Here is a 57,671-nt window from a genome sequence, read left to right on the forward strand (position 1 = left end):
GATGTTTTGGTAATGCCAGCGAGCGGGCGCCAGAGCGAACAAATTGGCATGAAAAGAGGACGGCATAGACCTTCTGGTCATGCCGTCCTCTTTGAATGACAAGTTGTCGCTCTGGCGCCCGCGCAGCGTCGACTGGTCCGCCGTTCGTTAGAACGGCGGAACTGAGGGCAGCGTCGAGCTGTTACGCGGTTTGGTAAAACCGCGTAACGACCCAACTACATCAAGTTGCAAACAGCCGCCGCGAAGGCAACGGGATCCTCGGGGAGAATGCCCTCGACCAGCAAAGCCTGGTCATAGAGCAGACCGGAGTACTGCTTGATCTTGTCGGCGTCGCCTGCCTTCTGGGCAGCGACAAGCTTGTCAAAGACCGGGTGCTTGGCGTTGAGCTCGAGCACGCGTTGGCTCTTGGGCATGCCGTCGGGCGCGCCCTCGGGTCCCTTCTGGAGCACCTTCTCCATCTCGAGCGAAAGCGGGCCCTCGGTGGTGATGCAAGCGGGGGCATCGGTCAGGCGCGCGGAGACGGCAACCTTCTCGACCTTGTCGCCGAGTGCCTCCTTCATGGCGTTAAAGAGGTCCTCGTTCTCCTTGGTGGCGTCCTCGGCCTCCTTTTTCTCGTCCTCGGTCGCCAGGTCAAGATCACCGGTTGCGACGTTCTTGAGCTCCAGGTGACGATCCTCAACCTCGGGCTCGGCACCATCGGCCACGGCCTTCTCGGCAGCCTCGCGGGCGGCATCGTCCTCGTAGATCTTGGGCATATCGGCGGCAACGTACTCACGCATAGCCTGGAAGGTGAACTCATCCACGTCCTGCGTCAGCAGCAGCACGTCATAGCCGCGGTCGAGCACGCCCTTTACCACGGGCATCTTGGCCAAGCGCTCACGCGAGTCGCCGGCGGCGTAGTAGATGGCCTTCTGATCCTCGGGCATGCCCTTGGCATACTCGGCCAGGGTAATCATCTTCTGTTCCTTGGCAGACCAGAACAGCAACAGATCGGCGAGCTCATCGGCCTTCATGCCATAGCTCGAGTAGATGCCGTACTTAAGACCGCGGCCAAAGTTCTCAAAGAACTTCTCGTAGGCCTCGCGGTCGTTGTCACGCATATCCTCAAGGTCGGCGGTGATCTTCTTTTCCACACGCTTGGCGATGGCCTTGAGCTGACGGTTCTGCTGCAGCGTCTCACGCGAGATGTTGAGCGACACATCGGCGGAATCCACGACGCCGCGGACAAAGTTGTAGTAGTCGGGCAGCAGGTCGTCGCACTTCTCCATGATCAGGACGTTGGAGCTGTAGAGTGCCAGACCCTTCTCGTAATCCTTGCTGTACAGATCGAACGGCGCGCGGCCCGGCACAAACAGCAGGGCATCGTACTCGAGCGTGCCCTCGGCATGGAAGCTGATGGTGCGCGCCGGATCGTCAAAGTCGTGGAACGTGGACTTGTAGAACTCGTCGTAGTCCTTCTGCTCGACATCGGAGCTGCGCTTCTTCCAGATCGGTGTCATGGAATTGACGGTCTCGAGCTCCTGGTAGTCCTCGTACTCGGGCTTGTAATCGTCGCCGGCGTCCTCGGGCTTGGGTTTCTGGCGGCTCTTGGACACCATCATCTGAATCGGGTAGCGCACATAGTTGCTGTACTGCTGAATCAGGCTCTTGAGACCCCACTCGGTCAGGAAGCGATCGTAGGTCTCGGCCTCGCCGTCGGCGTCGAGCTTCTCGTTCTCACGCAGCGTCAGAATGACATCGGTACCGTGCTCGGCGCGCTCGCCGTCCTCGATGGTATAGCCCTCAAGACCATCAGACTCCCACACGTGAGCGGTGTCCTCGCCATAGGCGCGGCTGACGACCTTCACATGGCTGGCGACCATAAAAGCCGAGTAGAAGCCCACGCCAAACTGGCCGATAATATCGACATCGGAGCCCTGCCGCTCGGCGTTCTCGGTCTTAAACTCCTCGGAGCCGGAATGCGCGATGGTACCCAGATTGCGCTCGAGCTCCTCGGCGGTCATACCGATGCCGTTATCCGAAATAGTGATCGTGCGGGCATCCTTATCAAAGGAGACACGAATGGCCAGGTCGCTCTGGTCGAGCTTGACGCTCGAATCCTGCAGGCTCTTAAAGTTGAGCTTGTCGACGGCATCGCTCGCGTTGGAGATAAGCTCGCGCAGGAAGATTTCCTTATTGGTGTAGATGGAGTTGATCATGAGGTCGAGCAGTTTTTTGCTCTCGGTCTTAAATTGACGCATGTGCAGTCCTTTCGCGCTACCCCTGTCCGCAAAAACGGCCCGGTTGCCCGAGCCGCCTCGCAGACCTGCTATGTTCAGACTTAGATTTTATAACCTATTAGCGCGCATATATACATACGGAATTGAAAAACTGTATGTTGCAATACCCCATGCGCCAATTGTCGAGGAGTGTCCCAAACTGCCGGCAGGAAAGGAACGTCCCTATCTGCCATCTACGCGCTTGGCCATCCAAGCATGGGGCTGGCCCTCGTCTTCGTAGTCCACCGGGGCAATCTGCGTGTAGCCCGCCTTGGCATAGAGCGGCAGCACGTATTCCTGAGCATGCAGCTTAATGAGCTTGGCGCCGGCATCACGCGCGCACGTATCACTGGCCTCGACAATCTTGCTCGCCAAACCGCGACGGCGCATGCTCGGCAGCACGGCCACGCGCCCCATAATGTAGGTCTCCCCCGCCGCGACGCCTTCGTCCAAGTCGCACGCCGGCGACACCGGAGCCTCTGCATCAGCCGCGCGCTCAAGCTCTTCGGGAAACACGCGCGAGCAACCGGCGAGCTCGCCGTCTACATAGAGCGTCACATGAATGCAGTCAGAAGCCTCATCGATCTGGTCGAACTCATTCTCGTAGCCCTGCTCGTCCATAAAAACGACGCGGCGCACCAACGCCGCGTCATCAAAGCATCCCGTCTTAAGTTGAATATCCATGGCTGCCCCTTCATTCAATGCGAACGTTAGGGACAGATTTTAGCGAAAATGAGCTCCGCGCACGCTAAACTTCGCGCGAGCCTTCGCCAGGCAATCGTAATGACCCACGTTATGGGCATCGCTCGCGATGAAGCTGTACAGGTTCTGATCGAACAGGCGCTGTGCCGGCTTTTTCTCGCGACCAAAGCGACCGCCGGCAATAAAGTCCGCCGAAGCCTGCAGCTTGCAGCCCATATCGACCAGGCGCTCCGCCACGCTTACATCCTTTTGAACCGCACGATAGCGCTCAGGATGAGCGATGATCACCTGGTAGCCACGGCACTGCAAATCGTAAATCGTGTTCTCGTACTCTCTAAACGCATACGCATCGGCATGCGTCGAAAGCTCGAGCAGAAACTCGTTGGTTCCATCGAAATGCAAGTGCTCCGCGGCATCGATACCAAGCTCAACGAGCTTTCGATGGTTGACCTCGAAGCCCATCTGGAGCGGAAAACCGTCAGCGTTATCACGCAGCAGCTCAAAGGCATCCCACATCTTGTCGTAATCAAAATAGGGATCACGACAGTGCGGGGTGCAAACGATTCTGGTTACACCGGCCCGCTTGGCAGCCTCGAGCATCGCCAAGCTCTCATCGAGATCGGCGGCGCCGTCGTCTACACCCGGCAAGATATGGCAATGAATGTCACGCATAGGTCAGCCTTAATCAACTAAACGTTTGCTCGGTTGGTGAAGATGCCCTTTTTGGAAGTCCCCTGATCGTCGGAGCCCTTCTTCACCTTCTTACCGTCCTTGGTGTAGTAGGAGTAGTAGTACTCGCTGGTCTCGGTCTCGCAGTAGTTCATAACGGTACCGATGAGCTTGACCTTCTCGGACTTCTTAAGCTGACCGATGGCGTTGAGCGCCTCCTCGCGCTTGGTGAAGTCCTCGCGCACCACGAACAGCGTGCCGTCGGTCAGGCTGGCAATCTCGGCAGCATCGATGAAGGTGCCGACCGGGGGAGCATCAAAGATGACGTACTGGAACTTGGCGGACAGTGCCTTTACCAGCTTGGCAAAGCGGTGAGAGACGATGATGTCGGCAGGATTGGGAATATGCGGCTCAGCATCGAGGAAGTAGAAGTTCTTCTGACCCGTCTCGACAATTGCCTGGTCAATGGAGATCTGCTCGGAAAGGACCGCATAGAGTCCGCCGCGCGAACGAACGCCGAGCATATCGGAAAGGGACCTGCGGCGCATATCGGCCTCGACCAGGAGCACGGACTTGCCGCTCGTGGCGATTGCCTGAGCAAGGTTGATGGAAACCGTAGACTTGCCCTCGTTGGGAATCGAGGAGGTAACGGTGATGGTGCGAATGGGGTCGTCCACGCTCGCAAAGCGGATGTTGGCCAGAAGGGTCTTGGCGGCATTCTGTACAACGAGCTTATCGGTGTTCTTTGCCTTAGCCATGCCTATTTACCACCTTTCATAGCCGGAATTCGGCCAACAACGGGAATGCCCAGGAGCTCTTCTGCCTCTTCGGCACCGCGAATGCGGGTGTTGAGCATGTCTGCCAAAACGACATAGGCAACTGCGATAAAGATGCCCGCGAGGAACGCGACAGCAACGTACAGCATACGCTTGGGACCGCTGGGGGCTTCGGGGGTCTTAGCCTCGTCGATAACGTTGATGCTCTGGGCAGCGCCGACGTTCTGAGCGACCGTACTCACTGAGCTAGCTATGGCCTTTGCGACCTCAGCCGTCTCCTTGGCATCGGTGCCGGTAACCGAAAGCGTAATGACACGCGTGGTGGTCTCGGAGGAAACAGACACCTTGTAGTCATCCAGATCGGTGAGGCCCAGTTCCTTGGCGGCGCCGCTCTTAACGCTATCGCTATCCAACAGCGTGGCAATATCGTTGGAAAGCATCTGGCTCGCCGAGAGATCGTTGTAGCTCATCTGACCGCTATCGTCGGTCTTGGCGAGAATGTACATGCTCGTCGTCGCGGTATAGGTGTTGTCCATCGCAACGAAGGACACGATGCCCATGGCGATCGCGCAGACCACCGGAAGGGTGATGACCAGCTGAAGGTGCTTCTTCAGCAGCTGGAACAGTTCGAGAAGGGTCATGCAGCTTGCCTTTCATTTCCCCAGTTCGGATTGACAAAACTGTCCGTATGTTATCGCATCTTTTTACCGAGACCAAACTCTATACATAAGAAACAGGCTCTCCTGTAAAAATGTCGGAAGCAATCGTAAAATTGCACAACAACGCCGCACCCGAAAGTCAAATGCGGCGTCTGCATCAATATCTATGTTGTATCGCTATGCGAATGGCTCGTCCTGCCGTATGGGAAACGTCACCGTAATGGTGGTTCCCACGCCCAACTCGCTCGACAGATCGAGCGTGGCGTGATGATACAGGGCCGCATGCTTGACAATGGCAAGCCCCAGACCGGTTCCGCCGCGCGCCTTGGACCTACTCTTGTCCACGCGATAGAACCGCTCAAATACCTTGCCCTGTTCTTCAGGCGCGATACCGATTCCCGTGTCGGCGACCGCAAGGAACGGATGGCCTTCGTCGTTGGTGCCGCACTGCAGCGTAACCGCACCGCCGGGTCGATTGTAGCGGATGGCGTTGCTCGCCAGATTATAGATGAGCTCGTCAATCAAGCGCGACACGCCTTCGATGACCACAGGCTTGGTCTCATGACTTATCGTCACATTCGCCTGACGGGCGACCTGTTCAAGACGCTGCTCAACCGCGTAGATGGCACGCGAGAGCTCAATAGGCTCCGTGGAACCAATGGGCACCGCCTCGCCCTCAGTTGCACGCTCGGCCTCGTCCAAGTTAGACAGCGTAAGGATATCGTTGACAAGCGCTGCCAAGCGGCCCGCCTCACGATAGATGCGACCGCCAAAGTTGCGCAGGTCGCCCTCGCCCTCGACCATGCCGTTTGCGATGAGCTCGGCATAGCCCGAAATCGCCGTAAGCGGCGTCTTGAGCTCATGGGTGATATTCGCCGTGAACTCGCGGCGCATACGGTCGTTGTCCGCTAGCACCGCCATTTGGCGCTTGAGTTCCTGGCGCTGCGACTCGATACGCTCAAGCATGGGGACCATCTCGGCATAGGCGTGCTCATAGCTACGGCGTGGGTGGTCCAAATCCACCTCTTGCAACGGCGCGATGATGGCACGGGACTCGCGGCGCGCCATAAAAAACGAGAGTACCGCACCCGCTGCTGCGATAAGCAGCATCGGCGCCACCATCGACAGCAAAATCGCCGTAACGCCAGGCTGGGCCTGCGCCAAGCGGACAACCTGGCCGTTATCAAGGGCGACGGCGCGATACAGCATAATCTCGTCGAGCGTAGAGCTTGCGCGCTCCGCGGAACCCAAACCACTCTCAAAGGCCTCGATGACCTCGGGGCGATCGCCATGGTTGGGCAGTGCGGAAGGCGACGCCTCGTTGTCGTAGGCAACCGATCCATCCTTGTTAATCAGCGTGATTCGCAAGTCCTCGCGATCAAGGCTACGCAAGAACGGGATGGGCTCCTGCTGTTCGTCGAGAGCGGCAGCAATGAGCTCGGTTTCCTGCGCCAGATTGGTACTCGTGGCATCCGCCAAGGTGTTTTGCACAAAGAACGCACCCAGCACCGTAAACGCCACGATAACCGCCATGGCGCAGACAAAGATCGTCACAAAAACGCGGTGCGACAGCGTATGTTTTCCCTGGGGGGCGAAGACCACGGGTTACTCCTCCGATGCGGTGGCCGCGGTGTCGTCACCTTCGGCACCATCACCGGCAGAAGGCTCGGCCAAGCGGTAGCCCACGCCGCGCACGGTCTCGATGGCGCTGGCATGCTCGCCCAGTTTTTGGCGAAGCGTCTGCACGTGCACGTCAACGGTGCGCGAACCGCCGTCGAAGTCCCAGCCCCACACGCTCTGCAGCAACGACTCGCGGGTAAAGACCACGCCGGGCTTGCGCATGAGGTACTCGAGCAGGTCGAACTCGCGCAGGGTGAGCTTAAGCGACTCGCCGGCAACAGTCACCTCACGATGGCTGGGCGAGAGCACAATGTCGCCCACGCTGAGCACATCGCTTGCCTGTTTGACCATGCCGCCGCGACGCAGCAGTGCGCGGCAGCGGCTGGCGAGCTCCATGAGCGAAAACGGCTTAGTCAGGTAATCGTCGGCACCGCCATCGAGCGCCATCACCTTGTCGAGCTCGGTATCCTTGGCGGTAAGCATCATGATGGGCACCGTCGCCGTCAGGCGATCGGCACGCAGTCGACGCATAATCGCCAAGCCATCGGTATCGGGCAGCATGATGTCGAGCAGGACGGCATCGGGTACCCGTCGCGCCACGGCAGCCTTAAACTCACCGTCGCACGAAAAGCCTTCGGCCTCAATCCCCTGCTTGCGCAGCGCATAGACCGTCAAATCCCTGATGTTGTCATCGTCCTCGACGTAATAGATCATGTTGAACCCCTTTGCGGCCGGCATGACCGCATCTTAACCCTAAAGGTACCTTTACTAGATGGTATCAGCCAAAACGCCCCGTCAAATAATCCGCCGTGCGCGGATCGGTCGGATTCTTGAAGAGTTGCGCGGTGGGCGCGTGCTCCACCAGCTCACCCAGCAAAAAGAATGCGACCGAATCGGAGATACGCGCCGCCTGCTGCATATTGTGCGTAACGACCACGAGCGTGCAGGTCTCTTTGAGCTCGCAGGCCAGCTGCTCCACCACCAGCGTCGACACAGGGTCGAGTGCCGAGGTCGGCTCGTCCATCAGCAGAATGTCGGGCTGCACGGCAAGTGCGCGGGCGATGCACAGACGCTGCTGCTGGCCGCCCGAAAGACCCAGACCCGACTCTTTGAGCTTGTCCTTGACCTCATCCCATAGCGCAGCGCGACGAAGGGAATCCTCGACCAGCTCGTCGAGCACGACGCGGTCGCGCACTCCCATGCCGCGAGGACCGTAGGCGACGTTGTCGTAGATGCTCATGGGAAACGGGTTGGGGCGCTGGAACACCATGCCCACGCGCTGGCGCAAGCGGCAGATGTCGTAGTCGCCCAGGATATCTTGACCATCGAGCGCAATCTTGCCCTCGATGCGGCAATCCTTGATGCCGTCGTTCATGCGGTTAAAGCAGCGCAGCAACGTGGACTTTCCGCAGCCCGAAGGCCCGATGAACGAGGTGATCTGCTTGTCGCGGATCTTGATATTCACGTCCTTGAGCGCATGATGGTCGCCATAGAACAGGTCGAGGCCCTCGACATCGATGCGCGTCGGCGAGGCGGCAAGATCCTCTGCCGTGGGGCGAGTCGCATCCCCAACCTCGCGCTCGCGCGCGGCCTCGGCCTGCGCTTTCATGAGTTCTTCAAGCTCCGTGGGCTCCACAGCCGCAGCAGCCGTCATACCGCATACCTCCACATCGATATCAATTCAGCAGTATCGATAGTAGGAATCGCGGCTCATATGCACGTGAGCGCATTGTCAAGTGTTTGTAAGGGCACACTGGCTATGCGGCGGGCAGCTCGATGGTGAATATCGTGTGTTCGGGCGTCGATTCACATGCAACGGTACCGCCGTGCGCGCATACGATCTCCTTGGCGATGGCAAGCCCCAGTCCAGCGCCGCCGCGATTGGTCGCACGCGCCGCATCCAGGCGATAGAACTTCTCAAAGATCACCTTGAGCTTTGCCTCAGGGATGGGATCGCCCTGATTGATAAAGCGCACGCGCACGCCACCGCCGTCCCGGCGTCTGGCCTCGATCGTGATGGTCGAGCCCTCATAGCTATAGGCAACGGCGTTTTTCATGATGTTGTTGAACACGCGAGCCATCTTGTCGCCATCCACGAGCACCGTCAGGTCCTCGCGAATATCAACTTGGGCTTCCTTATGCTGCTCGTTGAGGATGGGATAGAACTCGTCAGCCACCTGAGCCAGCAGCAACCCCAGATCAACATAGCCGCGCGTGAGCACGATATCGTGGAAGTCAAAGCGCGTGATATCGAAGAACTCTTCGATGAGCGCATCGAGCCGGTGCGCTTTGTCGAGAGCCACGCCCGTAAAGTGCGCACGTTGCTCAACCGGCAGCTCAGGAGCCTCTTGCAGCAGCGAAAGATAGCCCACCACACTGGCAAGCGGGGTGCGTAGGTCATGTGCCAAGTACGTGACCAGATCGTCCTTGCGATGCGACTCGTCACGCAGAGCTTGCTGCACCTTGCGCTCACGGTCACGCACGCGGTTAAGGGCGCCCTCGACCTCCAAGAAGTCGCCGTCGATGTTATCCCAGGTGTCGGGGTGATCGATCAGGCGATCTTGAATACGAGCGGCCAGCACACAATCGGCATGCTGCTCGCCCTGCTCGTAGCCCTGGTAGTACAGGGCGCGGCCACACAAGAACAGCACGCACGCGGCAAGCGCCAGCACAAAGCCAAGCATGTTGAATACAAAGCCGGCATCGAACAGCACCGGCCCTTCGATGCCGCCGAGCGCCATGGCGCCAATCGCCAACGTCATGGCCCACGCGGCGCCGCCAATCACCACGCAGCGGCACACGATCTCAAATCGATCGATCAGCAAAAAGCCGACAAGCAGCACCGCCAAGATTCCGACGATGTTGTCGATGCCAATCAGCAGCAGGCTCAGCAAAAAGAGCAGCACCGTTGCAAGCGCGCGGTTGTCGACGACCAACCTCACGTATTCAAAGAGCCGATCAGGCACCTCGAACGCTTGCCTATCGTCTTTTGTCATATCAAGATCCTCACAAGCGAAAAGCGTTATTCGATGATGTAGCCGACGCCCCAGACGTTTTTGATAAAGCGTGGCTTTTGTGCGTCGTCGCCGATCTTTTCGCGCAAGTGGCGAATATGCACCATCACCGTATTGTTGGAGCCGGGCATAAAGTCCTCGTTCCACACCGCGCGGAACAGGTCCTCCACGGCCACCACGCTGCCGCGATGCTCGACCAGATACAGCAAGATTGAATACTCGGTGGGCGTGAGGCGAACCGGTGAACCGTCCACTGTCACGGAACGAGCATCGCGGTTGATCTCCAAGCCGTCGAGCTGAATGGTCGGCGACTCAGCCGCCTGTGCACGGCTACCGTAGCTGGTGTAGCGGCGAAGCTGAGCGTGCACGCGCGCGATGAGCTCCAGCGGACGGAACGGCTTAACCACGTAATCGTCCGCGCCAAGCGAAAGGCCCCCGATCTTGTCTTGCTGGGCATCGCGCGCCGTCAGCATGATCACGGGATAGGTATGGCTGGAACGGATCGTACGCAGCAGCTCAAACCCATCGATATCGGGCAGCATGACATCAAGCAGCGCCAGATCGAACTCCTGCTCCAAAATCGCCTTGGCAGCATCGGCCCCGCTATAGGCAATCTGGACATCAAAGCCCTCTTTTGTAAGGTAGATGCCAACCAAGTCGGCGATGGCCTTCTCGTCATCAACTACCAAAATGCGCTCGTTCATGCGTGCTCCTCTCGCGCTCCATTATGCCTGAGGCGACGCACGCCACACACAACAAGCGTGGGTGATTAAGTCGGCCTTAAGCACCCTTGTGCCCGTTCGGGTGCGGATGTGGGCCAAGCGCGCACGCGATGATCGCCGACGCCGGCAAACGATATACTCTAGTTTCAGAAGAGACCATCCCGTCGAAAGCGAAATCTGTGAAGTCCCTCACCTCTTTTGCAAAGCGCTCAGCCCAGCTTGCCGCCGGCTTTGTCTGCGCTATCGCCCTTGCCGCTGGCGCGCCCACCGTCGCCGGCGCCCAAGTGCTCACGACCGACAATGTTTGCGGCAAAACCGCCGATGCGCGCGGCATCACGGCCGAAAACCTGCCCGATATCGATGCGACCAATGCCCTCGTCATGGGCAAAGACGGCACCGTCTACTATGGGCGCGGCGCCGATGAGCAGGTCAAGATTGCCTCGATCACCAAGGTCATGACCGCAATCCTAACCGTCGAGAATTGCAAGATGGACGAGAAGGTCACGGTGAGCAACGCCGCAGCCACCGTGGGCAATTCGACCGCCGGCTTGCTCGAAGGCGACAAGCTTACCGTGGAGCAGGCGCTGCGCGGCCTGATGATTCCCTCGGGCAACGACGCCGCCATCGTGCTCGCCGAATATGTGGGCAAGAAGATCGACCCTAAGACCAAAGACGCCGAGGCCACATTTGTGAAGGCCATGAACGAGCGCGCTAAGAAGCTCGGCTGCACCGGTACGCTTTTTGAAAACCCGCATGGTCTGGACTTTGATGAGTGGGCTGGCGATATGCACTCAACCGCACACGACGTAGCGCTGATGATGCAGGAGGCCATGAAAAACGACACGATCCGCGAGGTCGTAGCGAGCGAGGATTCCTGGATCGAGGTCACGGGCGCCGACGGCACCGACCATTCGCATTCCATGGACACGCATAACTATTTGCTGGGCCAAGATGGCAACATCGGTGGCAAGACTGGCACCACCGACGATGCAGGCTATTGCTTTACGAGCGCCTACAACCGCGACGGCGACGAGATCTACACCGTTATTTTGAACTCCACCACCACCGATCAGCGCTTTACCGATACCGCCACCCTTGCCAACTGGTACTACGACCACAAGGTGACGGTCGCAATCGCCAACACGCAAGAAAAGACCGTCAACGGCAACCCGCTTATGGCGCGCATTAGTCAAACCGACTGGACGGATAAGACAATCGACGCCACGCTCGCCGATCCCACGGCGCAAGCGACCGTGTTTTCTCTTGCCGGCGAGGTGACCGAAAAGGTTAGCTACGACGATCTTTCGGGCACGGTGCATGTGGGCGACAAGGTGGGCAGCGTTACACTCAAGCAGGACGGCACCAAGATTGCCGTCGTGGATTTGGTTGCCGACGAGGAAGGCTCGGGGCCGAATCCCATTGAATGGCTGCTCGTGAAGCTCGATCGCTTGGGCCGCCGCATCGACAACCGCCCACTCACGGCAGAAAGCGAGACCGTAGCCAAGGCGCCCGAGGTGTAGGGCTGGGGGAACATTACATTTGAGATTGGAGAGGCGTCCAACGGGGCGCCTCTTTTTGAATACCTCTTAAACGGGATGCGTCAGAATCACCAAAGCGACATTGCTAGCCGTTTACCTTCGCTGTGTCTTTTCGGACCTTGAAAACGGGTCCACCGGGCATGCTAGTAGATCCTTTCGACCTCCTTGGTCAAGGCCCTGAAAAGATCCCCAGCTGAGGGGTCTGCCCCAGGACACAGCGATTGCCAGGCACCCGTTTCTCCGATGGTGCCCGCACTCGTCATAACAAGATCGTCGCTCCGCCTGCGAATGGAGACACTAACGGAGCGGCCATTATGGAACCCATGGATATCGACTTTATTTATGCGCCCATCAGCTAGATAACTAATCATGACATTGATGCTGTCACCATACTCCGGCAATTCGAAGCCGTGGGAATCCATCAATAGCTTCACGTCCTGATGGTAAATGCGGGCCTCGACGACATTCTTGGGCATTTTCCCCGTCTTTGTTGGAGAGCAAAAGCTGATGCTTGGCTCCTCTTCGCTCACGCCTCGGTCAAACCTAAGCATGCACGGGCATACCGACTCAATGGTTCGCAAGGCGTCCGCCGCGACCTTTTCCTCGGTAAACATCTCCACGTCGATGCCGTTTTCTTCCATATAGGCACGGTTTTTACGTTGAAACTCTAGCCGAACCGCAGCCTCCCCATCTCCACGCTGTTCCCAATTTCCGGAGTCGGCGACATTTCGATCGAATGTAGAATCAACAGAACATGGCGCTTGCTGTTGAGTCGGATCACTGTCGCCGAGACGCCTTAGCTCGGAGCGTCTCATCAGTAGTGTCACAATATCAAACAGCCAACCAAATCCAAAAAGGCCAAAGGTAAAGAGATATAGAAAGAAGCTACCCCACATCCGTGCATACGCCCTATGAGCGCCCGACCACCCAAGAAGGAAGCATAGCAAAAGCGCCTTGTTCGCCCTGTCAACCGACGTAATCTCTCGAGTGAGAGATTTCTGTTCAGGCTTCGTCAAAGGTGTAATTTCATGCGATGAAACAGTAATTGAGGACGTCCTTGACGCCGAGCTCCGAGCGCCTGATTTAGCAACGGCGCGAGCGACATCCCCAACTCCGACGGTCGTTCTGCTGTATACGGCATTGTAAGCAGCCTTCTTCGGATTTTTGATCCACCCCATGCCCTTCTTACCATAGCCGGGGATTATCGCCCGCTTTACCGCGCGCTTCGCTCTGCCGGTCGTTCTTGCCTCGAGTGATGTCTTTAGATTCGGCTTACGCAGCCCGACCTTTACCATATTTCTACTCCATCCCCTAGGAACCCCACACCGGGGTGCACGAGCACGCCTGGGTCTCCCCGTTTTCAAGCGCCCCGTGTTTGCCTAATGTTCACGCCCTTTCGGACTCTAATCCCCAGCCGCCATTCTTGATAATAAAAAAGGGCCCCAAATGGGACCCTTCTTCAAAGTCATACTGGCGGAGAGCTGGGGATTCGAACCCCAGATGCCCTTTTGGGGCATACTCGCTTAGCAGGCGAGCACCTTCGGCCTCTCGGTCAGCTCTCCGTAACAGCCGTTCTATAGTAACCAAACAGCCGAAGTTGGGCAAGGGGAATTTTGAGGCGTTTCCTCTTTTATCTCTCTTTTACCAGTAAACGCCTCAGTCAATCATCTCAATCTGTAACATCTGCAGGCCGTAATCCCCTCCAGATGTTACAGATTGAGACAAAGATACAAGGACGGCCCCAGCGACAGCGCGGACAGCCCATTCTTTATTAGTCCTCCTGAACGGTCTCCAACAGATAATCGCGCATGTACGGAATTGCAAACGAAACACGGCCATAGCCCGCGGGCTCAATCAACCCCGCATCGATCAGACGCTTGCGATATGACCCAACTTTGCTCGCCGACAAACCCATCTTCTTGGCAATATCGCCGTTGGCGATATCGACGCCCTCGCATTGAGCCATCGCCGCGAGATACTGAAACTGCCGTTCCGACACCCTGCGCAGCGCTGGGGCAATCACCATAGCATTAAAGCTATCAAGAGCCGCCTGGATACCCTTACGAGCCGCCTCTTCGCTCACGCTCTCCGCCCCACTGCGCGCAGCAACCTGCCAAGCGTAATATCCGACCAGCTGGACCATAAAGGGATAGCCTGCCGAAGCTTTTGTTAATAGCTCAGCGGCACCTTTGTCGAGCTCCTTGCCCGCTCGTCTCATCGTATCCTCAAACGATCCGCCAACTTCAAAATCGGAAAGCCGAGTAAGTTCAACATGTTTGGCTCGCTGAAGGAACGTCAACGTATCATCCACCACCACGCCATCTACCGATGTCGGCAGCCCGGCGAAAGCGAAAGCGACATTCGCTCCTTGGCGGATCAAGAGCTGCATCTCATTGCCTAGCTCGCGCATTTCCTCAGTTGAGGCATCCTGGATCTCGTCGAGCGTAATGAGCAGACCACCGCGCTTCGCAGCATCGTACATCGCCTCGCCCAGATGAGAGGCCGACTTCGACATCTCCATGGAGCCAAGGCTGACCCCTAAAATCGATGGGGAAATCGAGATTGATTCAAGACGAACGTTTCGCTGCAGAGCCTCGAGGATTCTATTGCAAAAACCAGCATTGGAGGCAACGTCAACGACCTCGAATCCTTTTTTGCGTGCAAGGTCACCCAATGCATTAAGGAGCACCGTTTTACCTGTGCCTCGGACGCCCGAGATGCGCATGAGTCGATCGGGGGCACCAGGACCATTCTCAAGAGCCTCGGCAAAGTCATCCAAAACAGTGTCCCGTCCGATAAGCTCAGGCGGATTCATGCCCGCCGTTGGCTTAAAGGGGTTAACAGCTTTCGTCATTCTGCCCTCCTCTGCTAGTTTTAATAACTTTAACAAAGTTTAGCAACTTTAGCAGAGTTTAACAGTTTTAGCAGGCTCGGCGGCTTTATGCCTTACCGATCCTGCCGGGTCCTCCCGCCCGCGCCGATGCAAATAGCGCGGTGCGGCCCCTCTATATCGCCCCTACCCCAGCGAGCGGTTGAGGGAGCCGAGCTCGTCGTTACCCATGGTACGCCACATTTGGAAGATGCAACCGCGCGCCAGGAAAAAGAAGCCGTTGTCGACCAGTTGCACAGCGGCATCTGCCAGCTGATTCGTCACGGCGGACACTGGCGGCAGCTCAAGTCCAGCCTTGCGGATGGTCTCGACCGCCTCCTCGAACGTCGGAGGCTCACTGACGCCCATCTCGTTCATAAGGCCCTGCATTTCTTCCAGCGCGCTGCTGCCCGACTCCTCGCCGCGCGGCACCAGACGGTAACAAGCCAGCGCCAGGTCGAGCTGATCGCAATTCCAATAGGCAAACGCCAAGCGATAGAACAGGTAGCCGATTGCAGAACGATCGCTGGCAATACGTAGGCCGTGGCGCGCCACCTCGATAATCTCGTCAAAGCGCTCCAGACGCGCAAGCACGTTGATGAGCGCAAAGTGCGATTGCATGGACGAGCGTGCCAGATCGTAAAGATGGCGCACCTCGGGCAGTGCTCGTTCAAAGTCCTCTTGCTCGGCGTAAAAGCTGCAGATCTCGTGCTGGGCAAAGTACAGTGCATCGGGCGCACGAAGGATTCGCACAGAGCGGTCTTCTTCCAACACCGGTAGCACCATGCGCACCAGCTGGTTATCGCAAAACTGCGTTTGAACCGGACCTGTCGCCAAAAGCTCGGCGACGGCGCACTTAGCCTCCAACTCCTCAACAAGACGGGAAAAGCCTTCAAAAGCACCTGTACGGTCGACTTTTGCCTGCTCGCGCAATTCAACAACACGGGCCACGTATGGGTCGTCGTCCTCTTCCATGACCTCCAACTCGTCAGCCGTATCGGCAAGCAGCAAATCGCGCAGCGCCGGCGGAAGCGTGCGATGGTCATCACGCGGACGAGCATGAACCTCCGCAGGTTCAATCGTCTCCGGAGCAGTTGACTCATACGCCTCAAGTACACGCTTGCACGGCATATCGTCCATGTCCATGCTCTCAAGATCCTTGGCGACAGGCACGCAATCGGCCAGATAGGCCGCGCGCCCAAAGAAATACGTTGCGACAACGCGCTCGCCCTGCTCACTGTCGGGAGCAGCAATCTGCACATAGCAGCGCGTGATGCAGGTGCCCGCGGCAAAACACGCTGCCGCAAGCGTGAGTGCCACGCGCGCATCGTGTTCCGCGGCCCAGACCGCGCGCGTGTCCTCGTCCAGCTCGCGCCAGGCGTCATCTTGAGCGTCGTATTCACGTTGCGGCATGGCATCCACGACAGACTGCCCAAACCGAACGAGCATAATCCCCTCGGCAACGTTTGCCCGATAGGTATAGTCGAGCCGTGTGACAACGTTAAGTGCCTCGACGATACGCGCGAAGCGGGTACGCACATCCCACTCACCGCCCGGCTGGCAAGCCACCGTACCCGGTTTGCCCCACGGGTTATCGCTCGAGGCCGTATCGAGCAGTCGGGGAACATCGTTGGTCGTCTTGGCGATATGCCACGAATCAAAGAGCGCGCAGCCCTCAAGGCTCGGCGAGGATGCCGCAGGGACCAATCCGGCCCCGATGCGCTCAAGGATGCCGGAGAGGCGGTTGAGACGGCACTCGATGGCAAGCAGCATGTCAATCTCGTCCTGGTCCAGCAAGCTACGATCAAAATTGAGATAAAACAGCTTTGACCGGCCGATGCGCGCCAGGCTCATTTCGGACTTGGCGGCAATGGTGCGCAGACGGGGCAAGTCAATTTCGCTCATAAGGGTGGCGGCATAGCGCTCGATACCGCTCGGATTCTCGGCATGGTCAACGCGGTAAAGCAGCGTCTCGATAGCATCGGGGAGCGGTGACGTGTTAAAGCCCAAAAACACCTCGACCGGCTCGGGCAACTTTACGAGCTTGATCTTGTCGACAACGTTTTGCATGTCCGCATCGAGACCGTCGACGCCCGCCGTGTTCGCAATAGCGCTTTCGGAGTTGGCAAATATCACGTAGCGCAGGAACATCGACGCCATGAACTCGCCGTAAGGAAGGGAGCGGGCCGAATTCCATGTCTCGTGATCGGACTGCTCGCGCATGGGGCCTTCGGGAGAGCCGATGACTCGCGCCCGGGAGCGCATCGTCCCATCGGTACCCCTGACTGCAATCTCACCGATGTTGGAATCGGACTCGTCAAGAATCAGCTGCATGTCGGGATCGTCGGGCAGCGATACTTCGTTAACGGGACGGTCCACCTTATAGACCTCACCCGAAACGCTCACGTAGCCCAAAAGCGACACATGGCTTTTGCCGACGAATTCGACGACATAGCATGATTCATGCGGGTCCTCGCCAAAGAGTTTCCAGACCACGCCATATGAGCGCCCCGCAGGCTGCTCGGGCATCGCCGGAAAGCGCTTCTTGGGATCGAGAAACCTGAGCTTGTATGTCGGACGCTCTGCCACGAAGTATCACCCTGATCGGTCGCTTGAAGAAGGAGTGGTCACGGATGGGCCGCGACACCTACTCGAAATCTTACACGAGTCGACAGGAAATAGTTCGCTTTACGCCCGCGCCTCGACCGAGGTTCGAATCCATGCGATGCTTACGTAAAAGAAAAGCCCCCGTTGCCGGGAGCTTCAATCTCAAATGGTGCGGCGTATAGGATTCCGCGCATCCGCTGCGCGGATCCGCACCGGCTTCGCCCGCCTGCCGGCGTGCTCGCCCGCTCGCTACGGACGCTCCGCGTCCGCTTCACGCTCGCGCCTCGACCGAGGTTCGAATCCATGCAGTGCTTACGTAAAGGAAAAGCCTCCGTTTCCGGAGGCTTAAAGCTCAATTGGTGCGGCGTATAGGATTCGAACCTATGACGTTCTGATTCGTAGTCAGACCCTCTATCCAGCTGAGGTAACGCCGCAACGCACGGATTATTATGCACGTGACCCCTCGATGGGTCAAGCGACAATTTGGAAAATTATACGAAGTGATGATTAAGACGCTCGCGCCTCGACTGAGGTTCGAATCCATGCAGCGGCGGCATAAAAGAAAAGCCCCCGTTGCCGGAGGCTTCAAGTTCAATTGGTGCGGCGTATAGGATTCCGCGCATCCGCTTCGCGGATCCGCACCGGCTTCGCCCGCCTGCCGGCGGACTCGCCCGCGGGCTAAAAACGCTCCGCGTTTTCTTGACGCCCGCGCCTCGACCGAGGTTCGAATCCATGCGGTGCCGCCGTAAAAGAAAAGCCCCCGTTGCCGGAGGCTTTCGATTTCGATTGGTGCGGCGTATAGGATTCGAACCTATGACGTTCTGATTCGTAGTCAGACCCTCTATCCAGCTGAGGTAACGCCGCAGCGCAAGACATATAAAACCACTTTAGCTTATTGGAGTCAAGCACAATCTCAAACTTTTTTGTGGAACGCAGTTTTGTCATGCTGCTCCGCATATACCGCCGTTCCCCGTACGATCGATTGGCTTTTCGATCACGTCAAACTTGGCATCAAGTTCTCTCAGGAGCGATCTCACCCGCTGGGCGCAATCATAATCGGCAAACGAGATGCTCAGCATGCGCGCGACCTGGTTGGAAGTCCCAACTCCATAGAAGTGCTCCAGCGCCACAAGCCCCTCGTGCGTCACAAAGGTCTCGACCACATGCGGCGACTCCTCAAAACACCATTGGGTCAACGGACCCTCACTCGTCTGCCGAAGCACCAGGCCACCCATGCCAGACGGCTCACACGTTACAAGCAGGTACTCCCCGCCCTCGTCGCTCTCAAACAAAACCACCCGATCATCAAACAGCTCCATCGCGTCCCCTTTCTCTCGCTCTTATTTAGCAAAAGCATAGCAGGTAGATGGCTGTATACAGAACAGTTGTTCGTGTGTTTTCTATTGAGCTGTCCGCACGGCATGGTATGGACCTACGCACGAAATAGGGCGCCCCCGAAGGAGCGACCTTGCATATCCCCTATGCAGGCAAGTTACGCGACCGGCTCGATCTTCTCGAGGCCGCCCATGTAAGGACGCAGAACCTCGGGAATCGTGATGGTGCCGTCGGCGTTCTGGTAGTTCTCCAGAATGGCGGCCATGGTGCGGCCGGCCGGCAGGCCGGAACCATTGAGGGTGTGCAGGTAGCGCGAACCCTTGAAGTTCTCGGGGTCGCGATACTTGATGTTGGCGCGGCGAGCCTGGAAGTCACCGCAGTTGGAGCAGGAGCTGATCTCCTTGTAGGCGTTGTAGCTCGGCAGCCAAACCTCGACGTCGTAGGTCTGACGGGCAGAGAAGCCCAAGTCGCCGGTGCACAGGCTAATCACGCGATACGGAAGGCCCAGCTGCTGCAGCAGGTACTCGGCCTCGGCGGTCATGCTCTCGAGCTCCTCGTCGGACTCCTCCGGCTTAGCGAACTTGACCATCTCGACCTTGTCGAACTCGTGCTGACGGATGATGCCGCGGGTGTCGCGACCGGCGGAACCGGCCTCCTCGCGGAAGCAGGGGGTGAAGGCGGTGTAGCGGCGCGGCAGGGTGTCGGCATCGAGGACCTCGCCGGCGTGCAGGTTGGTAAGCACGACCTCGGCGGTGGGGATCAGGAAGTTGTCGCCCGAGACGTGATAGGCGTCGTCCTCGAACTTGGGCAGCTGGCCCGTGCCAAACATGGTCTGACGCTTGACGACGATAGGCGGCCACCACTCCTTGAAGCCACGGCTGGTGTGCGTATCGAGGAAGAAGTTGATGAGGGCACGCTCCAGGCGGGCACCGGCGCCACCGAGAACGGTGAAACGGCTGCCGGAGAGCTTGTTGCCGCGCTCGAAGTCAAGAATGTCGAGGTCGGTGCCCAGATCCCAGTGCGGCTTAAAGTCGAAGTCGAACTCGCGCGGGGTGCCCCAGCGGCGACGCTCGATGTTCTCGTCCTCGTCCTTGCCGTACGGCGTGGCCTCGCAAGGAATGTTGGGCAGGTGAGCCATGAAGTCGTACTGCTCCTGCTCGAGGGCAGTACGACGCTCGGCCAGACCGTCAATCTTCTCGTTGACGGCGCGCACGGCCTCCTTGGCGGCCTCGGCCTCCTCCTTCTTGCCCTCCTTCATCAGGGCGCCGATCTTCTTGGACTCGGCATTGCGCGTAGCCTGGAGTTCCTCGACCTCGGTGATGACGGCACGGCGCTCGTCGTCGAGCTCAAAGAACTTCTCGCGATCCCAAGACGTCTGGCGGTTAGCCATGGCGACATCGATGGCATCGGGATTCTCGCGAACAAACTTGATATCAAGCATTAGATCCTCCGGCGATATACATTCCATTTAGGTTGCAACCTTGTACATGTATGGGCAAGTATATACTTATGAGCGTTTACGACCCAACTCAACTACGCAAGAAGGCACCCAATGGACGCAGTTTTTTCCTTTTTGTTTGGCACCCGCACCGGTTTTGCCATCCTTTTCGCCGGCGGCATCCTGTTATTTGCGATTCTTGCCTTTGTAATGGAGAAGCGTACCCATAAGATGTACGTCGACCGCGGACCCAAGTCCGAGGATGAAGAAGACAGCTTCTGGGACTAACCTGCCAAAAGGGACAGGTTTATTTTGGTCGGTTTTATCTGGGCAAACGCAAGCGCCCCGCAACCGGTAACGTTCCGGTTGCGGGGCGCTTTTCGCTAAAAGGACAAAACCGCAGGAAAAAGCTGCCAAAATAAACCTGTCCCTTTTTTGGTCGGTTTTACTGAAGAGTTGCGTCGATTGCCTTGACCAGGGCACTGCGCATGCCGGCGTCCTCGAGCGCAACGACGCCCTTGATGGTGGCGCCACCGGGCGAGCATACGGCGTCCTTCATCGCCGCAGGATGTTGGCCAGTTGCAAGCTGCAGCTTTGCCGTACCCAGCACCATCTGGCTCACAATGCGATAGGCATCGGCACGCGGGATACCGTGCTTGACCGCCGCATCGCCCAGGGCCTCGATTGCCATAGCGACAAATGCCGGAGCGCAACCACCCACCGTGCCGCCCACAAACAGCAGGCTCGTATCGAGCTCGACCACCGCACCGAGCTTGCCAAGCAGATCAAGCACCACTGCGCTCTGCTCATCACTAAGCGTGGAAGCCTTCTCGCAAGCGATGACGCCCTCGCCCACCGAAACCGGTGTGTTGGGCACCGTCGAGATATGCGCGACGCCCGGCAGGACTTGCTCCCACTTGGCACTGTCCCAGGTCCAGGCAACCGACAGAACGACCTTTTTGGCAAGAGCATCCTTGAGCGGGGCGAATAGCTTCTCGATCATATACGGTTTGACCGCAGCGACCACGATATCGGATGCGGCGACAACCTCGGCGGCATCGTGGCAAGCGGCCATCCCACGCGCCTCACAGCGCTCAACCAGTGCGTCGTAGCGACCCGCACAGGCGCACATGTCGCTCGCAGCTACACCGGCAGCGATCCAGCCATCGGCCATGGCGCTCGCCATATTGCCAAAACCGACAAATCCAATCTTCATATCTCATAGTCCTTTCAGACACATTCCTCAAAACGAAAGGTATTGTCCCACGCCATTGTTTCGTATTGCCGACCTATTTGTGATACGGCTCGCCACGGCTGATCTTGCAGGCACGGTAAATCTGCTCTAGCAGCACCACACGCGCCAGGTTATGCGGCAAGGTAATGCGTCCAAAGCTGAGCATCTCGTCGGCGCGGGCGCGCACCTCATCACTCACGCCGTCCGAACCGCCGATTACAAAGGCAATGTCGCTGCTGCCTCGCAGCATAAGATTGTCGAGCCTCGCCGAGAGCTCCTCGCTCGAGCGCTCCTTGCCCTCGATAGCCAGCAAGATCACATGTGCTCGAGACGGCAAGGCAGCAAGAATCGCCGCCCCCTCCTTGTCGCGCGCGGCATCCACGCCGCCCGCCTTAGCCGGATCGATATCGGCCACCTCGCGGATATCCACCTTGGCATAGGCACCTAGGCGCTTGGTATACTCAGCGCAGGCATCCTTCCAAAAGCGCTCCTTGAGCTTACCGACACAAACGACGGTGTATTTCACGCGTATCTACTCCCTTGACTCGTTCTGAACCTTACCGGCAGCCAGCATCTGCTCGAACATCGAGGCCGACTGCGAGAAGTCGCTCGGCAGCACGACCGTCGAGGTTTTACCCGTGCGAGCAAACTCCGTCATCATCTCGGACCACTGCGTAAACATGAACAGTTGGTTGGCCTCGTCATTGCCGACACCCGTCTCCTGGATAATCTCGAGCGAGTCCTTGATGCCCAGCGCGATCGCCTTGCGCTGGTTGGCGATGCCCTCGCCCGCCTTTTCCATAGCCTCAGCCTCGGCGGTCGCCTCGGTGACGCGCTTGATGCGGTCTGCCTCAGCGAGCTCCTGTGCCGCAGCGCGCTTGCGCTGGGCGGCGTTGATGTCGTTCATGGAGTTCTCAACCTCGGTCGGCAGTGCGATTTTGGTGATGAGCGTTGACACGAGGGTGAAGCCGTAGGCGGCCATCTGCTCGGAAACGGTAGCGTTGACATCCTTGGCGATGTCATCCTTCTTGGCAAAGACCTCATCGAGTGTGTAGACGGGAATCGAAGAGCGCAGGGCGTCGGTGATGAAGTCACGCATCTGGTCGACGGGCTCCTGCAGCATGTAGTAGCTCTTGTAGATACCCGAATCTGCCGGGCCGGCGCCCATGTCATAGCTCACGTGGTACTGAGCAGAGACCTCAAGGCCGATGGTCACGTTGTCCTGGGTCTTAACGTCGATGCCAAAACCGTTTTTCATGGTGCGCAGGCTCACCGTGGCGGCCTTGCGGTCAATCACGGGCACCTTCATGTGGAAGCCCGCGTTGACGATGCGGTTAAACTTGCCCAGGCGCTCGATGATCACGGCATGCTGTTGTTCAACGACATAGCAGGCGTTGGGAAGCAGTAGCAACAGAATGATGATGGGAATCAAAAGGCTGGTAAGGGCGGCGATGATACCGGACAACAGCATGGTCTCTCCTCTGATAGGCACACGTTGGCACTAGGATACCCGCACGAAGCAGCAACGTGACATCAACAAGAGGCCCATAACAAAAAAGCTCCCATTGCTGGGAGCTCTTTCATTCAATGGTGCGGGCGAAAGGACGTCCGCGTATCCGCTTCGCGGATCCGCACCGGCTTCGGCCGCCTGCCGGCGTCCTCGCCAGCTCGCTAAAAACGCTCGCGTTTTCTTTACGCTCGCTCCTTCGCAGGTTCAAGTCCCTGCGATGGGCCCATAACAAAAAAGCTCCCATTGCTGGGAGCTCTTTCATTTAATGGTGCGGGCGAAAGGACTTGAACCTTCATGGGGTTGCCCCCATACGGACCTGAACCGTACGCGTCTGCCAATTCCGCCACGCCCGCGTGCAGGAATTAGAATAACGGAGCGCCACCGCGAACGCAAGAACTATTTTTGAAAAAGTTTGCAGGCATTTTCCCAGGCGGCTCGGGCGATTGCTTCGGCGTCCTCGCCGGTACGATCGACGCGGTCGTTAACCAGCGCGTTTGCTGTGATGGAAATCATTGCAGGCTCGCACTCAAGACCGCGAATGGGCTCCGGCGCCATATAGGGACAATCCGTCTCGAACAAAATACGGTCGAGCGGTGTTGCCGCGAATGCCTCGCGCACCTCGTCGTTGCGCTTAAAGGTAGCCGCGCCGCCATAGGCGATGTAACAACCCAAATCCACAAAGCGCTCCATCGTGGCTCGGTCCTCGCCAAAGCAGTGCAGTACGCAACCGGCCTGGGGCACGCCGACCTCCCGCAACACGTTGTAGGCGTCCACATGCGAGGTGCGCTCCTCGTCCGCGTCCTCATGACGCAGATGTAGCTCTACCGGCACATTGCGGCGTACGGCAACCTCGAGTTGGCGCGCCATGCAGTCGATCTGCACGTCGTGGGGCGCCGGCGCAATATCGTCGTCATAGTCCATGTGATAGTCCAGGCCGATTTCGCCAATACCGGCGCATAAGGGGTCATCAAGTGCCGCAACGACCTGTGCATGAACGTCGTCGGTATAGTCCGGCGCGCCATACGGATGCACGCCGGCAAGATACTTGATCTGCGGGATATCCTGCATCGGAAGAATCTCGCGCACCAGCCAGTCGCTATAGTCCGCCACGCTGCGCTTGTCGGCAATGGGGTCGAACATCGTCACCAACAGGTCGACGCCCGCGGCTTTGGCGCGCACGAGCGTCTCGGGCACATCCTTGCCCCAAAACGAAAGCAGATGTGCATGCGTGTCGGCAAGCGGCGCCAAGGGCACGGGACAAGCAACCGTCTTCTTTTTCTTGGTAAACGTCACGCGTTCGGCATTAGGCGTCATGGATTAGCTCCCGGGCCAGACGGACAAAGTCGGCAACATCGAGCGTCTCGGCGCGCGTGGTGGGTGCGATACCGCAAACCTCAAAAGCGGCATCGAGCACGTCCTTGGCAAAACCGTTGGCGCTCATGGAATTGCGGATGGTCTTGCGACGCTGAGCAAATGCAGCATCAATCACGCGGGCCACAAATTCGCGATCGAGCCCCTCGGGCACCACGCCGTCAACACGGTCGATACGCACGACGGCCGAGTCCACGTGCGGCGCCGGCATAAAGCAACGCGGCGGCACCTCAAAGCGACCCGTCACCTGCGCATACAGGCCGAGCTTTGCCGTATAGCCGCCATAGGTCTTGTTGCCCGGCACTGCGGCAATGCGATCGGCAACCTCCTTTTGCACCATGACGACGGCACGCTTGAGCGCGGGCATCGTCTGGAAGAACTGCAGGATGATCGTCGCCGCCACGTTATAGGGCAAGTTCGCGACAAATACCGTCGGCTCACCGCCGGCGGCCTGCTCAATCTGCTCCGGCGTCACCTTAAGCGCGTCGCCCATGATAAAGCGGAAGTTGGCGTAGTCGGCGGCGTGAGCATCGAGCACCGGCTCGAGCTCGGGATCGGCCTCGATCGACGTGACGCACGCCGCCTCCTGCAACAGCGCAAGCGTGAGCGTACCAACGCCCGGACCAACCTCGAGCACGCGCTCATCGCCTGCAAGCTCGGCAAGCTCGCAAATGCGCTCAATTACATGGTTGTCGATCAGGAAGTTCTGGCCCAGGCGATGCTTGGTCGCAAGGCCAAACTCCTCCAGCAGCTCCCTGGTGGCCGTGGGGTTTGCCAAAGGCGAAGTTGTCATGGTTGCCTCCTTAGCATGATGGCGGCGTCTTGAAACAAAAGGGCATGGACCGTGGCGGCCATGCCCTTACAGCTAAACAGCAAATTGCCGATATGGCGCGCTGCGTCTTAGCCCAGACGCGGGAACAGCGGCTCGCCCTTCTCGACAGGCTGACCGCCGGCAAGCAGGCCCCAAGCGCAAATGCCCTTGAGGTCGTCGGTCGCGGCCTCGTCCTCGCAGGACAGGCGGCGCAGGGCCTCGGCAGAGGTCTGAGGCATGAGCGGCATCAGCAGGTGGGCGGCAATGCGGATGGCCTCGAGCAGGTTGTAGATCACAAACGCCAGCTCGTCAGCCTTGGCCTCGTCCTTGGCAAGTGCCCAAGGCTCGGAGTCCTCGATGTAGTGGTTGGCGGCATGGATGAGCTCCATGACCTCGTCCTTGGCTCCGCCGTAATCGAGCACGTCCATCTTGGCCATGTAGCGCTCGACCAGACCATCGGCGATCTTTGCCAGCGGGTTGTCGAACGCATCGAACGATGCGGGCTTGGCGGGCGCGCAACCATCAAAGTACTTGCCGCTCATGTTGAGCGAACGCGAGATAAGGTTGCCCCAGCTGTTGGCCAGGTCGGCGTTGTAGACCTGCTCCATGCGATCGAAGCTGATGGCACCGTCGGTGCCGGGGACGACGTCGGTCATAAAGTAGTAGCGATAGCCCTCGACGCCCAACATGTCGATAACGTCCTGCGGAGCGATGGCGTTGCCGCGGCTCTTGGACATCTTCTCGGCCTTGCCGGTCTCGGCATTGCGCACGGTCAGGAAGCCGTGGGCAAAGACGTGCTCGGGCAGGGCCTCGCCGATGGCCATGAGCATGGCGGGCCAAATGACGCAGTGGAAGCGGATGATGTCCTTGCCCACGATGTGGAACTGCGCGGGCCAGCGATAGGCCAGCTCGGCACGCGCCTCGTCGGTGTCGACACCGTAGCCGACGGCCGTCATATAGTTGAGCAGCGCATCGAACCACACGTAGGTCACGTGACCCTCGTCAAACGGGACCTGAATGCCCCAGTCAAAGCTCGTACGGCTCACGGAAAGGTCATTAAGGCCGCCCTCGACAAAGCTACGTACCTCGTTCATGCGGAACGCAGGCTCGACAAAGTCGGGGTGCTCGTCATAGAGCTTGAGCAGCTTGTCCTGGAAGGCGGAAAGCTTAAAGAAGTAGGACTCCTCCTGCACGCGCTCAAGCGGACGGTGGCAGTCGGGGCACAGGTGCTGGCCGACGCTGCCGTACTCCTCGTCGCCCTTCTGGACCTGCGTATCAGTGAAGTAGGTCTCGTCAGGCACGCAATACCAACCGTCGTAGCTGCCCTTATACAGGTAGCCGGACTCCTTCATGCGCTCCCACAGGTACTGCACGGCATGATGCTGGCGCGGCTCGGTGGTGCGGATGAAGTCGTCGTTGGAAATCTCGAGCTTGCTCCAAAGCTCCTTGAAGTGCGGAGCCTGGCTGTCGGTCCACTCCTGCGGCGTCATGTTGTGCTTGGCCGCGGCCTCGGCGACCTTCTCGCCGTGCTCGTCCATGCCGGTCAGGAACTTGACGTTATAGCCGGCGGAGCGGCGATAGCGAGCCTGAACGTCGGCGATGATGGTGGAATAAGCCGTGCCCAGGTGCGGATCGGCGTTGACGTAGTAGATGGGCGTCGTGATAAAGAACGAAGGCTTGCTTTGATCCATGGGGTTTGTCCTCCAGAAAAACGTTGCATACAGGGGATGATTCTAGCGCAAGGGCTGGATATCCTCCATCTATTGCATATCGAGCACCATGGCATAGACATCGCGCTTGCGGCGCGAGTACTTCTGTGACAGGCGCTTTGCCACCGCGGAGGCGGGCTCCCCCTCCTCGAGCGCGGCGCGGATATCCTCGCGCAGAGCCTCGTCGGGATCCGCTGCCGCGGCGCCAACCGGCACGATACCGGCCTCCTCATCTTCGCTCGGCGGCGCGATGACCAGCGCAATCTCGCCCTTTACCTCGCCGCGAGCACGCAGCTCCTCGGCGAGCTGGGCGGCGGGCCCGCGCAAGACCTCCTCGTGCAGCTTGGTGAGTTCGCGGCAGACGGCAACCTCACGTTGGGGAAAGACCTCCGCCACGGCCTCGAGCGTCGCCACGATGCGATGTGGAGACTCGTAGAAGATGAGTGCGCCGGGCACCACGGCAAGACGCTGCAGTCGGCGCACGCGGTCGCCGTGCTTGCGACCCAAAAAGCCTTCGAAGAAGAAATGCTCGCAGGGAATGCCGGACGAAACGAGCGCCGTGACGCAAGCAGAAGGCCCGGGAATAACTTCGACGGGCACATCGGCCTCACGCGCCGCCTCGACCAGCGCCTGGCCGGGATCGGACACGCTCGGCATGCCGGCGTCCGAGGCAAAGGCGAGGGTCTCCCCCGCCAGCAGGCGGTCGACCAGGCCGGCGGCGCGGCTGGCGATCACATTCTCGTCGCAACGGACAAGCGGCTTGGAAATGCCCAGGTGCATCAGCAGCTTTGACGTCACACGCGTGTCTTCGCAGCAGATGACATCGGCAGCGGCAAAGGCTTCGCCAACGCGCGGGGACAGGTCGCCCAGGTTGCCGATGGGCGTGCCGACCACATAGAGTTTGCCCGTATGGGCGCTGTTTTGCGTCATATCAACCTATTCAATCATGCCGCGCTCGAGCGTGCCGAGCGCCGCGCGGGCGTCCCATGCTGCAATGCGCTTCTCGGTCTTCCACGTTTGGAAGAACCAACCGGCAGCCGGCGCAAACGAAGCCAGCTGATTGGCGATAAACACGCGCTCGTAGGCATTGCGGCCCTCGGGCGTAACCGACGAGTTGGCAAAGATCGCCGCGCCCGACCATTCGCCCACCAGCACGGGGAACCCAGTTGAAATCGCTTCTTTAAGCTCGCGCTTGTTACGCGAAATCGCCGTCGTCAGCCCGCGGGGGCTCGTGATGTCGAGCGCATGCTCGTCGCGGTAATGGTACAGGTGAAGGTCCATGTAGACGTTCTTGTACTTGGCGCCGCGCATAAAATGCTTCCACTCGCTGGGATGCCCCGACGACGAGAAAACGACGATCTTATCCTCGGGCATATACGAACGGACGAGCTCGTAAGCATCGCGATAGAAATTGCGCAGGTAGTGAGCAGGAATGCCATCCGTCATGGTGAAGAGGCTCTTGCGGACACTCATCTGCGGCGTATCCAGCAGCTCAATACCCAGCAGGCTCTCGGCCTCGCCGTAGCGATCGGCCAAGCGCTCGAGCACGTCGAGTGCGACATGACGACCGTTGGTGGACGAATGCCACTCGGCAACAGCCTCCGGCGTGGCGGGCGAATCGTTGGAATCGCCCTGGCCACCGGGCACAGTCGCCAGGTCAAGCAGCACGCGAATGTTGTACTTGGCAGCCCACTCAATCGCGCGGTCGATGTAATCGACAACCGAGATGTAGGAGGCATCGGACTCCTGTGAGCCAAAGGCATACCAAGGCACCGGCAGGCGCACGGCGTTGAGGCCGATCTGCGCCATGCGACGGAAATCGTCCTCGCTCACAAACGTCTCGTAATGACGGCGCATGCGCTCGTTATAGGCGGCGGTGCCCATGGCCTCCTGCAGCTCGGCCGCGTTGGATGCACCGGTCGCCGCGTATAGCGACGGGGTCACCCAAGGCTCGGGAATAAACCAGCCAGAGAGATTAACGCCGAGTATCCTCTCCATCACTGCCCCCTTCGGATCGTGCAGGCCGAGCCTGCATCGTATTGCATAGGAAAAGTAACGTTTTGAGTATACCCGCGCATGCGGACAGACGACCGAACGGTCTGTAAAGTGGCGCAAAAGCGGGAGGAATGTCTGAGCGGGCGGGCCCGAGATGTGCACGCACGTCGGAAGTAAGCGCCGGAAAGCGCATCCCACTCTGAAGCCAAATTCCGGGACGCAATTTCCGCAGAGCCCTCAATAAAAGAAAAGGACCCCTTTGCAGAGGTCCTAGTCAATTCAAGGTGGCGGGGAAGGGAATCGCGCCCGCGCTCCGCGCGTGCGGACCGCTGCGGCGCTTGCGCGCCTTGCGAGCTGCGCTGGCAAACGCTATCGCGTTTCCTCAGCTCCGCGCCCTCACGGGGTTCGATTCCATGTAGGGGCTGCATAAAAGAAAAGGACCCCTTTGCAGAGGTCCTAGTCAATTCAAGGTGGCGGGGAAGGGAATCGAACCCCTGACACGAGGATTTTCAGTCCTCTGCTCTACCAACTGAGCTACCCAGCCATTTGAGGTGTGCCTTGTTTCAAGGCTTGATTAGTATAACCAAGGACGCGTTCCGGTCAACCGAGAATTTTAAAAAAGTTTTTGAGCACAGCCTCGGTTCTATAAATCGGCACGTCAGAGGCATCAGCCGGCAGCAAGAAGTTTTTCACTCAGAGCCGCACGGGCAAACTCACTTGGCGTCATCCCCTCGGCAGCCGCCCGTCGACGAATGGCCTCCTTCATTCCCAGAGGAATCTTGACCGACAGCGTTGCCGTCCCCTCACCTGAGAGCGGGGGCCGTCCATGCACGATCCCACCAACGGTGTGTTCGCCATCCGGAAACTCTCCGCGCTCGTACGACTCGCACCACGCGTCAATCATTTCATCCGTTACAACCTGACCATTAGCGGCCGTATACGTCTTGCCCATCATCGACCCCTTTGCCGAGCCTGTTCAATCTCCTGCCAAAATTTCTTCTGGACTGGAGACAAGGCATGAATGATAAGCCACCCACGGACAAGCTCGACCGCGACAAGCTCCACGCTTCGTCCGTCTGGGAGCCATCCAATCGCAAGCCATCTCGGCGGCTCGTCCTTCGACTCGCGACGAATGCACTCAGTAACCGCAAGCCAAGCGCTAAGCACCTGCTTTTCCGTCAGGTGCTTTTTAGCGTTGGGATGAATCTCAACATCCATGCATCTTCTCCTCCATCTTACCCAATTTCGTATGACGAAAGTCCACTGTCGCCAATTCTTAAGCCGGCACGCGTTGGAGAGCAGGGGTCGAAACAATGATTGAAGGACGCTCTAGTACGGCCCAGGCGCCGGGGCAGGAGCACATGCGCCAAGGGCGGACGTTTTCGTAGCGCGCGAGGATATTGCCGTCGCGATCGATGAAGGCGATGTCGATGGGATAGGCCATAAAACACGTATGGACCGAAGAGCAGCGTGGAAACGCCATGACGAGCGGCAGGCCGTTGGCGGCAACCGGACGCCGTCCCAGCATGCCGCGCAGGCGCACGACAAACGACTCCGCCACCACAAACTCGGCCGGCGTCCAACCCAGCCTATTGAGTGCCCGCGCGTAGACGATGTAGGACGAGACCGCGGTCACATGACCACCCCCGGACGCCATGGATCGACCGTCACCGCACGCTCGTGCGACAACGTTGTCGGCGCCCCCAGCGGAACGCCAGCGATGCTGAGAGAAGTCGGCCACGGCTCATAGTGCATGGTGCAGGTGTAGGTCCTAAACGTACCGGATAGGGAGAGCAGGCCACCATCCGATGCCTTCGCGCCTTGCTCGCTCGACACTTCGATCTGTAAGTCATAGCCTTCCATGGCATTCAGAATTTGAGTCTGAACCGTCGCCGAGGCATCGGCAGAGCTTTCGTCGCCCTCCCCCTCCGACGCCACGGCATGCGCTAGCACGATGTCGGGCACCACGCGGTCGAAGCGCGCGACAGCGCTGGCAAAGATCATGACGTTGTACACGATGAGTGCCAGCACCAGCAAAACGGGCGTAACCACTGCCATCTCCACCGTCGCTTGGGCGCGCTCCTCACGCAGACGCATGCGGATACTCATTACGACCCACCGCCCAGAGCGCCAACCAGCGTGGCGACATCGACGGTGAGCGGGATGGAGCCGCCGCCGGGCAGAGGAATCTCCGCAAGTGTGAACACCGTACCGCTAATGGTGCGTTCGACTTGATATTCCAACGCCTCGCAAAGCGCCTTGGGATCGGTCACGCCCAACGGAATACTTCGCAGTTTGTCTTGCGCTTGAGAGAGACCCGCAATGTCAGACCCCGGACTCTTAATGATATTGGCGGAATCGGTCAGCACCGGCTTTCGCAGGCGCAAGTCGCACGGTTCCAAACCCAGCGCCGCCACGGACGCCGAAACGGTATCGCCGAGCCACGATGCGATGGAGCCCAACGCGCCGCTGCCCCCTCCTAGGCCTTTAATCATCTCGTCCATAAGTTCGTCGGCTGAGCCTTGGATATCACCGTATCCCACGAGTAGCCGTCCCCAAACATCCATGACGCCGTCGAGCACGCCGGCAACGCCGCCCGAGCGTTCCTTCAATGTCGAGAAAAATCGCGAAAGCACGTTGTTTTGCGCCGTCGCCTCATCGGGCGCCAGCACCGCGGCAGAGATAGCACCGCGATCGCCAAGCCTGACTGCCGCGTTAAACGAGGAGTTAAGTTGATCGGGGCTGGTAATGTCACCCGAAACTGCAAAGGCGACCACGCCGTTGCGGCCAGGTGGGGCGATACGCGGGCGCTCGCCGGAAAGCGCTTTAATGGCCTGGTCAAACGCATTGCCCGCACGGTCGGCCTCATCCTCGGTCTGACGCATGAGATCAAGCTCTTTGTTCCGACATTTGACGTATTCCTCCAAGGCCTTTTTGAACTCGTCGAAGTGATATTCGAAGCCGTTTTCGATGAACGACGGCGGCATGAGGGCGCGACCCAGGGTGACCACGTCAAATTCGCACTTATCGCATACATCGTGTCCGTCGTAATCGACAACGGATGCCAACCCACCCGGCGATCCGCTCTTATAGTTAGGACATTCGGTCCCATAGTGCAGGTACGTCTTGTCGCCGTTGGTACTTGTAGGCCACATGGCATCGGTGTAGAGCTGGGTTCCCTTCACCTCGCCCGGCGTGCGCGGCAGGAATGGGATCTGAGACGAAATTTTTTCACCATCGTCTTCAATGTATGAGTGTTCGAGTTCTTCAATTGCATAGATGTAGAACGTTTTCCGCGCGACGGACTCGGCCTCCATCTTCGTGCTCGAGCCTTGAGACTTTTCATTCGCTAGGCGCCGATGGTAATAGGCCTTCGCTCGGTTGAGGGCAACCTGCGGCTCCCATGTGATACTCGAGGCATAGTGTGGATTCTCAATATCCGAAAGCTTTGCCAGACTCCCCGCGCGCTCCCACATACATGAGTACCTACCAACCGCGCTCTCATCCGACCCGCCACAGTCCGCAAGCCAGGCGCGCTCCTTTGCCTTCGCCGTCTCCTCCGAGGCCTTCCGCAGCTCCTCGGCCGCACGCTCTAAATCATCTGATGTGTCTTTAATGGTATCGGTCGAGATCTCTGACCCTTTGAGCGCAGCAAAGTCCGACTCGGATGTCCTGGGCACGGCAAGCGCCGTACCGGTATAGGTCACACTATCGGTATCCTGCGCCGACACCGCCTGCGTGGCACGCGCGGCGATCAGATATGGCAGAGCCGTCTCGATTTTCTGTAAGCCTTCCGATGCGCTTTTGGCAAACTTGTTGCGCGTTTTAATAATCTCAATCCCGGTGTCGACCATATTGCCGGCAACTGGTTCGGCACCCGGGATGAGGATGGCGACCAGACCCGTCCCGATCGTGGCAAACCCCGCCAGCCCCAGACTCAAGATGCTCGCATCAACCACCGTGGCAGCCGTGTGATAGGACGACGCTACGTTGGCACCCGCCAGCGCGCCGCTATCGGCCGCCACCTGGGTATCCCCGGCACGCGACATGCTCCATATCGCCGCGGTCGACGAAAACAACAACGTGAGCACCACTAGGATGACCACGGCAGAAGAAAGCGTGGTGTAGGCACCGTCTTCGATAAACAGGTCGATACCGGCGCGGCCCATAAAGCCGCCTCGCTTGCGATGGCAGCTCGGACGGCGCGTCAAAACGCATCTAGACCAGAAACGCTTAATCCCATGCAGCAATCCACGAATCATAATCTCCCTCCAGCCATTCGGGACGCGATTGATACGAGACATCGACCTTGAGCTCAACGTAGCCGCCCTCGGCGGTACCACCCATAGCCCGCGCAAACGCACCGATCACAGGCAACGGCTTGACCTCGCCAGAAACGGACACGGCCGAGACGCCACCCGCACCGGCCCGGCCAAGCTCGATATCCCACGACAACGGCCCGCCGGCATGAAAGATCGAAACGTTGGGCACTGCGGCAAGCCGGCGGCAGGTGAACTCCTTAAGATCGTCATCCTCCGCCGTCGTCGTGGTCATGAGCCGCGCGGTCTCGGCGGCGGCAGACTCCATGACCGCGCGCGTATAAAGCAGGCACACCGGTTGCAGGGCGAGAAGGATGAGCGTCAAAAACGTCGGCAGCAAAAAAGCGGCCTCGACCGTAGACTGCGCCCGGTCCTCGCGCGCGATATCAATACAACGCGATGTCCTTAGCGCCCGCGGCGGCGTCGATAACCGACATCGAGGCAACGCCATGGGATGCCGCCCGCTCAACCAGCGCCGCCAAGCGTCCATCGGTGCCAGCACGCCAAAGTCCCGCAATCGCCAGCACGATCGATAGCAGCGCCACCGTGACGATGGCGTATTCCACAGTCGCTTGGGCAACCTCTTCACGCAGAACGCCATGCATTTCACGATCCCTCCTTTGAGCTTATTGTTTGCGGGACCAGGCGCACCGCGCGCAGACGACATGAAGCATCGCCAGCATCCGCGGCAACCGTCACCATATCGACCCAGCCGCGCCCATCGCGCACGATGGCGCCCCATACGTTGCCCTTAATATCGAGATAGCCGCTCAGGGCGAGCTGGGCCGTTGGCACCTCGCGGTAGGCGCGTAACATATCCGCCGCTGCCTCGGTCATCGGTCGGTCCTCGGACCATGCAAGCCGGACCGCAATCGCGTTGTCCTCAGGCGAATCCGTCGTAGTGCCAGACCGCTTGTCGAGCGTCCGCAGAAAGGTTTGCGCCGTGACAGCGACATCCGAATCGTCCGCATCTCGCATCTCATCTTTTTGAGACGCCACCGCCGAATCTGAGCCCGAATCGAAGGCGGCCCCAGGACGCTGCTGCCGCGCGGCGTTAAGCCCCCAAAGCACCGCCGCCATCGCCACGATCAGGCAAGCAAACACCAGCAGCACCCCGATGGAGCGCTCGCCCTCTACAGGCTGTTGATGCCCTCGCTGATCGCATCCCATAGCTCTTTAACCTTGCCCTTAAATGCGACGATGGCGATAATCGCGATCACCACGAGCACGCCGACCAAGATGGCATACTCGGTGGTACCCTGTGCACTCTCCTCCTGCAGTAGCTCCTTGGCGCGCTGACGAACATATGCCGCCCGGCAAAACGCCCAGCCCTGGACCTTGCCAGCAGCGTCAGTCATCGTGTTCATGTATTCCTCCCTACATCATCCCGCCTGCTCCCAGCAGCGGGCCCAATATGGACAGAAGCAACGCCGGCAAGATGAGCGTGCCGGTGGGAATCAGCAGCTTGACGGGCGCACGCTCGATCTCGCGCTCGACCGCGGCGCGATGAGCCGCACGGATCTCGCGACTTTGAGCGGCCAGCGTCTCGGCAAGTGGGGCACCCAGGGCGAGTGCCTGCCCCACCGTAATGGCAAAGGTCTCGAGCGCTCGCACGTCCAGGTCGCGCGCGGCGACCAACAACTCGTCCTCACGCGTGCCCACGCCCACCTGCCACGCCATGCAGGCCCGCTCAAGGCGAAGAGCCAGCACTGACCGGCGGTTGGCGCAGAAAATCTCAAGCGCTGCATCAAACGAAAGACCGGCCGAAAGACCCAAGCGCACAACATCGATCATCTCGGACACTTCGCCGAGCGAAACTCGCGCCGGGCCGCCCGCTCCAACCGCGCCCTTCACTCGCGCGGTCAGGGCATCGACCACCGAGCGACCCGCGGCAGCGACCAGCACCGCCTCGCGCTTGCAGGCCCCTGCGATCTTGCGCGCATCCGCCCGATCCAAACCCGTCGCGACAAATACACTCAGGGCGCACAGGCAAGCCGCAACTGCAACTGGGGCGCTCATAGCTCCACCCTCATAATGCGCCGGATAACCACCAGGGCAACGGCGTTGAGGGCAAGACCCAGCACCACAGCGCCCGCGCCGGCAGGCGTCGCAAGACCGCGACGAAAATCTGCCGAAAGCAGCGCCAACACCGCGCACATGCCCGCCGGCATCGCCGCGACCATATGCGCAGACATGCGAGCCTGCGACGTCTTAACATCCAGGCGGCGCTTGAGCTCAATGCGCTCCCCCACCATGCTCGACGCCTCGGACAGTAAGTCGGCAAGCGGAGCGCCAGTGCGCTGTGACACCTTAAGCGCCAAGGTCACAAGCGAAAGACCGGGGGCGTCGATGCGCACGAGCAAGCCATCGAGCGCGTCGGTCGCCGAGATGCCGCAATCGATCGCCGCCGCTACCCGCAAAAACTCGGTATGTACCGGCTCTTGCGCATGAGCGCCCACAAAGCGCATGCCCTGGGCCAGCGAATGTCCCGAGGCAAGCGACATGGAAAGTGCGGTAAACGCCTCGGGCATGGCCTCTTCTGCATCGTGTTGCTCGCGCCGGCTCTCAAAGCCATCCCGAGCGGCGCCAACGGCAATCGGAGCAACAAGTCCCAAGGCAAATCCGAGGGGCGATAACGACACCATCGTTAGTAAAACGCAGCAGACACCGCTCGATAGCAGCAGAAACGCCAAACGCCCCGAAGCATCCTCGATCACGAGGCCAAGGCGATGCGCCGGAGCCAGCGATGCCCACGAACGGGCGATCTTTTTCAGCAGATCGTTTTCCACCAGCTCACGCGGCAGCTTCTCTGCCACCGTCTCGAGCGCCTGACGCGCCAGCTCCGCCGGCGGCACCTGCGGCACACGAGGTTCCGCCCCGCACGCCGTCGCAACAGAAAACCCTGCCAAACCCCCTACGACGAGGGGCACAGCGACCTCCATTCGTCCACCTCCTCTTGTGTGAGCGTCCCCGACCGCAGGCCTTCTGCGATAAACGGCGGCTCGCGGTCAAGCGTCCAGGTTCGCTCGGCGGCATCGAAAGTCACATAGCGCTCGAGTTCTACGCCGCCCGACGCGGCGCGACGCACCCCCGAATACGAGGAGACGAAACGCCTGCCATCGGCGTGGCGCTCGGACATCACGATGCCGTCGAGCGCCATGGCAATCTGCTCCTCGATGAGCTCGCTCGGCAGATCGATGCCATAACGTGCAAGCAACGTCAGACGCACCACGGTCTCCTGTTCTGAACCCGCATGAAGTGTGGTGAGCGACCCATCGTGGCCCGTGTTCATGGCCTGCAACATGTCGCAGCACTCGGCACCGCGCACCTCGCCCACCACGATGCGGTCGGGGCGCATGCGCAGGGCATTGGTCACCAGGTCGCGGATCGTCACCGCGCCCTCGCCCTCAATTGAAGCCTCGCGCGCCTCTAGGCGCACCACGTGCGGATGATGCGCAAACTTGAGCTCGGCAGAGTCCTCGATCGTCACGATGCGCTCGCCGGTGGAAATCTCGCATGACAACGCGTTGAGCAGGGTGGTCTTACCAGATCCCGTGCCTCCCGCAACCGCCAGGTCCTGTCGCAGCGACACCGCGCACGACAGCAGCTGCGCATACCAAAGCGGCAGCGACCCCAGCCCCACAAGCTCGTCCAGCGAGCAGATACGGTCCGAGAACTTTCGGATGGTGAGAATCGGTCCGTCAATCGCCACAGGCGGAATCACCGCGTTGACGCGATAGCCCGTTTTGAGGCGGGCGTTGACGATGGGGCTGCGCTCGTCGATACGGCGGCCAAGTGGCGAGATGATGCGGTCGATAAGCACACGGATCTGCTCATCATCCTCAAACGCACGCTCGATGGGGTGCAAGACGCCGCCGCGTTCAAAGAAAGCCGAGCGGCAGCCGTTGATCATGATCTCGGTAACGGTGTCGTCCTCGATAAGCGGCTGCAACGGCCCCAAGCCCACCACGTCATCCAAAATCTCGTCGATGATGGTCTCGCGCTCGGGCGCCGCGAGATCGGTCGGCTCCTCAACATTGAGCGCCGCCTCCACCGCGGGACGCAATTCCGAGCGGGCAAGTACCGGGTCGGCATAGGCGCTGATACGCGCCACTTCGTCGTAACCTATGCGGTCCATCACGGCGCGCTTAGTGCGTCGTTTCACCGCGCGGCGACGCCCCGCATCTACAGGCGCTGCCGCCGCTGCAGCGCCGGCAGCCTTAATCCTCGTTTGCAGGCTCATCGCTGATCATCCTCGCGCGACCAGGGAAGGCGGATACGCGGGCGTTCGGTACGCGTTGCACGGTCGGCGACCATATCGCTCCAAGGGCCGACGGCGCACCCCAGTTCCACGAGCATCTCGCGCGTGGCCTCGCGCACGCTGGTCGCGAAAGTGCTCGTCTGACCCACTGCCTCGTCAGCGCGCCCAAACGCCATGAGCGCGGCGAGATCCTGCCCGCCATCGGCGATACGAATCTTGGAGCTCAACGCACAGGCAATCTCAAAGCGCATGGCGACGTCCTCGTCTGCTCCGCGCGCACCGAACCGGTTGAACACGGCGCTCATGCGCGTGCGCGGCACACCTACTCGACTCGCCAGTTCAATGACGCGCGACGCCGATGTCGCGGACGACACCGCCGCATCGCCAACGACCAGGCAACGGTCGCTCGCCGCCACCGCAGCCGCCACGGCGTCGCCCCAAAAGACCGAGGTATCGATAAAGACCACGTCGGATTCGCGACGCAGAACATCAAGTAGTAGCTCCACCGGACGTGCCATGAGCTCGGCTTGCTCGGGCGCCGCGGCGGGACCCCAGAGCGTAACGCCTGGCGCCACGCGCATCGATGTGGCTACGATATCCGGCTCGGTGAGCGCGCCCGCCGCCGACGGCTCGATAAGTGCCGCCATATCGCGCGGAGCATCGACGCCTAACAAGTCGTAAAGGTTTCCAAACATCAGGTCCAGGTCGAGCACGGCGGCACGCAAGCCCAACAGCGACGATGTGTGTGCCATGGTGGCAATGATCGTCGACTTGCCGCAACCGCCCGAACCCGAAATGGCGCAGATGACCGGAGCTCGATGCTGCGGAGCGGCAGCGTCTGCCGGCGGCATCGGAGGCGGTGGGGCGGGCGTCGGTGACAGCGTCCCCGTCTCCCCCGCCGCAACCACACGCTGCGTCCAAGCCGGCATGGCAGCTTGTTCGGTCTGCGAGGCAGGCTCGTTCTGTGCAATCTGCTCATGCTGCATCAGCGACAACTCGCCGCACCCGGCAAAGCCCTCAACTTCGTCGAGTTCATCCGCCAGATTCACGCCGTGCACGTATCCCATATCTACAGCCGGGGAGTCGCCAGCATGCTGCGCCGGCTCTCCAGCGTCATCGTATACAAGGGGGTTCCGGGGGCGCCGACCATGCTCGGCTTCCGCTTTTCCATAATCATCAACACGCGGGCCTCTTGTAGCGCGAGGCGCCCCGGGTTCCCTATCAACAAAAGCATCGGGCTCAATCGTCATGCACCGATCGGAATCAACCGCTCCCTCGCCCGCGCGCCCGTTGCCGCATATACTGTGCGCAGCGATGACCTCGGTCGCCCCCGCGCGAAACAGCCCCTCGATATCCGACGGATCGAGCGCTTCTATCAACACGACCACGCGACTCACGCGGCCTTCGGCCGTCAGGCGCGCAACAGTCTTGCGCACATCTTCGGTATCAAACAGAGACGCCGCGATGATGGCAGCCCCGCGGCGCGACGGAAACGCCCGCGCCATGGAAACCAGCCCGTCCAGGTCACCCACGCGAAGCACCTGTGCACCCGTATCACGGCCCTCGACTTCCCGCTGCAACAGCCCGTAATCGCCGCACGCGCAGCACGCAAGCCAGATCGCCTTCATCACTCGTCGCCTCCGCTCTTTTTGCCGCGCGCCGTGGCGGGAATCGTCAAGCTGACCGTTCCCTTGCCCGATGCCCCCAGCAGTTCCTTGACGTCTTCGGGGTCAGCCGCCAGCGTCACCCATTCGATCTTGCCCTCGCGCGTGGCACCGGAATCTTCACTGGTATCGATCACGTACGCGCCGCACAACCGATCGGTTACGCCGTCTTTTTGCACATACACATCCACGTAGCTGCCCACGCCCGTAGCACCGCCGACCGAGTGCTCGGCATCGACCGCCACCGAAACGGCGACCTTGCCCTTAGGCACCTCGAGCTTGTGACTCTCGGCCTTGGTGTAGACATTGCAGATCACGGCGTTTTTGGGAATACGCGAAGCCGTCACGTCGCCGCGCACCTGGCGCAGCTCGGTCGCCGCGTCACGCGGCAACAGGCTCGTCAGCCATTCCTGGGTTATGACATTGGTCTCATCGAGGGTCTCGCCCACATCGATATCGCGCGCCGCGACGCATACCTCGACGCGATCGCCACCGTACTTGGCCAAGGTCTCAGCCTGGACCCGTTCGGCTTGCGAGCGGATCGACGAGCCGTAAACCATGCAGAGCAGAGCAGCGAGCACGCCCGCGACCAGACTGATGGCGATGCGTTTGCTCTTGTTCACGGCCGCTCCTCTCATGGCAGTGCCGGGCGAATGCCCGTACCACCATTGTCTGGGCGGTCAAAGTGCAAAGCGGCGCAATTGCGATTTTGGTTTTCGATGTCAAACCAATCGCTGACCAAAAGCTGATCAGCCCGTCAAGCTCGTGGCAAGGTTTTGGTCAGTACGTCAGCAAACTGCATGTTTCGAGGCTTTTCCGCAGCAAAAAAGCCGTCTCCCGAACAGTTGGGAGACGGCTGTCATAGGAAAAATCAATTACAGATGGACATCGGGATCGAGCATTTGAGCACTCACGCGCATGGATGACGCCAAGTTTTGGAACGTTTCCAAACGCAGGCTGTCAATCTGCCCGGCGTCCTCGGCCTCGCGAACGGCACAACCCGGCTCATGGGTATGCGTGCAATCGCCAAACCGGCACGCACGCGATGCCTCGACAATCTCGGGGAAGGCGCGCGCCAGGCCCCGCTCGTGACCCACGAGCGGTAGGCTGCGTAGGCCCGGGGCATCGGCGATCACGCCGGCGTCGCCCGGTAGCGCCACCATCACGCGCGCGACGGTAGTGTGACGGCCCTGGTCGTCGCGTTCGCGCACACCGCCGGTCGCCAACGCATCGTGGCCCAGCAGCGCATTGAGCAGCGTCGACTTGCCGGCACCCGATTCGCCCAAAATCATGGCACAGCTCCCGGCGGGCACGCAGGCGCGTACCTCGTCCAGGCCGCGGCCCTCGGCAGAGGACGTCACGATTACGCGCACGTCCGGACCCACCAGGCAGCGCACGCGGTCCAGATCGCGCTCGAGCTCCTCGGCATCGCAACGGTCAGCTTTGGTGAGCACTACCACCGGCTCGGCATCGCAGTCGAGCGCCAACACCAGCGAACGCGCCACGCGGTCGAGCAGTACCTCGCCGGCACCGAGCGCCTGCACGATTAGCACGCTATCCACGTTGGAGCAGAGCACCTGGCGCTCTCCGCGGGCACGGCCGCGCCAACGCTCAAAGCTCGTACGGCGTGGCAGCACGCACTCAATCACGCCCATATCGTGCCCGGGAGCGCGGCGCACCGCCACACGGTCGCCCACGGCAGGCAGCAGGACCTCGTCCTCGCCGCGCGACTTGGCAAACCCCACGGCATGCTCGGCGCGGAAGGTATCGTTGGCAGTCGCCACCAGCGGAAACCCGCGATCCAAGCGCACCACGGCGCCAAGCTGCATCTGCTCGGGCTCCTCGGCATGTGCGCAGAAATCATCAAAGGCAGTCTGCTGGGCTTCATCGACCGGCAGGTCATCAAACGCCGGAACATCCTGCAGCGCATCGAGCCCCGGTACGCTCGCCAACAACTCCTCGGCAGACACGGGCGCTTCGGTCGCGAGCTTCCGACGACGGTCACGCTTAGCCCGCGCCCCCGTCGTCTTTTTCTTCGCTTTAGCCTTCGCCTTGCCCACAAGCGCCTCCCAGCACCACAAATCACAACTGAGCAGGTATTTTAAATCAAAAAGAGCTGGCCGGGCAAAGCCCGACCAGCTCACAAACTTTTCCTCAGCTTACGGTCCCGAGAGGTCATCCGAAGGCCCGCCCGCCGGGAGGGGTTTCTTCTGAGCGATCCCGCAGCGCGAAGCGCGAGGACCAGCGAAGAAGAAACCCCGCAGGCGGTCGGGCCGGTGGGAAGGATGGCCTTTCGACCTACTCCTTCTCGACCGCGCGCATGATCGCCTTGTAGATCTCCATCAGCGGGATGATCAGGAAGGCCAGGCCCAAAGCGGCAAGAACGCCCTTGAGCTCAAGCGTCACAGGGCCAAAGAACATCTCGGCAAGCGTCGGCTGCACGGTCACGATCACCGTCAGCACCAGTGCCAGCGCGGCGGAAGCCCACAGCCACTTGTTCTGCTTCTTCATGGTGAACAGCGACGCACGACGGCTGCGCATATTGAAGCAGTGGAAAATCTCGACCATGTTGAGCGTGATGAACGCCATCATCACGCCTTCCTCGTCGGCATTGCCGGCGATCATATCGGCGATGTGGATGTAGCCCATGTCAAAGTACACGCCCACAAAGAAGCTCGCCAGCACCAGCACGGTGATGATCAGGCCCTGGACCACGCAGTCCAGACCCATATTGCCGGCAAAGACTCCGTCCTTGGCGTTGCGCGGCTTACGCTTCATGATGTCGCCCTCGGCATCCTCCATGCCCAGCGCGAGCGCGGGGAAGCAGTCGGTGACCAGGTTCACCCACAGCAGCTGCACCGGCTGGAAGATGGTAAAGCCGATGAGCGTGGCGATAAACACCGAGAACACCTCGGCAAGGTTGGCCGAAAGCAGGAACTGGATGACCTTGCGGATGTTGTCGTAGATGCGGCGACCCTCTTCACAGGCACCGATGATGGTGGCGAAGTTGTCGTCGGCGAGCACCATGTCGGCGACGTTCTTGGTGACGTCGGTGCCGGTGATGCCCATGCCCACGCCGATGTCGGCGCGTTTGATGGACGGGGCGTCGTTGACGCCGTCACCCGTCATGGCCACGATCTGGTCGCGTGACTTCCATGCCTCGACGATGCGGGTCTTGTGCTCGGGTTGGACGCGGGCGTACACGCCGTAGTCCTCGATGTGCGCGTCGAGTTCCTCGTCGCTCATGCGATCGAGGTCGGCACCGGTGATGGCATGGTTGCGATCGGTGACGATGCCCAGCTGCTTGGCGATGGCCACGGCGGTGTCGATGTGGTCGCCCGTGATCATGACGGTGCGAATACCGGCATCGTGGGCCTCGCGGATGGCGTCGGCGACCTCGGGGCGGACAGGGTCAATCATGCCGGACAGGCCGCAGAAGACCAGGTCGTGCTCGAGCGCAGCGGGGCTGCAGTCGCTCGGGACCTCGGTGTAGGTGCGGCTTGCCAGCGCCAGCACGCGCAGGGCCTCGTCGGCCATGGCCTTGTTGGCGGCCACGAGCTCGGCGCGACGCTCCTCGGTCAGCGGAACGACCTTGTCGCCGTCGTAGATATGGGTGCACAGGCCGATCACCACGTCGGGCGCGCCCTTGGTGTACTGCTCATACTCGCCGTCCAGGGTCTCGACGACCACGGACATCATCTTACGGCCCGAGTCGAACGGGGCCTCGCCCACGCGCGGGTGCTCGGCAGTCAGGCCAGTGAGGCCCGCCTTGCCGGCGTCGTTGACGAGCGCGCACTCAGTCGGCTCGCCCACGGCCTCGCCCAGCTCCTCGTCCCACTGGGCATCGGAGCACAGAGCCATGCCGGCCAGGAACTTCTCCTTAGGCGCGGCGAGCTCGTGCTTGACGACGGTCATCTTGTTTTGGGTAAGGGTACCGGTCTTGTCGGAGCAGATGGTCTGCGTGCAGCCGAGAGTCTCGACGGCAGAGAGCTTGCGGATGATTGCCTGACGCTTGGCCATCTTGGTCACGCCAAGCGACAGCACGATGGTCACGACGGCGACCAGGCCCTCGGGGATGGCAGCGACGGCAAGCGAGACGGCGACCATAAAGGTATCGAGCAGGGCGGTCGGGTCGGTAAGAACGTTGCCCACGCCGTGGCGGATGATATCGACGCCAAAGATAACGACGCAGATGACGATAACCATGATGGTGAGGATGCGGCTGAGCTCGGCAAGCTTCACCTGCAGCGGCGTGAGCTCTTCCTTGGCCTCGGCCAGGGCGCCGGCGATCTTACCCATCTCGGTGTTCATGCCGGTGCCGACCACGACGGCGCGGCCGCGGCCGTATACCACGGTGGAACCCATGTAGCACATGTTCTTGCGGTCGCCGAGCGGCACGTCGTCGGTGCCGGCGGCGAGCTCAATCACGTTGGCATGCTTCTCGACGGGCACGGACTCGCCGGTAAGGGCGGCCTCCTCGATCTTCATCGTGGCGCTCTCGAGCACGCGGCAGTCGGCCGGGACGGAGTCGCCCGCCTCGAGCATGATCACGTCACCGGGCACGAGCTCGGCGCTCGGCAGGTGCACGAGCTTGCCGTCGCGCAGAACCTTGGACTGCGCGGCGCTCATCTCCTGCAATGCTTCGAGAGCTTCCTCGCTTTTAGCCTCCTGGACCACGCCCAGCACCGAGTTGACGATAACGACGAACATGATGATGGCGACATCGGCAAAGTCCGCCTCGCCCTTGACCATGCCCGTGAGTGCACTGATGACGGCGGCAACGATCAGCATGATGACCATGGGGTCGGCCATCTGCTCAAAGAAGCGCTTCCACAACGGCGTCTTCTCGGCTTCCTCAAGCTTGTTAGGGCCTGTCTTGGCGAGGCGCGACGACGCCTCGTCGCTGCTCAGGCCGAGGTTCTCATCGACACCTTGGTCGCTGAGTACCTCCGCCGCGGCGGACAGGTATTCCTTTTGCATATAGAATCCCCTCCTGGGATTCGGGCCACTCAGCAGATTGATGCCCGATCATAATTCCCAGGAGAAGGGCAAGGGCTCATCAAGGCTGCCGTGCTGAGCGGCAGTTGATAGTGGGGCTATGGTACCCCAAAGCGGCGCGTCTAGCCAAAACATTCCAATTGGAAACACGGCTCGAGTGCAACGATGCAGACCGTGTGATGCTCAACATTGATAAAACGTTTTTTCTTCGGTGCATCATCAAACTGAAATATCGCCCAGATAGCAGCGGTTAGAACGGTTGGTAAAGTTTTTGCATATACCGTTTTTACCGCAAAAAATGAACTTCTAATTCGGCATACGGTCGATTTTTTGGGGTATTCGGTCGGCATTTCGTTATAATCATCTCAGTTTTATTTCTTATGGTTTATCTATCAGCGCAAGACGATGTCAGATGGAGGTCTGAATGTACAAGCGCACCAAGATTGTATGCACCATGGGTCCCGCCTGCGATAGCGACGAGACCATCCGCGAGATGATCAAGGCGGGCATGAACGTCGCCCGTTTTAACTTCTCGCACGGATCCTACGACGAGCACCACGGTCGCATCGAGCGCGTCCGTCGTATTTCCAAGGAGCTCGGTCTGCCCGTCGGCATCCTGCTCGACACCAAGGGCCCCGAGGTCCGCACCGGCCTTCTGGTCGACGGCAAGAAGGTTGCCGTCAAGACCGGCGATAAGATCGTCGTCACCGCTCAGCCCACGTCCGAGGATTTCCACGGCACCGCTGAGCACATCTCCCTCGACTACCTGGCTCTGCCCTCCGAGGTCGAGAAGGGCTCCCTTATCCTGATCGATGACGGTCTGGTTGCCCTCGAGGTCGAGTCCGTCAGCGGCCAGGACATGACCTGCGTCGTTAAGAACGACGGCCTGATCGGCGAGCGCAAGGGCGTCAACATGCCCAACGTCAACATCTCGCTGCCCGCCATCACCGAGCGCGATCGTCAGGACATCCTCTTTGGCCTGACCGAGAACATCGACTACATCGCCGCTTCCTTCATCCGTGACGGCGAGTCCGTCCGCGGCATCCGCGAGCTTTGCCGCGAGAACGGCGGCGAGCACGTGACGATCTTCCCGAAGATCGAGTGCGCCCTGGGCGTCGAGAACTTCGACGAGATTCTCGAGGCTTCCGACGGCATCATGGTCGCCCGTGGCGACCTGGGCATCGAGATCAAGCCCGAGCTTGTTCCGCACATCCAGAAGGAGATCATCGCCAAGTGCAACGCGGCCTACAAGCCCGTTATCACCGCTACGCAGATGCTCGACTCCATGCAGCAGAACCCGCGCCCGACGCGCGCCGAGGTTGCCGACGTTGCTAACGCCATCTACGACGGCACCGACGCCGTTATGCTCTCTGGCGAGTCCGCTGCCGGTAAGTACCCGGTCGAGGCCGTCAAGATGCAGGCCAGCATTGCTCTCGAGACTGAGAAGTACCTCCCGGCTCACGCTCCGCTCGAGGTTCCGGCTGACGCTCACGGCACCCGCGTCGTCAACAACGTTGTGGGTATGTCCGCTGTGAACATGGCTACCACCGTTGGCGCCAAGTGCATCACCGTGCCGACGACCACCGGTCGTACCGCTCGCCTGATCTCGCACTTCCGTCCCAACATGCCGATCTGCGCGTTCTCCCGCCACGAGTGGGCCGTCCAGCAGATGATTATGTACTGGGGCGTTATCCCGCACCAGGCCGAGATTACCCAGGGCACCGTCAACGGCACGATCGTCAAGGCGATCGAGACCGCTAAGGAGCTCGGCTACGTCAAGGCCGGCGATCTGACCGTCGCTACCGCTGGCGATCCCCGCATGAGCGTCCAGCTCGAGGATAAGGTCTCCTCGACCAACGTCGCTTACGTCGCTCAGGTGCGCTAAATCGTACTTGCAAGCACACTTGCATTGCAAAGGGCCCGGAAGGCATTGCCTTCCGGGCCCTTTTTCTGTGCGCCGATGTCTACTGTATGGCATGACACGCAACCAACTGCTTATGGCATGCTATGAGATGTGCAGCTCGTTTGCCGTGTTTACGCCATGCGACGGAAGCTGTTGATCAATTGGGGTGAGCTATTCACTGCCAAGCCGGCCGGCTAGCAGCTAGCGATCAGAGGGACTGCGGGGACGTCCGAAGCGGCAACGCGAGCCGCAAAGCCCTCCTCGGTCAGCTCGATGACCTCGGTAAACGTTGCGTCGAAGAATTTCTCGGTCAGCAGGCGGTATGGCGGATGGTCGGGCTCGCCGGGGTTTTCGCGCACGATCTCGTGCATAACGCCGATGGTCTTGAGCACATACTCCTTATGGATGGGATACTGCCCAAAACGCGTCGCAGCGGTATACAGGCGATCGGTCGCACGCGGGATGGAAACAATGCCCAGCGTCTTGCCAAACCAGTCAAAGTCACCTTGCTTTTTAATGCGGAACTCCTCGCACGGCTTGCCGCCGTGCGCCTCCAGGTACTGATTCACGCGCGTATTCCATACGGTATCGGCCACCAGATGCGACCAGACACCCAGTGTCAAATCGAGCAACGACTGCGCCACGTCCTCGGACGCAAGCGAGAACTCACAGGCGCCGGGACCGGCAACCGGCTCGGCATCCTTGTAGCGCTGGGGATAGTGCACGCGATTCAGTCGCTCGCGCTCCTCGACAATCGAGGTAGCCGCGGCTGGCGCACCGGTGGGCGAACTTTTAAGCAACGGTGCCACATAGGTATCCCAGAACTCATGCTCACGAGGCTTAGGGATAGGCTCGGGCTTTGCAAAGTGCGTAATGCGGTACGGGATGGGATCGGCGATGCCAGGGACCATATAGCCCACGAAGATATCCGGAACCACGCAGCCAAACAAAAAGGCATTGCGGTCGCGCACGCTATTGGCAAGCGCACCGGTGCGCTCCAGCAAACGCTCCGTCTGAGCGATATGAATGTTCCAACTTGGCATAGCCACCCCCATAAAAAACCTGGATAACTATACCATCACGGCAAAGCCGCGCGGGCGGCTACGCACGCTCTACGCAGCAACTAGTCCGTAGCACCGCTTTCGGTTCCATACGACGGCGAAGGTGCCTCGACCACATGGTGATATCGATCGATATAGATTGCACGGGCACCCAGGCGCCGCACCAAATCCTGGTGATGCGTGCTCATCAAGACCGTCTTACCCGCCGCGACGTAGGCCAGCAAGAAGTTGACCACGATGTCGCATGAATCCTCGTCGAGCCCATTGGTAGGCTCGTCGAGGACCAAGATATCCGGGTTCATCGACACCACCGCAGCCAGCGCAACGCGCTTCTTTTGCCCGCCCGAGAGCTGATAGGGAGAGGCGTCGGCAAGGTCGGCAACCTGGAACAGCCCCATGGCATCGCGCACGCGGCGCTCGAGCTCGTCTGCCGGCAACCCCATCTGCGCGGGACCAAAAGCAACCTCCTCGCCCACCGTGGCGCAGAACAGCTGGGCATCGGCGTTTTGGAATACGAAGCCCACGCGCTGGTGGAACTTCTGAGCAGCAGCAGAATCCTTCAGATACGCCGCATCGACCACGTGCCCGTCAAACAGGAATGCCCCTGCGTCCGCGAGTTCAAGGCCGTTAATAAGACGCATAATCGTCGTCTTGCCGCAGCCGTTGGGACCTAGCAGGGCAACGAGCTCCCCACGGTCCACGCGCAGCGAAACGCCGTCGACCACCGTATGGCCCGCATAGGAAAACACCACGTCGCGAATCTCGATGAGCGGCGTTGCCTCGGCGCCAACAGCACCGCTCGCGCCTATCGCGTCATTTGTATCGTTTGCCAAAACGTCGCCCTTCCCTATTCATATCGACGGTTCGACCGCCCGCGTTACAGCACGGCGCACAACACTGTCAGCAGCGCCACGCCGGCCGCATAGGCCGCATCGCGCCAGCCAAACCTGGCGCGCGCGGGAGCCGGATACGCACCGGCAAAGCCGCGGCAAAGCATAGCCTCGTCCATCGCGCGACTGCATTTCATCGCCTTGATAAAGGTCATGCCCATGATACCCGCGATCGAATCGGTACGCGAAAATCCCTCGGGCGCACGGCCAACGCTGCGCAGCATGACCGATTCGCACAGATCGTGCGCCGTACGACCCAGCACCTCGATGTGCTTGAGCGCCATATCAAACGTAAAGATAACTTCGTCGGGTAGGTGCAGCATCTTGAGCGCCGCCGACATGCGGCTCCACGTGAGGGTCCACGAAACGCCCAGCACCAGCGACACATTAATGAAGGTCTTGAGCGCAATCTTGAGCATGGCGCCCGTAGCGGAAGCACCCAGCAGCAGGGCAGGCAGCGCCAAAACCACTGCGAGCCCCGCGGCGCCAAGCGCCGGCACAAAGGTCGCGCGCAGCCCGCGTACGGGACGCACGGCAACGAGCACCAGCGCAATGGCCGCCATCAACATGAGGTACAGTGGGCTTTGTGTCAGGCACACGCACAGGACGCAAACGAATATCCCCACCAGGCGCACCGGAGCCGAAACGCAAGAAAGGGCGCGGTCGACCATCGACCCGCCCTCGTGCGCGCCTCCACCCAGGCGAACCCGCTCAAGCAGGCTCGCCAGGTGCAGGACGTTCTTTTGCATCACGCGATGACGAGCGCCCGTGGGCTCGTATCGCTCCTCGGCCGCAAGCCAGCTAGGCAGCTCGACCATCGCCATGGGCTCCGCTTTCCTTGACCGTCAGCGAGATCAGACGGAATGCGATGGTGAGCACCGCCACGCCAATCACGCCGGACAGGATATACATGGCAGCCTGACCGGCAAAGCCGAGACCCTGCTCCTCGGAATAGGCCTGCAGGTAATCACCCGTAGGCAGAGCGTCGGCAAAGGTCGGGGCGTCGAGACCGACCGAAGCCTGCAGGCTGTCGTCGCCAGCCTCCTGAACGGCGGTCGCGGCGCCCTCGGCGTCCCACTCACCCCAGGCGTCACCCGTGGCCAGCAGGCCCAGCGGCGTGGCCACGACAAGCACGGCAACCAAGATGAGCGTGGGGACCAGCGAGGTCTTCTTTGCAGCAGCGCCCTCGGCAGCAAGCTGTCCATCGGCGGCTTCGGGGCCGACGATAACGCTCGGCGCCGTCTTCTTGATAAAGCCGTAGATCGCGGCAGTCGCCACGCCCTCGACCACGCCGGCTACCAACATATGCGGGATCATCATGGCCGGAATGGCAATGGACAGCGGGAAGGGGCAGTACAGCGGAGCGCCCGAAGCATTTGTGAAAAGCATCGGCTGAATACCAAACTCGATTGCTGCGCACAGGGCCGCCAGGCACAGGCCGACCCAGCCGCTTACGATGGCCGAAACCGAGGTGCCCCAGCTCTTGTCGTGCAAACGGCTGTTAAGCGCGCGGAACACGATGGCTGCGGCAAACGGCAACACGAAGGCCATGTTAAAGCAGTTAGCGCCAAAGGACAGGATGCCGCCGTCGCCAAACAGCAGCGCTTGCAGCGCCAGCGCGACCGAAACCGCGATAGCCGCGGCCTCGGGGCCCAGCAGCAGCGCGATGAGTGCGCCACCAACGGCGTGGCCTGTGGTGCCGCCAGGCAGCGGCACGTTGAACATCATGAGCAGGAAGGAGAACGCGGCGCAGATGCCCAGGAACGCCATGTGCTCGCGATCGAGCGTGGCGCGCACCTTTTTGATGCAGTGGATCCAAACGGGCACCATCGCCACCGCCATAACGGCATCGGTCTGCGGGGACAGATAATTATCTGGAATGTGCATGTACGCCTCCCGGTTATCGGCGCACGGAATTGCAACGCCGCTTGAATCACCTTTCCAGTGTTACGTAATGTCAGATTCGTAACACTCCGCGGGCTATCATAGCAAAACGGCGCACTGCCGACAAAGCAGCACGCCGTTATGTAATGCGCGTGTCATATATGCAGGCTCAACGGTGCCTTATACCGAAAACAGCAGTCACGTAAGACTCGGCGGCAGCCGACGCTGGCCCATATCCGGCGCAGGACCTAGCCGCGGACCTCGCCGTTTACGCCCTTGCACACCTTGGTGACGATCTTCTGGTGCGCCTTTTCGACCTCTTCGCTGGTGAGCGTGTGGTCGTCGGAGCGATACGTAAGCGCAAAGGCCATGGATTTCTTACCCTTGCCGATGCGGACCGGATCGCGGTAGACATCGAACAGGCGCACGCCCTCGAGCAGCTTGCCGCCGGCACTCGTAATACGACGCTCAAGATCCTCGCAGGTCACAGTGTTGTCGACCACGATAGCAAGGTCGTGCTCAACGGCCGGGTACTGCGAGAACTCACGGTAGTTATCCTGGTTGCGGGCGCCCTTGATCAGCTTGTCCAGGTCAAGCTCAAAGGCAACGACGACCTCGTCGATACCCATAGCCTCGCGCGCCTCGGGGTGGATCTCGCCAACCCAGCCCAGCACGGTACCGCCCGAGAGTACCTCGGCAGCACGACCCGGTTGCAGGAAGGCATAGCTCTCGCCCTCGACGGGACGGAAGCGAACCTTCTCGATGCGCAGCTGGGCAAGCAGCTCCTCAACGATGCCCTTGCCAAAGAAGAAACGCAGCTTGCGGTACTTCATGTTCCAAGACTGCTCGCTCCACTGGCCCGAGAGCACACCCGCCACGGACTTGGTCTCCTTGGGCAGGCTGGCGTTCTCGCGGCCATGGAACAGGCTGCCGACCTCGTACAGGTGCACGTTGGGCGTGCCGTGGGCCTCGTTGTAGGCCACAGACTGCAGCAGACCCGGCAGCAGCGAGCGGCGCATCTCGGTCTGCTCGGCCACCAGCGGGTTCATGAGAACCACGGGGCAGCCGCGGCCCTCGGTGGACATACCAATCTTCTCCAGGTCGCCCGGGGCGGCAAAGCCAAAGGTCGTGGTCTCGTTGAGGCCGCAGGCGCGCAGGATCTCGCCGACCTTACGGGTGAGCTTCTGCTCGCGGGTCAGGCCGCCGATGTGGTTCTTGGCAGCCGGGATGGTCGCCGTAACGCGGCCCATACCCCATAGGCGCAGGACCTCCTCGATCAGGTCGATCTCACGCGGCAGGTCGGGACGGAAGCTCGGCGGGGTAACCATAAAGTCCTCGCCGTCGCGCTCGACGGTGCAGCCCAGACGGGTGAGCGAGCGCTCGATAAAGTCGGGCTCGATGTCGGCGCCGCAGATGGCGTGCACGCGGGCCAAGCGCAGCTTGATGCTATCGATGGTCTTGGGCGCGGGGAAAACGTCGACGTAGCCGGGAGCGACCTCGCCGCCGGCGATCTCCTCGATGAGCGCGCACGTGACGTTGGCGACATCCACGCAGCCGGTCTCGTCGACCTGGCGCTCAAAGCGAATGGAGGCGTCGGAGATCAGCGAAAGGTCGCGGCTGGTGTGCGAGGTGCGGCCGGCGTTGAAGCAGGCGCTCTCGACCATCACGTCGACGGTGTCGTCCTCAATCTCGGAATCCATGCCACCCATGACACCGGCCAGCGCCACGGGACGCTCGCCGTCGGTGATGAGGCCCATACCGGCGTCGAGCACGCGCTCCTCGCCGTCGAGCGTCGTGAACTTCTCGTCCTGCTGGGCGGCGCGAACCACCACACGACGGTGGCCATCGCGCTCGGCAAAGGTGTCCAGGTCAAAGGCGTGCAGCGGCTGACCGGTGAGCATCATCACATAGTTGGTGATGTCGACGATGTTGTTGTGCGGGCGCACACCCAAGGCGTTAAGGCGCTTGACCATCCAGTCGGGCGACGAGCCGACCTTGACGTTGCGCACGATGCGGGCAACGTAGCGGTCGCACAGGCCCTCGTCGGCAATCTCGACGGAAAGCTCGTCGTCGGTCGCGCGGCCGGTCTCGGCTTTGATGGCGGGCAGCTCAACGTGGAAATCGCGATCGAAGATGGCGCCGGTCTCGCGGGCCATACCGATCATGGACAGGCAATCGGGACGGTTGGGCGTGATCTCGCAGTCGAGCACGGTATCACTCGAGCCCACGTACTCGGCAAACGGCATGCCGCAGGGCGTATCCTCGGGCAGGATCATGATGCCGGAGTGGTCACCACCCAGGCCGAGCTCGCGCGCGGAGCAGTTCATGCCCATGGACACGACGCCGCGAAGCTTGCTCTTCTTGATCTTGACGTCGCCGGGAAGCACGGCGCCAATCATGGCCGTGACGATGTGGTCGCCGGCCTCGAAGTTCTGCGCGCCGCAGACGATCTGCAGCGGAGCGGGGTTGCCGTCGGCGTCGAGGTTCTTGTCACCCACGTCGACCGAGCACACATACATGTGGTCGCTATCGGGGTGCGGGGTCTTGGTGAGCACCTTGGCGGTCACCACGTGGTCGAAGGACTCGCCCACGGTGTCGATCGCCTCGACCTCGGTGCCGGTACGGATATATTCGTCCGAAAGGGTCTTGGGATCCTCCGGAATATCAATCATGGTCTTGAGCCAGTCGTAAGAAACACGCATCTAACTGGTCTCCTTTCATAAATGCGGCTTTGAGCCGGAAACTGCAACTAAGAAGAAAGCGTTCTAGAACTGGTTCAAGAACCTCATGTCACCAGTCATCAACGTGCGCAGGTCGGGCAGGTCGTAGCGCAGTGCCGCGACGCGCTCGGCGCCAATGCCAAAGGCGAAGCCGGTGTACTTCTCGGGGTCGATGCCGCAGTTGATAAGGACGTTGGGATCGACCATACCGCAGCCCAGAATCTCGATCCAGCCGCTGTGCTTGCAGAAGTTGCAGCCCTTGCCGCCGCACACGTGGCAGCTCACGTCCACCTCGCAGCTAGGCTCGGTGAAGGGGAAGAAGTGCGGGCGGTAGCGCGTTTTGCGGTCCTCGCCAAACATGAACTTAACAAAATAGTCGAGCGTACCCTTGAGGTCGCCGAAAGTAATGCCCTCGTCCACGACCAGGCCCTCGATCTGGTTAAACTGCGGCAGGTGGCAGGCATCGGCCGTGTCGGGACGATAGACGGTGCCCGGGCAGATCATGTAGATGGGCGGCTTTTGCGACTCCATGGTGTGGATCTGCACGCCCGAGGTCTGGGTGCGCAGCAGCACGTCGGACTCGCCGTGGGCGTGCGCCTCGGGGTGCGCAACGCTGCCGGGGTTGTTGTCGACCACGTAAAACGTGTCGCGGGCCGAACGGCTCGGGTGATCCATGGGGGCGTTAAGCGCCGTGAAGTTGTAGTAGGAGGTGTCGACCATGGGGCCGGACTCGACAGTGTAGCCGATGCCGCAGAAGATGTCCTCGGCCTCCTCGATGATCTGCTTGATCAGGTGCTGGTGACCGATCTGCGGACGGATGCCCGGCAGCGTGATGTCGACGGCATCGTGCTCGAGTGCGTGCTTAAGGGCGGCGGCCTTCATCTCGGTCGTGCGCTCGTCGAGCATGCCCTCGATCAGCTGGCGCATCTCGTTGGCGCGCTTGCCCATAACGGGACGATCCTCGGGGGCGAGCTTGCCCATCATGCGCATCAGGCCGGTGATGCGGCCCTTGCGGCCGAGCAGCGCGACGCGCGCGGCCTCGAGCTTCTCGGCGTCGTCGGCGCCTGCGACGAGCTCCTTGGCCTCTTCCTCGAGTTTGACCAGATCATCAATCAGACTCATGTCTTCCCTTTCGTCTCTCGCGCATCCGCGCTCCGGGACGGCTGACGCCGCCCGATGCTGCGGATGCGCGGCCCGGTTCGGTAACAAAAAACCGCCCTCGGGCATGTGCATTGCCCAAGGACGGTTAAATTCCGCGGTACCACCTTGTTTGACCCGGCGGATGTCTGGCCCGCCGCGCCCACTCTGCGCCCCTTATCGCGAGGCTCACGGCTTCCCTACTGGGGCCTCGCTGCCGCCGGCCGCGTGCCCGTTGAGGTCGCTGCTCGGGAGTGAACGCTTGGCCCTTGCCACCGCAGGAAGGCTTGCAGCCCATGACCTTCCCTCTCTTGCCGGCGACGCGGCGGGCAAAACCCTCTCCGTCAACGCATTGGGCTATAGGATAACACATTTCGCGAGCGCATCGCCGCGTTCCGTTTTGTTCGCGCTGGGTACAAGGCAGGTAGCTGTGCAAACTGGCCGCGCACCCGCTTGCGACGCTCGGCCTGCGAGATTAAGGATACGGTATGGGAAAGAAACTCGATAAGAAGGCCAAGGCAGCCGTGGCAAAGGCCGCCAAGGGCGTCAAGGCCGCTAAAGTCGACAAGGCCGTCAAAAAGTTCCGCAAACTCGAGGGCAAGCTGTGGACTCGCGAGTACCTGCTCAAGATTGCCGAGTTCGATGGAGCGACGATTGCTCCTGCCAACGGCGCTGCCGCCCGTGCCGACGCCATGGGCACGCTTGCCGGCGAACATCACAAGCTACTGACCTGCGAGAAGTCTGTTGAGCTCGTACGCTCGTTAGCGCGCGAGACGGTCGCGGGCGGCAAGATCGACGACCCGCAGCTGCTCGACGAGATTCGCGTGCTCGGCCGCGACCAGCGCGAGGCAGGCGCCATCCCCACCGAGGAGGCCGAGGCCTGGACCAGGCTCACCTGCGAGGCCGACGCCGTGTGGCACAAGGCCAAGGCGGCCAACGACTGGGCGAGCTTTGAGCCCTATGTGGATAGAATCGTCGCCCAGCTTAAGCATCAGGCCGAGCTCATGGACCCCAAGCGCGACCCATACGACGTTTGGCTCGACCAGTACGAGCGCGGCCTTTCCGCCAAGAGCTTCGATGCGTTTTGCGATGAGGTCAAGGCGACGGTCGTGCCGCTCGTGCACGCCATCGGCGAGCGCGGCCAGCAGCCCGCTGCCGACTTTTTGCACGCCCGCGTGCCCGAGGCCGCCCAGCGCGCCATGAGCTTCGACCTTATGAAGCTCGTCGGCCTGAACCTGAACGACACCACGCTTGCCTTTACCGAACACCCGTTTAGCGAGGGCTTTGCCGTGGGTGACGCGCGCATCGCGACACACATCTACGAGAACGATTGCATCTCCAACGTCTACAGCATCATCCACGAGGCGGGACATGCCATGTACGAGCTGGGCGTCAATCCCGCCTATGCGCGCACCTGTCTTGAGGGCGGCACCTCCATGGGCATCCACGAGAGCCAGAGCCGCTTTTTCGAGAACACCGTGGGTCGCAGCCGCGCCTTTATGGGACCGCTGCTCGAGGTGCTGCGCCGCCACGCACCCGAGGTCTACGGCGACGTCGACGAGGACACGCTCTACCACGCCGTGAACATCGCGCAGCCTTCGCTGATCCGCACCGAGGCCGACGAGCTCACCTATCCGCTGCACGTTATGGTGCGCTACGAGATCGAGCGCATGCTGTTTGCCGGCGAGGCCACGGCCAAGGACATCCCCGCGCTTTGGAACCGCTTCATGGATGAGTACCTGGGCATTCCCGTTCCCGACGACACACACGGCTGCCTACAGGATACGCACTGGAGCGGCGGCTCGTTTGGCTACTTCCCCACCTATGCGCTGGGCAGCGCCTACGACGCCATGTTTGTGCCGGCCATGTGCCGCGACGGTGTCGACCTTACCGGCGCCTGCGCGAGCGGCGACCTGACACCCGTCCGCGCCTGGCTGGGCGAGCACATTTGGCAGTGGGGCCGCGCCAAGGACGCGCCGGAGCTCATCAAGGGCGCGTGCGGCATGGCGTTCGATGCCCGCTACTACTGCAGCTACCTGCAGGACAAGTTCACCACGCTCTACGAGCTGTAGGGCATAACCGACACGCCGACGCAAAGGGGACGCCGCGGAACCAATCCGCAGCGTCCCCTTTCCACCTAGTCGTTTAAGAACGTCCCCAATGACTACCTTTGCAGCGTCGAGCAGTTACGCGGTTTGGTAAAACCGCGTAACTAAAGAGCCTCCAGAACACTTGAGATGCGCTTCATGGCGGCATCGGCGGATGCTTGGTCGGGCGCCTCGGCCAGCACGCGGATAACCGACTCGGTTCCGCTCTTGCGCACGAGCACGCGGCCCTCGCCTGCCAGCGCAGCCTCGGCCTCGGCGATGGCGTTCTGCACGCCCATGTTCTCGAGCGCGGCGTCCTTGTCCGCCACGTGCACGGCCACCTGCGCCTGTGGCAGCAGCTTGCACGGAGCCGTGAGTTGCGAGAGTGTCTCGCGCTCGGCACGAATCACTTCCATCACGCGCAGCGAGGTCATAATGCCGTCGCCCGTGCGCTCGATATCGCCAAAGATCGTATGGCCCGTCTGCTCGCCGCCCAGGCTGTAGCCGCCCTCGCGCATCTTGGCATACACGTGACGGTCGCCCACGCCGCTGGTCACGGCGCTCAGTCCGGCAAGCTCCAGCGACTTGACCAGACCAAAGTTGCTGGCGATCGTCGGTACCACGGTACCGCCCGAGAGACGCCCGTGCTTGTTCAGGTACACGCCGCACACGTACAGGATCTGGTCGCCGTCGACCACGCGGCCGCGCTCGTCCACGGCCAGGCAGCGGTCGGCATCGCCGTCGTAGGCAAAGCCCACATCCAGACCCTGTTCCACCACGTGGCGCTGCAGGCGCTCCATATGCGTGGAGCCGCAGTCGACATTGATGTTAAAGCCGTCGGGCGCGGCGTTGATCACGCGCACGTCGGCACCGAGCGCGTCAAACACCGGCTTGGCCACCGAGGAAGCCGAGCCGTTGGCGCAGTCAATACCGATCTTGACGCCCTGCAGCGAAAAGTTCGCACTTGCAATGAGCGAAGCGATGTAGCGGTTGCGGCCCTGCATGTAGTCCACCGTGGCACCGATGTGGTTGCCCGTGGCCAACGGAACTTCGCTCTTGCCATCGATGTAGTCCTCGATGAGCTCCAGTACGTCCTCGTCCATCTTAAAACCGTCGCTATTGACGAGCTTAATGCCGTTATCGCAAAACGGGTTGTGGCTCGCGCTGATCATGATGCCGCAATCGAAGCAGCCCTCCACGGTCTGATGCGCCACGCCCGGCGTCGGGATCACGTGCAGCATATAGGCGTCCGCACCGCTCGCGACCAGACCGCTCACCAGCGCCGCCTCGAACATATAACTCGAGCGACGTGTGTCCTTGCCCACGATAACGCGCGCCTTAGCACTGCGGTTGGCGCCGTAATACCAGCCCACAAAACGGCCAATCTTATAAGCGTGCTCTACCGTCAGCCCAACGTTGGCCTCGCCGCGAAAGCCGTCGGTGCCAAAGTACTTCATATCTTACTTATCCTGTTCGAACGTTTGAGCGGTTGGCGTGGTACGAACCTTAAGCTCTTTGTGCCCAGAGTCCTTCGAAGTCGTGACCGTATACTCGACCTTTATGTCTTGTCCAAGAAGCATGTGGACACCGCCCCATGCAACCTTCAAGCCATCGTGCGTCGCTTCGTTCATCTCGATAGAACCGGAGCCCGAAGTCTTAATATCCGAAATGCTGCCTCCCGCAGGAGCATAGAGATAAAGCCTCAGCACCTCATCGTCAATATCCTGGCTAATGCCGTTATGGCCCTGGAAATAACCAGGCATCTCGGCCTTCTCCTGGGGGGTCATCGTGTTCTTGAGCGTGGTGGTCACTCGATACGTCGTCGAGCCATCGGCATTTTCAACCGAAGAATCGATGGTGACTCGCTTATCGAGGAACCAATCCATCTTTGAATAGCTGTAGTTGTTCAC

The 57,671-nt window shown here is 60.5% G+C and carries 50 protein-coding genes and 5 tRNA genes (1 of these 55 running past the window's edge); 4 read left to right on the forward strand and 51 right to left on the reverse strand.

The window, feature by feature from the left end; all coding sequences use genetic code 11:
* Nucleotides 1-215 precede the first annotated feature (215 nt).
* The 10 genes from htpG to I4W07_RS05305 form a co-directional block, all read right to left on the reverse strand.
* Nucleotides 216-2,240: a molecular chaperone HtpG gene (gene htpG, locus I4W07_RS05260; protein WP_196025852.1), complete on the reverse strand. Its 2,025-nt coding sequence runs from the start codon at nucleotides 2,238-2,240 to the stop codon at nucleotides 216-218.
* 201 nt (nucleotides 2,241-2,441) lie between these two features.
* Nucleotides 2,442-2,942 carry a GNAT family N-acetyltransferase gene (locus I4W07_RS05265; protein ID WP_196025853.1) on the reverse strand — a complete coding sequence of 167 codons (501 nt, stop codon included), beginning with the start codon at nucleotides 2,940-2,942 and terminating at the stop codon, nucleotides 2,442-2,444.
* 39 nt (nucleotides 2,943-2,981) lie between these two features.
* Nucleotides 2,982-3,632, reverse strand: a complete 651-nt coding sequence (locus I4W07_RS05270; protein WP_022094060.1) for a tyrosine-protein phosphatase — start codon at nucleotides 3,630-3,632, stop codon at nucleotides 2,982-2,984.
* A gap of 17 nt (nucleotides 3,633-3,649) precedes the next feature.
* Nucleotides 3,650-4,387, reverse strand: coding sequence for a CpsD/CapB family tyrosine-protein kinase (locus tag I4W07_RS05275; protein ID WP_055309657.1), 738 nt, complete (start codon nucleotides 4,385-4,387; stop codon nucleotides 3,650-3,652).
* Nucleotides 4,388-4,389: 2 nt separating this feature from the next.
* The gene (locus I4W07_RS05280; RefSeq protein ID WP_196025854.1) at nucleotides 4,390-5,046 is read right to left on the reverse strand and encodes a YveK family protein; all 657 of its coding nucleotides are present in this window, start codon (nucleotides 5,044-5,046) and stop codon (nucleotides 4,390-4,392) included.
* 195 nt (nucleotides 5,047-5,241) lie between these two features.
* Complete coding sequence (locus I4W07_RS05285) at nucleotides 5,242-6,666, reverse strand: sensor histidine kinase (protein WP_271739757.1); 1,425 nt, start codon at nucleotides 6,664-6,666, stop codon at nucleotides 5,242-5,244.
* Between the two features lie 3 nt (nucleotides 6,667-6,669).
* Nucleotides 6,670-7,398, reverse strand: a complete 729-nt coding sequence (locus I4W07_RS05290; RefSeq protein ID WP_050766101.1) for a response regulator transcription factor — start codon at nucleotides 7,396-7,398, stop codon at nucleotides 6,670-6,672.
* Between the two features lie 64 nt (nucleotides 7,399-7,462).
* Nucleotides 7,463-8,338: a phosphate ABC transporter ATP-binding protein PstB gene (gene pstB / locus I4W07_RS05295; RefSeq protein ID WP_230317495.1), complete on the reverse strand. Its 876-nt coding sequence runs from the start codon at nucleotides 8,336-8,338 to the stop codon at nucleotides 7,463-7,465.
* Nucleotides 8,339-8,441: 103 nt separating this feature from the next.
* Nucleotides 8,442-9,680 (reverse strand): sensor histidine kinase, encoded by a 1,239-nt coding sequence (locus tag I4W07_RS05300; RefSeq protein WP_195521676.1) that lies wholly within the window; start codon nucleotides 9,678-9,680, stop codon nucleotides 8,442-8,444.
* A gap of 26 nt (nucleotides 9,681-9,706) precedes the next feature.
* Nucleotides 9,707-10,402: a response regulator transcription factor gene (locus I4W07_RS05305; RefSeq protein ID WP_006234805.1), complete on the reverse strand. Its 696-nt coding sequence runs from the start codon at nucleotides 10,400-10,402 to the stop codon at nucleotides 9,707-9,709.
* 197 nt (nucleotides 10,403-10,599) lie between these two features.
* Between I4W07_RS05305 and I4W07_RS05310 the strand changes: the two genes are divergently transcribed.
* Nucleotides 10,600-11,940: a D-alanyl-D-alanine carboxypeptidase family protein gene (locus I4W07_RS05310; RefSeq protein ID WP_196025855.1), complete on the forward strand. Its 1,341-nt coding sequence runs from the start codon at nucleotides 10,600-10,602 to the stop codon at nucleotides 11,938-11,940.
* A gap of 161 nt (nucleotides 11,941-12,101) precedes the next feature.
* Here I4W07_RS05310 and I4W07_RS05315 read toward each other — a convergent pair whose 3' ends face one another.
* From I4W07_RS05315 to serS, 8 genes are all read right to left on the reverse strand, one after another.
* Nucleotides 12,102-13,253, reverse strand: a complete 1,152-nt coding sequence (locus tag I4W07_RS05315) for a TM2 domain-containing protein (RefSeq protein WP_196025856.1) — start codon at nucleotides 13,251-13,253, stop codon at nucleotides 12,102-12,104.
* A gap of 176 nt (nucleotides 13,254-13,429) precedes the next feature.
* Nucleotides 13,430-13,520, reverse strand: a tRNA-Ser gene (locus tag I4W07_RS05320).
* 209 nt (nucleotides 13,521-13,729) lie between these two features.
* Complete coding sequence (locus tag I4W07_RS05325) at nucleotides 13,730-14,812, reverse strand: AAA family ATPase (protein ID WP_230317496.1); 1,083 nt, start codon at nucleotides 14,810-14,812, stop codon at nucleotides 13,730-13,732.
* Between the two features lie 162 nt (nucleotides 14,813-14,974).
* Nucleotides 14,975-17,416 carry a tetratricopeptide repeat protein gene (locus I4W07_RS05330; protein ID WP_196025857.1) on the reverse strand — a complete coding sequence of 814 codons (2,442 nt, stop codon included), beginning with the start codon at nucleotides 17,414-17,416 and terminating at the stop codon, nucleotides 14,975-14,977.
* A gap of 375 nt (nucleotides 17,417-17,791) precedes the next feature.
* Nucleotides 17,792-17,868 (reverse strand) — tRNA-Arg (locus I4W07_RS05335).
* Nucleotides 17,869-18,221: 353 nt separating this feature from the next.
* Nucleotides 18,222-18,298 (reverse strand) — tRNA-Arg (locus I4W07_RS05340).
* Between the two features lie 77 nt (nucleotides 18,299-18,375).
* The gene (locus I4W07_RS05345; RefSeq protein ID WP_117770522.1) at nucleotides 18,376-18,753 is read right to left on the reverse strand and encodes a hypothetical protein; all 378 of its coding nucleotides are present in this window, start codon (nucleotides 18,751-18,753) and stop codon (nucleotides 18,376-18,378) included.
* Between the two features lie 173 nt (nucleotides 18,754-18,926).
* On the reverse strand, nucleotides 18,927-20,210 hold the full coding sequence (gene serS, locus I4W07_RS05350; protein ID WP_035136826.1) for a serine--tRNA ligase: 1,284 nt from the start codon (nucleotides 20,208-20,210) through the stop codon (nucleotides 18,927-18,929).
* A gap of 111 nt (nucleotides 20,211-20,321) precedes the next feature.
* On the opposite strand from serS, the gene I4W07_RS05355 reads away from it, so the two are divergent.
* Complete coding sequence (locus tag I4W07_RS05355) at nucleotides 20,322-20,495, forward strand: DUF6724 family protein (RefSeq protein ID WP_006235069.1); 174 nt, start codon at nucleotides 20,322-20,324, stop codon at nucleotides 20,493-20,495.
* A gap of 157 nt (nucleotides 20,496-20,652) precedes the next feature.
* On the opposite strand, the gene proC is transcribed toward I4W07_RS05355, so the two are convergent.
* The 25 genes from proC to I4W07_RS05480 form a co-directional block, all read right to left on the reverse strand.
* A complete protein-coding gene (proC, locus tag I4W07_RS05360) occupies nucleotides 20,653-21,423 on the reverse strand; it encodes a pyrroline-5-carboxylate reductase (protein ID WP_196025858.1) in 771 nt (256 codons plus the stop codon).
* 73 nt (nucleotides 21,424-21,496) lie between these two features.
* Entirely contained in the window at nucleotides 21,497-21,967 is a 471-nt protein-coding gene (gene rlmH, locus I4W07_RS05365) for a 23S rRNA (pseudouridine(1915)-N(3))-methyltransferase RlmH (RefSeq protein ID WP_138113986.1), read from the reverse strand.
* A 6-nt stretch (nucleotides 21,968-21,973) separates the two neighbouring features.
* A complete protein-coding gene (locus I4W07_RS05370; protein ID WP_196025859.1) occupies nucleotides 21,974-22,912 on the reverse strand; it encodes an SPFH domain-containing protein in 939 nt (312 codons plus the stop codon).
* 305 nt (nucleotides 22,913-23,217) lie between these two features.
* A tRNA-Leu gene (locus I4W07_RS05375) sits at nucleotides 23,218-23,304 on the reverse strand.
* A 43-nt stretch (nucleotides 23,305-23,347) separates the two neighbouring features.
* On the reverse strand, nucleotides 23,348-24,265 hold the full coding sequence (locus tag I4W07_RS05380; RefSeq protein WP_196025860.1) for a TatD family hydrolase: 918 nt from the start codon (nucleotides 24,263-24,265) through the stop codon (nucleotides 23,348-23,350).
* Entirely contained in the window at nucleotides 24,255-25,115 is an 861-nt protein-coding gene (gene rsmA / locus I4W07_RS05385; protein WP_055285922.1) for a 16S rRNA (adenine(1518)-N(6)/adenine(1519)-N(6))-dimethyltransferase RsmA, read from the reverse strand. Before rsmA ends, I4W07_RS05380 begins: the two co-directional genes overlap by 11 nt.
* Before the next feature lie 107 nt (nucleotides 25,116-25,222).
* Nucleotides 25,223-26,824, reverse strand: coding sequence for a methionine--tRNA ligase (gene metG / locus I4W07_RS05390; RefSeq protein WP_055285920.1), 1,602 nt, complete (start codon nucleotides 26,822-26,824; stop codon nucleotides 25,223-25,225).
* 69 nt (nucleotides 26,825-26,893) lie between these two features.
* Nucleotides 26,894-27,772, reverse strand: a complete 879-nt coding sequence (rsmI, locus tag I4W07_RS05395; RefSeq protein ID WP_035136820.1) for a 16S rRNA (cytidine(1402)-2'-O)-methyltransferase — start codon at nucleotides 27,770-27,772, stop codon at nucleotides 26,894-26,896.
* 6 nt (nucleotides 27,773-27,778) lie between these two features.
* Nucleotides 27,779-28,840: a glycoside hydrolase family 5 protein gene (locus I4W07_RS05400; RefSeq protein WP_138113978.1), complete on the reverse strand. Its 1,062-nt coding sequence runs from the start codon at nucleotides 28,838-28,840 to the stop codon at nucleotides 27,779-27,781.
* A 468-nt stretch (nucleotides 28,841-29,308) separates the two neighbouring features.
* Nucleotides 29,309-29,381: transfer RNA gene (locus I4W07_RS05405), tRNA-Phe, on the reverse strand.
* A 123-nt stretch (nucleotides 29,382-29,504) separates the two neighbouring features.
* Nucleotides 29,505-29,789, reverse strand: a complete 285-nt coding sequence (locus tag I4W07_RS05410; protein ID WP_035137167.1) for an ATP-binding protein — start codon at nucleotides 29,787-29,789, stop codon at nucleotides 29,505-29,507.
* Between the two features lie 324 nt (nucleotides 29,790-30,113).
* Nucleotides 30,114-30,473, reverse strand: coding sequence for a DUF192 domain-containing protein (locus tag I4W07_RS05415; RefSeq protein WP_238025108.1), 360 nt, complete (start codon nucleotides 30,471-30,473; stop codon nucleotides 30,114-30,116).
* Nucleotides 30,470-30,946 (reverse strand): TadE/TadG family type IV pilus assembly protein, encoded by a 477-nt coding sequence (locus I4W07_RS05420; protein ID WP_195919506.1) that lies wholly within the window; start codon nucleotides 30,944-30,946, stop codon nucleotides 30,470-30,472. Before I4W07_RS05420 ends, I4W07_RS05415 begins: the two co-directional genes overlap by 4 nt.
* Entirely contained in the window at nucleotides 30,946-33,099 is a 2,154-nt protein-coding gene (locus I4W07_RS05425) for a hypothetical protein (protein ID WP_230317497.1), read from the reverse strand. Before I4W07_RS05425 ends, I4W07_RS05420 begins: the two co-directional genes overlap by 1 nt.
* Complete coding sequence (locus I4W07_RS05430; protein ID WP_196025861.1) at nucleotides 33,071-33,607, reverse strand: TadE/TadG family type IV pilus assembly protein; 537 nt, start codon at nucleotides 33,605-33,607, stop codon at nucleotides 33,071-33,073. The genes I4W07_RS05425 and I4W07_RS05430 overlap by 29 nt, the downstream gene beginning before the upstream one ends.
* Complete coding sequence (locus I4W07_RS05435; RefSeq protein WP_006235089.1) at nucleotides 33,543-33,761, reverse strand: hypothetical protein; 219 nt, start codon at nucleotides 33,759-33,761, stop codon at nucleotides 33,543-33,545. The genes I4W07_RS05430 and I4W07_RS05435 overlap by 65 nt, the downstream gene beginning before the upstream one ends.
* 1 nt (nucleotide 33,762) lies before the next feature.
* Nucleotides 33,763-34,326 carry a hypothetical protein gene (locus tag I4W07_RS05440; RefSeq protein ID WP_195363287.1) on the reverse strand — a complete coding sequence of 188 codons (564 nt, stop codon included), beginning with the start codon at nucleotides 34,324-34,326 and terminating at the stop codon, nucleotides 33,763-33,765.
* A complete protein-coding gene (locus I4W07_RS05445; protein ID WP_148331257.1) occupies nucleotides 34,290-34,523 on the reverse strand; it encodes a hypothetical protein in 234 nt (77 codons plus the stop codon). The genes I4W07_RS05440 and I4W07_RS05445 overlap by 37 nt, the downstream gene beginning before the upstream one ends.
* A gap of 10 nt (nucleotides 34,524-34,533) precedes the next feature.
* Entirely contained in the window at nucleotides 34,534-35,175 is a 642-nt protein-coding gene (locus I4W07_RS05450) for a type II secretion system F family protein (protein WP_055309634.1), read from the reverse strand.
* The gene (locus I4W07_RS05455; protein ID WP_196025862.1) at nucleotides 35,172-36,098 is read right to left on the reverse strand and encodes a type II secretion system F family protein; all 927 of its coding nucleotides are present in this window, start codon (nucleotides 36,096-36,098) and stop codon (nucleotides 35,172-35,174) included. The genes I4W07_RS05450 and I4W07_RS05455 overlap by 4 nt, the downstream gene beginning before the upstream one ends.
* Nucleotides 36,071-37,399 carry a CpaF family protein gene (locus I4W07_RS05460; protein WP_196025863.1) on the reverse strand — a complete coding sequence of 443 codons (1,329 nt, stop codon included), beginning with the start codon at nucleotides 37,397-37,399 and terminating at the stop codon, nucleotides 36,071-36,073. The genes I4W07_RS05455 and I4W07_RS05460 overlap by 28 nt, the downstream gene beginning before the upstream one ends.
* Nucleotides 37,396-39,045, reverse strand: a complete 1,650-nt coding sequence (locus tag I4W07_RS05465) for a nucleotide-binding protein (protein ID WP_196025864.1) — start codon at nucleotides 39,043-39,045, stop codon at nucleotides 37,396-37,398. The genes I4W07_RS05460 and I4W07_RS05465 overlap by 4 nt, the downstream gene beginning before the upstream one ends.
* Nucleotides 39,045-39,704, reverse strand: coding sequence for a Flp pilus assembly protein CpaB (cpaB, locus tag I4W07_RS05470; RefSeq protein ID WP_271739758.1), 660 nt, complete (start codon nucleotides 39,702-39,704; stop codon nucleotides 39,045-39,047). Before cpaB ends, I4W07_RS05465 begins: the two co-directional genes overlap by 1 nt.
* A gap of 252 nt (nucleotides 39,705-39,956) precedes the next feature.
* The gene (gene rsgA, locus I4W07_RS05475; RefSeq protein WP_195521664.1) at nucleotides 39,957-40,910 is read right to left on the reverse strand and encodes a ribosome small subunit-dependent GTPase A; all 954 of its coding nucleotides are present in this window, start codon (nucleotides 40,908-40,910) and stop codon (nucleotides 39,957-39,959) included.
* 469 nt (nucleotides 40,911-41,379) lie between these two features.
* A complete protein-coding gene (locus I4W07_RS05480) occupies nucleotides 41,380-44,061 on the reverse strand; it encodes a cation-translocating P-type ATPase (protein ID WP_196025866.1) in 2,682 nt (893 codons plus the stop codon).
* A gap of 442 nt (nucleotides 44,062-44,503) precedes the next feature.
* Here I4W07_RS05480 and pyk point away from each other — a divergent pair, with 442 nt between their 5' ends.
* Complete coding sequence (pyk, locus tag I4W07_RS05485; RefSeq protein ID WP_196025867.1) at nucleotides 44,504-45,964, forward strand: pyruvate kinase; 1,461 nt, start codon at nucleotides 44,504-44,506, stop codon at nucleotides 45,962-45,964.
* Between the two features lie 212 nt (nucleotides 45,965-46,176).
* Here pyk and I4W07_RS05490 read toward each other — a convergent pair whose 3' ends face one another.
* The 6 genes from I4W07_RS05490 to pheS form a co-directional block, all read right to left on the reverse strand.
* Nucleotides 46,177-47,025, reverse strand: a complete 849-nt coding sequence (locus I4W07_RS05490; RefSeq protein ID WP_230317499.1) for a hypothetical protein — start codon at nucleotides 47,023-47,025, stop codon at nucleotides 46,177-46,179.
* Between the two features lie 80 nt (nucleotides 47,026-47,105).
* Nucleotides 47,106-47,876 carry an energy-coupling factor ABC transporter ATP-binding protein gene (locus I4W07_RS05495; protein ID WP_196025869.1) on the reverse strand — a complete coding sequence of 257 codons (771 nt, stop codon included), beginning with the start codon at nucleotides 47,874-47,876 and terminating at the stop codon, nucleotides 47,106-47,108.
* 44 nt (nucleotides 47,877-47,920) lie between these two features.
* A complete protein-coding gene (locus I4W07_RS05500) occupies nucleotides 47,921-48,757 on the reverse strand; it encodes an energy-coupling factor transporter transmembrane component T family protein (RefSeq protein ID WP_196025870.1) in 837 nt (278 codons plus the stop codon).
* Nucleotides 48,735-49,820: a cobalt transporter CbiM gene (gene cbiM, locus I4W07_RS05505; protein WP_196025871.1), complete on the reverse strand. Its 1,086-nt coding sequence runs from the start codon at nucleotides 49,818-49,820 to the stop codon at nucleotides 48,735-48,737. Before cbiM ends, I4W07_RS05500 begins: the two co-directional genes overlap by 23 nt.
* A 245-nt stretch (nucleotides 49,821-50,065) precedes the next feature.
* Nucleotides 50,066-52,519, reverse strand: a complete 2,454-nt coding sequence (gene pheT / locus I4W07_RS05510) for a phenylalanine--tRNA ligase subunit beta (RefSeq protein WP_196025872.1) — start codon at nucleotides 52,517-52,519, stop codon at nucleotides 50,066-50,068.
* 63 nt (nucleotides 52,520-52,582) lie between these two features.
* Nucleotides 52,583-53,659 (reverse strand): phenylalanine--tRNA ligase subunit alpha, encoded by a 1,077-nt coding sequence (gene pheS, locus I4W07_RS05515; protein WP_196025873.1) that lies wholly within the window; start codon nucleotides 53,657-53,659, stop codon nucleotides 52,583-52,585.
* A gap of 503 nt (nucleotides 53,660-54,162) precedes the next feature.
* Here pheS and I4W07_RS05520 point away from each other — a divergent pair.
* Nucleotides 54,163-55,746 carry a carboxypeptidase M32 gene (locus I4W07_RS05520; RefSeq protein WP_196025874.1) on the forward strand — a complete coding sequence of 528 codons (1,584 nt, stop codon included), beginning with the start codon at nucleotides 54,163-54,165 and terminating at the stop codon, nucleotides 55,744-55,746.
* A 140-nt stretch (nucleotides 55,747-55,886) separates the two neighbouring features.
* On the opposite strand, the gene glmM is transcribed toward I4W07_RS05520, so the two are convergent.
* Entirely contained in the window at nucleotides 55,887-57,218 is a 1,332-nt protein-coding gene (glmM, locus tag I4W07_RS05525; protein ID WP_196025875.1) for a phosphoglucosamine mutase, read from the reverse strand.
* 3 nt (nucleotides 57,219-57,221) lie between these two features.
* Nucleotides 57,222-57,671, reverse strand: partial view of a DUF4012 domain-containing protein gene (locus tag I4W07_RS05530; protein ID WP_196025876.1) — the end only. 1,881 nt of this gene lie beyond the right edge of the window; 450 of the gene's 2,331 nt are visible here — the last part of the coding sequence; its start codon lies beyond the right edge, outside the window; the stop codon is at nucleotides 57,222-57,224.

Source organism: Collinsella aerofaciens (genome assembly GCF_015670745.1).
Lineage (GTDB): Bacteria > Actinomycetota > Coriobacteriia > Coriobacteriales > Coriobacteriaceae > Collinsella > Collinsella aerofaciens_T.

Excerpts from the sequence above, each read along its gene's own strand:
- htpG (WP_196025852.1), bottom strand. The coding sequence starts at position 2,240 with ATGCGTCAATTTAAGACCGAGAGCAAAAAACTGCTCGACCTCATGATC.
- I4W07_RS05265 (WP_196025853.1), bottom strand. The coding sequence starts at position 2,942 with ATGGATATTCAACTTAAGACGGGATGCTTTGATGACGCGGCGTTGGTG.
- I4W07_RS05270 (WP_022094060.1), bottom strand. The coding sequence starts at position 3,632 with ATGCGTGACATTCATTGCCATATCTTGCCGGGTGTAGACGACGGCGCC.
- I4W07_RS05275 (WP_055309657.1), bottom strand. The coding sequence starts at position 4,387 with ATGGCTAAGGCAAAGAACACCGATAAGCTCGTTGTACAGAATGCCGCC.
- I4W07_RS05280 (WP_196025854.1), bottom strand. The coding sequence starts at position 5,046 with ATGACCCTTCTCGAACTGTTCCAGCTGCTGAAGAAGCACCTTCAGCTG.
- I4W07_RS05290 (WP_050766101.1), bottom strand. The coding sequence starts at position 7,398 with ATGATCTATTACGTCGAGGACGATGACAACATCAGGGATTTGACGGTC.
- pstB (WP_230317495.1), bottom strand. The coding sequence starts at position 8,338 with ATGACGGCTGCTGCGGCTGTGGAGCCCACGGAGCTTGAAGAACTCATG.
- I4W07_RS05300 (WP_195521676.1), bottom strand. The coding sequence starts at position 9,680 with ATGACAAAAGACGATAGGCAAGCGTTCGAGGTGCCTGATCGGCTCTTT.
- I4W07_RS05305 (WP_006234805.1), bottom strand. The coding sequence starts at position 10,402 with ATGAACGAGCGCATTTTGGTAGTTGATGACGAGAAGGCCATCGCCGAC.
- I4W07_RS05315 (WP_196025856.1), bottom strand. The coding sequence starts at position 13,253 with ATGGTAAAGGTCGGGCTGCGTAAGCCGAATCTAAAGACATCACTCGAG.
- I4W07_RS05325 (WP_230317496.1), bottom strand. The coding sequence starts at position 14,812 with ATGACGAAAGCTGTTAACCCCTTTAAGCCAACGGCGGGCATGAATCCG.
- I4W07_RS05345 (WP_117770522.1), bottom strand. The coding sequence starts at position 18,753 with ATGGAGCTGTTTGATGATCGGGTGGTTTTGTTTGAGAGCGACGAGGGC.
- serS (WP_035136826.1), bottom strand. The coding sequence starts at position 20,210 with ATGCTTGATATCAAGTTTGTTCGCGAGAATCCCGATGCCATCGATGTC.
- I4W07_RS05355 (WP_006235069.1), top strand. The coding sequence starts at position 20,322 with ATGGACGCAGTTTTTTCCTTTTTGTTTGGCACCCGCACCGGTTTTGCC.
- proC (WP_196025858.1), bottom strand. The coding sequence starts at position 21,423 with ATGAAGATTGGATTTGTCGGTTTTGGCAATATGGCGAGCGCCATGGCC.
- I4W07_RS05370 (WP_196025859.1), bottom strand. The coding sequence starts at position 22,912 with ATGCTGTTGTCCGGTATCATCGCCGCCCTTACCAGCCTTTTGATTCCC.
- I4W07_RS05380 (WP_196025860.1), bottom strand. The coding sequence starts at position 24,265 with ATGACGCCTAATGCCGAACGCGTGACGTTTACCAAGAAAAAGAAGACG.
- rsmA (WP_055285922.1), bottom strand. The coding sequence starts at position 25,115 with ATGACAACTTCGCCTTTGGCAAACCCCACGGCCACCAGGGAGCTGCTG.
- metG (WP_055285920.1), bottom strand. The coding sequence starts at position 26,824 with ATGGATCAAAGCAAGCCTTCGTTCTTTATCACGACGCCCATCTACTAC.
- rsmI (WP_035136820.1), bottom strand. The coding sequence starts at position 27,772 with ATGACGCAAAACAGCGCCCATACGGGCAAACTCTATGTGGTCGGCACG.
- I4W07_RS05400 (WP_138113978.1), bottom strand. The coding sequence starts at position 28,840 with ATGGAGAGGATACTCGGCGTTAATCTCTCTGGCTGGTTTATTCCCGAG.
- I4W07_RS05410 (WP_035137167.1), bottom strand. The coding sequence starts at position 29,789 with ATGGGCAAGACGTATACGGCCGCTAATGGTCAGGTTGTAACGGATGAA.
- I4W07_RS05420 (WP_195919506.1), bottom strand. The coding sequence starts at position 30,946 with ATGAGTATCCGCATGCGTCTGCGTGAGGAGCGCGCCCAAGCGACGGTG.
- I4W07_RS05425 (WP_230317497.1), bottom strand. The coding sequence starts at position 33,099 with ATGATTCGTGGATTGCTGCATGGGATTAAGCGTTTCTGGTCTAGATGC.
- I4W07_RS05430 (WP_196025861.1), bottom strand. The coding sequence starts at position 33,607 with ATGGCGTTGCCTCGATGTCGGTTATCGACGCCGCCGCGGGCGCTAAGG.
- I4W07_RS05435 (WP_006235089.1), bottom strand. The coding sequence starts at position 33,761 with ATGCATGGCGTTCTGCGTGAAGAGGTTGCCCAAGCGACTGTGGAATAC.
- I4W07_RS05440 (WP_195363287.1), bottom strand. The coding sequence starts at position 34,326 with ATGGGATGCGATCAGCGAGGGCATCAACAGCCTGTAGAGGGCGAGCGC.
- I4W07_RS05445 (WP_148331257.1), bottom strand. The coding sequence starts at position 34,523 with ATGAACACGATGACTGACGCTGCTGGCAAGGTCCAGGGCTGGGCGTTT.
- I4W07_RS05450 (WP_055309634.1), bottom strand. The coding sequence starts at position 35,175 with ATGAGCGCCCCAGTTGCAGTTGCGGCTTGCCTGTGCGCCCTGAGTGTA.
- I4W07_RS05455 (WP_196025862.1), bottom strand. The coding sequence starts at position 36,098 with ATGGAGGTCGCTGTGCCCCTCGTCGTAGGGGGTTTGGCAGGGTTTTCT.
- I4W07_RS05460 (WP_196025863.1), bottom strand. The coding sequence starts at position 37,399 with ATGAGCCTGCAAACGAGGATTAAGGCTGCCGGCGCTGCAGCGGCGGCA.
- I4W07_RS05465 (WP_196025864.1), bottom strand. The coding sequence starts at position 39,045 with ATGAAGGCGATCTGGCTTGCGTGCTGCGCGTGCGGCGATTACGGGCTG.
- rsgA (WP_195521664.1), bottom strand. The coding sequence starts at position 40,910 with ATGCAGCTTGGCGCCGTGGTGCGCTTGGATCGCGGGTTTCCGCTGGTG.
- I4W07_RS05480 (WP_196025866.1), bottom strand. The coding sequence starts at position 44,061 with ATGCAAAAGGAATACCTGTCCGCCGCGGCGGAGGTACTCAGCGACCAA.
- pyk (WP_196025867.1), top strand. The coding sequence starts at position 44,504 with ATGTACAAGCGCACCAAGATTGTATGCACCATGGGTCCCGCCTGCGAT.
- I4W07_RS05490 (WP_230317499.1), bottom strand. The coding sequence starts at position 47,025 with ATGCCAAGTTGGAACATTCATATCGCTCAGACGGAGCGTTTGCTGGAG.
- I4W07_RS05500 (WP_196025870.1), bottom strand. The coding sequence starts at position 48,757 with ATGGCGATGGTCGAGCTGCCTAGCTGGCTTGCGGCCGAGGAGCGATAC.
- cbiM (WP_196025871.1), bottom strand. The coding sequence starts at position 49,820 with ATGCACATTCCAGATAATTATCTGTCCCCGCAGACCGATGCCGTTATG.
- pheT (WP_196025872.1), bottom strand. The coding sequence starts at position 52,519 with ATGCGTGTTTCTTACGACTGGCTCAAGACCATGATTGATATTCCGGAG.
- pheS (WP_196025873.1), bottom strand. The coding sequence starts at position 53,659 with ATGAGTCTGATTGATGATCTGGTCAAACTCGAGGAAGAGGCCAAGGAG.
- I4W07_RS05520 (WP_196025874.1), top strand. The coding sequence starts at position 54,163 with ATGGGAAAGAAACTCGATAAGAAGGCCAAGGCAGCCGTGGCAAAGGCC.
- glmM (WP_196025875.1), bottom strand. The coding sequence starts at position 57,218 with ATGAAGTACTTTGGCACCGACGGCTTTCGCGGCGAGGCCAACGTTGGG.